Origin of the sequence: uncultured Slackia sp. (assembly GCF_934630525.1) — a bacterium.
Lineage (GTDB): Bacteria > Actinomycetota > Coriobacteriia > Coriobacteriales > Eggerthellaceae > Slackia.
In genome coordinates this window covers 1-57,671 of sequence record NZ_CAKTVX010000006.1, presented here as the reverse complement: position 1 = coordinate 57,671, position 57,671 = coordinate 1, and the positions used below count along the sequence as shown (strand labels likewise).

The 57,671-nt window shown below is 57.4% G+C and carries 41 protein-coding genes and 2 tRNA genes (1 of these 43 running past the window's edge); 23 read left to right on the top strand and 20 right to left on the bottom strand.

Annotation, left to right across the window (positions count from 1 at the left end; genetic code table 11):
* Both Q0D41_RS06285 and Q0D41_RS06280 read right to left on the bottom strand, forming a co-directional pair.
* On the bottom strand, window positions 1-1,662 hold the 5' portion of the coding sequence (locus Q0D41_RS06285; RefSeq protein ID WP_294376799.1) for a translation factor GTPase family protein. 405 nt of this gene lie to the left of the window's left edge; 1,662 of the gene's 2,067 nt are visible here — the first part of the coding sequence; its start codon is at window positions 1,660-1,662; its stop codon lies beyond the left edge, outside the window.
* A 156-nt stretch (window positions 1,663-1,818) separates the two neighbouring features.
* On the bottom strand, window positions 1,819-2,397 hold the full coding sequence (locus tag Q0D41_RS06280; RefSeq protein WP_294376792.1) for a nuclear transport factor 2 family protein: 579 nt from the start codon (window positions 2,395-2,397) through the stop codon (window positions 1,819-1,821).
* Between the two features lie 272 nt (window positions 2,398-2,669).
* Here Q0D41_RS06280 and thiC point away from each other — a divergent pair, with 272 nt between their 5' ends.
* Window positions 2,670-3,977 carry a phosphomethylpyrimidine synthase ThiC gene (gene thiC / locus Q0D41_RS06275; protein WP_294376789.1) on the top strand — a complete coding sequence of 436 codons (1,308 nt, stop codon included), beginning with the start codon at window positions 2,670-2,672 and terminating at the stop codon, window positions 3,975-3,977.
* Window positions 3,978-4,078: 101 nt separating this feature from the next.
* Here thiC and bilS read toward each other — a convergent pair whose 3' ends face one another.
* The 3 genes from bilS to Q0D41_RS06260 form a co-directional block, all read right to left on the bottom strand.
* On the bottom strand, window positions 4,079-4,831 hold the full coding sequence (gene bilS, locus Q0D41_RS06270; protein WP_294376786.1) for a flavodoxin family protein BilS: 753 nt from the start codon (window positions 4,829-4,831) through the stop codon (window positions 4,079-4,081).
* Window positions 4,832-5,337: 506 nt separating this feature from the next.
* Window positions 5,338-5,421 (bottom strand) — tRNA-Leu (locus tag Q0D41_RS06265).
* Between the two features lie 198 nt (window positions 5,422-5,619).
* Window positions 5,620-6,141, bottom strand: coding sequence for a gamma carbonic anhydrase family protein (locus tag Q0D41_RS06260; protein WP_294376783.1), 522 nt, complete (start codon window positions 6,139-6,141; stop codon window positions 5,620-5,622).
* Window positions 6,142-6,540: 399 nt separating this feature from the next.
* Here Q0D41_RS06260 and Q0D41_RS06255 point away from each other — a divergent pair, with 399 nt between their 5' ends.
* A complete protein-coding gene (locus Q0D41_RS06255; protein WP_294376780.1) occupies window positions 6,541-7,530 on the top strand; it encodes a hypothetical protein in 990 nt (329 codons plus the stop codon).
* A gap of 145 nt (window positions 7,531-7,675) precedes the next feature.
* Here the strand turns inward: Q0D41_RS06255 and Q0D41_RS06250 are convergent, their stop codons facing one another.
* Window positions 7,676-8,854 (bottom strand): ATP-binding protein, encoded by a 1,179-nt coding sequence (locus tag Q0D41_RS06250; protein ID WP_294376777.1) that lies wholly within the window; start codon window positions 8,852-8,854, stop codon window positions 7,676-7,678.
* A gap of 1,983 nt (window positions 8,855-10,837) precedes the next feature.
* Between Q0D41_RS06250 and Q0D41_RS06245 the strand changes: the two genes are divergently transcribed.
* The 7 genes from Q0D41_RS06245 to Q0D41_RS06215 are packed head-to-tail and all read left to right on the top strand — an operon-like array spanning window position 10,838 to window position 23,021.
* Entirely contained in the window at window positions 10,838-11,035 is a 198-nt protein-coding gene (locus Q0D41_RS06245; RefSeq protein ID WP_294376774.1) for a hypothetical protein, read from the top strand.
* Complete coding sequence (gene dcm, locus Q0D41_RS06240; protein ID WP_294376772.1) at window positions 11,035-12,057, top strand: DNA (cytosine-5-)-methyltransferase; 1,023 nt, start codon at window positions 11,035-11,037, stop codon at window positions 12,055-12,057. The genes Q0D41_RS06245 and dcm overlap by 1 nt, the downstream gene beginning before the upstream one ends.
* A complete protein-coding gene (locus Q0D41_RS06235) occupies window positions 12,041-13,111 on the top strand; it encodes an HpaII family restriction endonuclease (RefSeq protein WP_294376770.1) in 1,071 nt (356 codons plus the stop codon). Before dcm ends, Q0D41_RS06235 begins: the two co-directional genes overlap by 17 nt.
* Before the next feature lie 12 nt (window positions 13,112-13,123).
* Window positions 13,124-15,823 carry a DrmE family protein gene (locus Q0D41_RS06230; protein ID WP_294376768.1) on the top strand — a complete coding sequence of 900 codons (2,700 nt, stop codon included), beginning with the start codon at window positions 13,124-13,126 and terminating at the stop codon, window positions 15,821-15,823.
* A gap of 10 nt (window positions 15,824-15,833) precedes the next feature.
* Window positions 15,834-19,058, top strand: a complete 3,225-nt coding sequence (locus Q0D41_RS06225; RefSeq protein ID WP_294376765.1) for a helicase-related protein — start codon at window positions 15,834-15,836, stop codon at window positions 19,056-19,058.
* Entirely contained in the window at window positions 19,058-21,265 is a 2,208-nt protein-coding gene (drmB, locus tag Q0D41_RS06220; RefSeq protein WP_294376763.1) for a DUF1998 domain-containing protein, read from the top strand. Before Q0D41_RS06225 ends, drmB begins: the two co-directional genes overlap by 1 nt.
* 1 nt (window position 21,266) lies before the next feature.
* Window positions 21,267-23,021 (top strand): ATP-binding domain-containing protein, encoded by a 1,755-nt coding sequence (locus Q0D41_RS06215; RefSeq protein ID WP_294376760.1) that lies wholly within the window; start codon window positions 21,267-21,269, stop codon window positions 23,019-23,021.
* A 624-nt stretch (window positions 23,022-23,645) separates the two neighbouring features.
* Here Q0D41_RS06215 and Q0D41_RS06210 read toward each other — a convergent pair.
* From Q0D41_RS06210 to Q0D41_RS06200, 3 genes are all read right to left on the bottom strand, one after another.
* Window positions 23,646-25,094 (bottom strand): ATP-binding protein, encoded by a 1,449-nt coding sequence (locus Q0D41_RS06210; RefSeq protein ID WP_294376759.1) that lies wholly within the window; start codon window positions 25,092-25,094, stop codon window positions 23,646-23,648.
* A 129-nt stretch (window positions 25,095-25,223) separates the two neighbouring features.
* On the bottom strand, window positions 25,224-26,588 hold the full coding sequence (locus tag Q0D41_RS06205) for a site-specific integrase (RefSeq protein ID WP_294376756.1): 1,365 nt from the start codon (window positions 26,586-26,588) through the stop codon (window positions 25,224-25,226).
* A 267-nt stretch (window positions 26,589-26,855) separates the two neighbouring features.
* Window positions 26,856-28,055, bottom strand: a complete 1,200-nt coding sequence (locus tag Q0D41_RS06200) for a hypothetical protein (protein WP_294376753.1) — start codon at window positions 28,053-28,055, stop codon at window positions 26,856-26,858.
* A gap of 202 nt (window positions 28,056-28,257) precedes the next feature.
* Between Q0D41_RS06200 and Q0D41_RS06195 the strand changes: the two genes are divergently transcribed.
* From Q0D41_RS06195 to Q0D41_RS06165, 7 genes are all read left to right on the top strand, one after another.
* Complete coding sequence (locus Q0D41_RS06195) at window positions 28,258-28,464, top strand: helix-turn-helix domain-containing protein (RefSeq protein ID WP_294376750.1); 207 nt, start codon at window positions 28,258-28,260, stop codon at window positions 28,462-28,464.
* A 108-nt stretch (window positions 28,465-28,572) separates the two neighbouring features.
* A complete protein-coding gene (locus Q0D41_RS06190; protein ID WP_294376748.1) occupies window positions 28,573-28,776 on the top strand; it encodes a hypothetical protein in 204 nt (67 codons plus the stop codon).
* 10 nt (window positions 28,777-28,786) lie between these two features.
* Window positions 28,787-29,788: an AAA family ATPase gene (locus Q0D41_RS06185; protein ID WP_294376745.1), complete on the top strand. Its 1,002-nt coding sequence runs from the start codon at window positions 28,787-28,789 to the stop codon at window positions 29,786-29,788.
* A 20-nt stretch (window positions 29,789-29,808) separates the two neighbouring features.
* Window positions 29,809-30,132, top strand: a complete 324-nt coding sequence (locus Q0D41_RS06180; protein ID WP_294376742.1) for a plasmid mobilization protein — start codon at window positions 29,809-29,811, stop codon at window positions 30,130-30,132.
* Window positions 30,133-30,146: 14 nt separating this feature from the next.
* The gene (locus tag Q0D41_RS06175; protein WP_294376741.1) at window positions 30,147-30,584 is read left to right on the top strand and encodes a hypothetical protein; all 438 of its coding nucleotides are present in this window, start codon (window positions 30,147-30,149) and stop codon (window positions 30,582-30,584) included.
* Window positions 30,577-32,556, top strand: a complete 1,980-nt coding sequence (locus Q0D41_RS06170; protein ID WP_294376739.1) for a type IV secretory system conjugative DNA transfer family protein — start codon at window positions 30,577-30,579, stop codon at window positions 32,554-32,556. The genes Q0D41_RS06175 and Q0D41_RS06170 overlap by 8 nt, the downstream gene beginning before the upstream one ends.
* Window positions 32,553-33,446 carry a relaxase/mobilization nuclease domain-containing protein gene (locus tag Q0D41_RS06165; RefSeq protein ID WP_294376737.1) on the top strand — a complete coding sequence of 298 codons (894 nt, stop codon included), beginning with the start codon at window positions 32,553-32,555 and terminating at the stop codon, window positions 33,444-33,446. The genes Q0D41_RS06170 and Q0D41_RS06165 overlap by 4 nt, the downstream gene beginning before the upstream one ends.
* 705 nt (window positions 33,447-34,151) lie before the next feature.
* Here Q0D41_RS06165 and Q0D41_RS06160 read toward each other — a convergent pair.
* Window positions 34,152-34,502: a hypothetical protein gene (locus Q0D41_RS06160; protein ID WP_294376735.1), complete on the bottom strand. Its 351-nt coding sequence runs from the start codon at window positions 34,500-34,502 to the stop codon at window positions 34,152-34,154.
* A gap of 475 nt (window positions 34,503-34,977) precedes the next feature.
* Between Q0D41_RS06160 and Q0D41_RS06155 the strand changes: the two genes are divergently transcribed.
* The gene (locus tag Q0D41_RS06155) at window positions 34,978-35,208 is read left to right on the top strand and encodes a hypothetical protein (protein WP_294376732.1); all 231 of its coding nucleotides are present in this window, start codon (window positions 34,978-34,980) and stop codon (window positions 35,206-35,208) included.
* Window positions 35,209-35,330: 122 nt separating this feature from the next.
* On the opposite strand, the gene Q0D41_RS06150 is transcribed toward Q0D41_RS06155, so the two are convergent.
* Both Q0D41_RS06150 and Q0D41_RS06145 read right to left on the bottom strand, forming a co-directional pair.
* Window positions 35,331-36,218: a DUF4268 domain-containing protein gene (locus Q0D41_RS06150; RefSeq protein WP_294376730.1), complete on the bottom strand. Its 888-nt coding sequence runs from the start codon at window positions 36,216-36,218 to the stop codon at window positions 35,331-35,333.
* On the bottom strand, window positions 36,202-39,030 hold the full coding sequence (locus Q0D41_RS06145) for a DNA methyltransferase (protein ID WP_294376728.1): 2,829 nt from the start codon (window positions 39,028-39,030) through the stop codon (window positions 36,202-36,204). The genes Q0D41_RS06150 and Q0D41_RS06145 overlap by 17 nt, the downstream gene beginning before the upstream one ends.
* A gap of 315 nt (window positions 39,031-39,345) precedes the next feature.
* On the opposite strand from Q0D41_RS06145, the gene Q0D41_RS06140 reads away from it, so the two are divergent.
* Window positions 39,346-39,591: a hypothetical protein gene (locus Q0D41_RS06140; protein ID WP_294376726.1), complete on the top strand. Its 246-nt coding sequence runs from the start codon at window positions 39,346-39,348 to the stop codon at window positions 39,589-39,591.
* 368 nt (window positions 39,592-39,959) lie between these two features.
* Here the strand turns inward: Q0D41_RS06140 and Q0D41_RS06135 are convergent.
* Together Q0D41_RS06135 and Q0D41_RS06130 are read right to left on the bottom strand one after the other, a co-directional pair.
* Window positions 39,960-40,037: transfer RNA gene (locus Q0D41_RS06135), tRNA-Met, on the bottom strand.
* A gap of 262 nt (window positions 40,038-40,299) precedes the next feature.
* On the bottom strand, window positions 40,300-47,682 hold the full coding sequence (locus tag Q0D41_RS06130) for a Spy0128 family protein (protein ID WP_294376722.1): 7,383 nt from the start codon (window positions 47,680-47,682) through the stop codon (window positions 40,300-40,302).
* Between the two features lie 600 nt (window positions 47,683-48,282).
* On the opposite strand from Q0D41_RS06130, the gene Q0D41_RS06125 reads away from it, so the two are divergent.
* Window positions 48,283-49,137 (top strand): TIGR02452 family protein, encoded by an 855-nt coding sequence (locus Q0D41_RS06125; protein WP_294376719.1) that lies wholly within the window; start codon window positions 48,283-48,285, stop codon window positions 49,135-49,137.
* Between the two features lie 216 nt (window positions 49,138-49,353).
* Here Q0D41_RS06125 and Q0D41_RS06120 read toward each other — a convergent pair whose 3' ends face one another.
* From Q0D41_RS06120 to Q0D41_RS06105, 4 genes are all read right to left on the bottom strand, one after another.
* Window positions 49,354-49,767: a PaaI family thioesterase gene (locus Q0D41_RS06120; RefSeq protein ID WP_114615333.1), complete on the bottom strand. Its 414-nt coding sequence runs from the start codon at window positions 49,765-49,767 to the stop codon at window positions 49,354-49,356.
* 157 nt (window positions 49,768-49,924) lie between these two features.
* On the bottom strand, window positions 49,925-51,004 hold the full coding sequence (locus Q0D41_RS06115) for a class I SAM-dependent methyltransferase (protein ID WP_294376715.1): 1,080 nt from the start codon (window positions 51,002-51,004) through the stop codon (window positions 49,925-49,927).
* A 282-nt stretch (window positions 51,005-51,286) separates the two neighbouring features.
* Complete coding sequence (locus Q0D41_RS06110; protein ID WP_294376713.1) at window positions 51,287-51,964, bottom strand: NUDIX hydrolase; 678 nt, start codon at window positions 51,962-51,964, stop codon at window positions 51,287-51,289.
* An 805-nt stretch (window positions 51,965-52,769) separates the two neighbouring features.
* Window positions 52,770-52,931, bottom strand: coding sequence for a hypothetical protein (locus tag Q0D41_RS06105; RefSeq protein WP_294376711.1), 162 nt, complete (start codon window positions 52,929-52,931; stop codon window positions 52,770-52,772).
* 292 nt (window positions 52,932-53,223) lie between these two features.
* On the opposite strand from Q0D41_RS06105, the gene Q0D41_RS06100 reads away from it, so the two are divergent.
* From Q0D41_RS06100 to Q0D41_RS06090, 3 genes are read left to right on the top strand one after another with little or no spacing between them, the layout of a single operon-like run.
* Window positions 53,224-53,673 carry a CidA/LrgA family protein gene (locus Q0D41_RS06100; protein WP_294376709.1) on the top strand — a complete coding sequence of 150 codons (450 nt, stop codon included), beginning with the start codon at window positions 53,224-53,226 and terminating at the stop codon, window positions 53,671-53,673.
* Between the two features lie 2 nt (window positions 53,674-53,675).
* A complete protein-coding gene (locus tag Q0D41_RS06095; protein WP_294376705.1) occupies window positions 53,676-54,368 on the top strand; it encodes an LrgB family protein in 693 nt (230 codons plus the stop codon).
* A 9-nt stretch (window positions 54,369-54,377) separates the two neighbouring features.
* A complete protein-coding gene (locus Q0D41_RS06090) occupies window positions 54,378-55,139 on the top strand; it encodes an HAD family phosphatase (RefSeq protein WP_294376703.1) in 762 nt (253 codons plus the stop codon).
* A gap of 122 nt (window positions 55,140-55,261) precedes the next feature.
* On the opposite strand, the gene Q0D41_RS06085 is transcribed toward Q0D41_RS06090, so the two are convergent.
* On the bottom strand, window positions 55,262-55,513 hold the full coding sequence (locus Q0D41_RS06085) for a TIGR03905 family TSCPD domain-containing protein (protein WP_114615330.1): 252 nt from the start codon (window positions 55,511-55,513) through the stop codon (window positions 55,262-55,264).
* A gap of 114 nt (window positions 55,514-55,627) precedes the next feature.
* Between Q0D41_RS06085 and Q0D41_RS06080 the strand changes: the two genes are divergently transcribed.
* Window positions 55,628-56,467, top strand: a complete 840-nt coding sequence (locus Q0D41_RS06080; protein WP_294376699.1) for a hypothetical protein — start codon at window positions 55,628-55,630, stop codon at window positions 56,465-56,467.
* Between the two features lie 287 nt (window positions 56,468-56,754).
* Here Q0D41_RS06080 and Q0D41_RS06075 read toward each other — a convergent pair whose 3' ends face one another.
* A complete protein-coding gene (locus Q0D41_RS06075; protein ID WP_294376696.1) occupies window positions 56,755-57,357 on the bottom strand; it encodes a hypothetical protein in 603 nt (200 codons plus the stop codon).
* Window positions 57,358-57,671 lie beyond the last annotated feature (314 nt).

Genomic DNA, 57,671 nt, shown 5'->3' with positions numbered 1-57,671 from the left:
GGTGCATTTCACATCGACCATGGGGTAGCCCGCGATAACGCCTTCAGCCATAGCCTCCTGCACGCCCTTGTCGACCGCAGGGACCAAGCCACCCGGAATCGCGCCGCCCTTAATGGCGTCGACGAATTCATAACCGCACCCGGGATTGGGCTCCAGGCGCAACCAGCAATCGCCGAACTGGCCCGCGCCGCCAGTCTGCTTCTTGTGGCGACCCTCAGCTTCGGCCGTCTTGCGAATGGTCTCGCGATACGGAATGCGCACCGGAACAAGCTTCGTTTCGACCTTCGCCTGGGCGGCCAAACGGCTCAAAATGGTGTCGATTTGCGCCTCGCCCATCGCTGTGACGACCGTTTGATGCGTATCTTCGTGACGCTCGATGCGAACAGTCGGATCGTTTTCCGCAACACGCGCGAGGAAGGTTCCCAGCTTGTCTTCTTCCTTCTTGTTCACGGCCTCAATGGCGACGGGGTACTGCGGAATGGGGAACGGCAACGGAGCGATGGCAATGCTACCGCTTTCCGAAAGCGTGTCGCCCGTGCGCGTTTCGACGAGCTTCGGCACCACCACGATATCGCCCGCCATGGCGCTTTTCACCGGCGTGGTTTCCTTGCCCTTCATCACGCACACGTGGCCCAGGCGCTCCTTTTTGCCCGTACGTGCGTTCAGCAGCTCGAGGCCCGGCACCAGCGTGCCCGAAAGCACCTTCACGAAGCTCAGGCGGCCAACATAAGGGTCGGCCAGGGTCTTGAACACGAAGCACGCAGGCTCGCCTTCTTTGGAAACCTTCACTTCGCCGCCATCGGCCGTGGGAATGGGACCATGCGCCGTGGGATGCGGGAAGTAGGTGCAGATGTCTTCCATAAGGCCTTGAATGCCCTGCCTGATGATGGTGGAACCCACGAACACGGGAATGAACAGCTCCTGCGCGATGGCCTTGTCGAACAGGCCCTCGAGTTCTGCCTGAGTGAGCTGCTCTTCGCCATCGAGATATTTCATCATAAGGTCATCGTCGGCTTCGGCAACCAAGTCGCACAGCTTGTCGCGCGCCACCTGGGCCTGCTCGAGGTATTCATCGGGGATTTCTTCCACGCGTTCGGAATCGCCTTCGAAATAGCGCGCCTTCATGCGCAGAATGTCGATGACTCCCTTGAAATCTTTATCGACCCCAATAGGAATGGTCACCACGCCCAGGCGCGCGCCGAAGCGGGCGTGCAGCGCGGCCATGATAACGTCGAAGTTGGCGTGCTCGCGGTCGATATGGTTGATGAACACCGAGCGCGACAGGCGCATGGTTTCGGCCTCGCGCCACAGCTTCGTGGTCATGACCTGCGGGCCTTCCACGGCGTCGACCACGAACATGGCCATTTCGGCGGCGTGCATGGTCGCGAGCGTGTCGCCAATGAAATCGGGGTGGCCCGACGTGTCGAGCAGGTTGATCTTGTAATCTTTATACGGAATGGGCGCGACCGAGGTGCCCATGGTGAACTTGCGTTTGATTTCCTCGGCATCGTAGTCGAGGTACGATTTTCCGTCGTGCGTAGTGCCCATGCGCGGCGTTTGGCCGGAAATGTAGAGCATGGCTTCGGCCAGTGAAGTTTTGCCCGCACCATCTTGTCCGACCAGCACGATGTTGCGGACATGCAACGTCTCGGGAGCTGCCATTGATACCACCGTCTCTTCCTGGGTTATCCCCTACTCGCAGGTTAACGATGCAACGAATGCTTTTTCAGTGTAACGCAGCGAAACCCCAGGATAAACGGGCATTTTAAGAACCGGTTCCACGCCCCCGGGCGGCTCCATCGAGACTTTCGGAAGCGGTTACTCCCTGGGTGCTGGCGGCCACGGACGAGCGAATTGCTCGCAAAAACGCCCGTTCACGCCCTCGCCGTCGCGCAGGCGACCGTCGACAGTCGTCTCAAGTTGCCCCGCGAAGTTGATGTTGAGCGCCGTCATGCGCCATTCGCCATCGGCTTCGCGCACCGCTTCAACTTCATAGAACCCGAACGAAAAACAGTCGGGAGCGTCGTCGGCCTTATACGAGTCCCACGCCTGAAACGCCGCATGCACCAACGCCTTTTCGCTCGACTCAAACAAAACCTGTTGCACACCAATAAGGTGAGACGACGTGCGCAACGCCGGCAACAACTTCCCATAGAGCTTCGCGATACGCGCGCGGCCCTTCAAAGCAGGCATGCCAGGGTTGCACATTTCCCCATCTTCCGTAAACGCAGCGCCCACGCCTTGTGCATCTTGCGCGTCAACGCAGCGCGCATAGTGTGCGAGAAGTTCTTCGACCCGCTCGCGAGCTTCAATGCGCGCAACGCGCTCCTCGAGCGAGGGACCTTCCGCAAAATGGTCCTCCGCCGATCGCAATGTGCCCTGCTCGATTTCTTTCATCGCAAACCTTCTTTCCGCCGTTTTCTTCATCGGGCCTTTGTTAGGCGGGCAGCACAATTCGTGCCATGCGCCACGCCCTTTCGTTTTCCTTGAAGGAAAGGGGCGTTTTCGCAATAACTGGTGCAGAATTCGCGCCATACGGCGAAGCGTGTTCGCCCCATGCGCCGCGAGCGGCTATACTTGCGCAGAAACCTCGGACAGTCGTTGCGGAAAGCGGGCGCGCAAGCGTCGCAGCGAGGCGCAGGGGCTGCCCGTCTATTGAGGGAGCGACCATGACCCAAACCTATTCAACCCAAATGGAAGCCGCCAAGCTCGGCATCGTCACGCCGCAGATGGCGCAGGTTGCCGAAGACGAAGGCATCGACGCCGAAATCATTCGCGAACGCGTCGCGCGCGGCACCATTGCCATTCCCGCCAACCACAACCACCCTGCGCTGCACGCGCATGGCGTTGGCGAGGGGCTGCGCACGAAAATCAACGTGAACCTGGGCATTTCCGGCGACGAACGCGACTATGAATGCGAGATGCAGAAGGTGCGCACGGCGCTCGAGTTCGACGCCGAAGCCATTATGGACCTGTCGAATTACGGCAAAACGCACGATTTCCGCCGCGCGCTCGTCGACATGTCGCCCGCGATGATCGGCACCGTTCCTATGTACGACGCCGTCGGCTACCTGGAAAAGGACCTGGCCAACATCACCGCGCAAGACTTCCTTGACGTCGTGCGTGCGCATGCCGAAGAAGGCGTGGACTTCGTGACGATTCACGCCGGCCTCAACCGCAAGAGCATCGACAGCTTCAAGCGCAGCGGCCGCATGATGAACATCGTGAGCCGCGGCGGCAGCCTGATTTACGCCTGGATGGAAATGACGGGCAACGAGAACCCGTTCTTCGAGCACTACGACGAACTGCTCGATATTCTGTACCAATACGACGTGACCATTTCGCTCGGCGACGCGCTGCGCCCTGGCTGCGTGAGCGACTCCACCGACGCAGGCCAGGTAAGCGAGCTCATTGAGCTGGGCCTTCTTACCACGCGCGCATGGGAGCGCAACGTGCAGGTCATGATTGAGGGCCCGGGACACATGGCGCTCAACGAAATCGCGGCCAACATGCAAATCGAGAAGACCCTGTGCCACAACGCGCCGTTCTACGTGCTGGGGCCGCTGGTGACCGATATCGCGCCTGGCTACGACCACATTACGTCGGCCATTGGCGGCGCGATCGCCGCGGCAAACGGCGCCGACTTCTTGTGCTACGTGACCCCCGCCGAGCACCTGCGCCTGCCGAGCGTGCAGGACGTGCGCGAGGGCGTCATTGCCTCGAAGATCGCCGCTCACGCCGCCGACCTGGCGAACGGCATTCCTGGCGCTCGCGATTGGGACGACCGCATGGCTCGCGCCCGCCAGCGCCTCGACTGGCCCGCGATGTTCGACGAGGCCATCGACCGCAAGAAGGCCGAAGAATACGTGGCGAGCACCAACCCGCACGACCCGAGCACCTGCACCATGTGCGGCGCCATGTGTTCGGTGCGCACCATGAACAAGGCAATGAAGGGCGAAAACGTCAGCCTGCTGTAGGCGAAGGGTAAAGACGAAGGCCCCCAGGAGGCACTCGACACATGCGATACCAAGGAGGCCAAGGGTTTATGCCCTTGGCCTCCTTCTTTTAGGCGAACCCACTACTCGGCAATGCCCTCGAGCGCTTCTTTCGCCGCAGCCGCGATGCGCGAAAAGTCGCCCTCGTTCGGATGGCTTTGCGCCTTGTTCCAGTTATCGATCAGCATGCGAGCCCGAGCGTTCTCGGGGTCTTTCTCAAGCATGCCCTCGTAGCGACGTTTCACGCCCACGCCCATCTTGCCTTGGCACATCGCGCCGCCGATGCACTGCGCGTCAGCGGGCAAATACGCGCGGACCCTCTCGAGAATTTGCGCGAAATACTCGTCGCTTTCACCGAAGCCGCAGGTGCCGAACAGGAAAACGCGCTTTCCCGCAAGCCCCTGAAGAAAATGCTGAACAGCGGGGCTGCACGAGCCCTTGTCGCACCAGAAGCCGACGAATACCACGTCGGCCTCGCCCGCCTGCGCGGCAAGCGTCGATGCGGAAGGCGCCGATGCGGCGGGAACCGACGCTGCAGGAATCGACGCTGCGGGGGCCGAAGCGGCAGACACCGACGCATCAACATTTGCACCCTGGCCATTTTCGGCACCTTCCACGCTTTTCGCGCTTTCGACGCCTTCTACTTTTTCGGCACCTTCTGCCTCTTCGGCACCTTCAGCACCCTCCGGCTGCGCCGATTCCGCATACGCGGCATCCAAATCGAAAGAGGTCACAAAGCGCACTCCAGCGTCAGACAATTCGCGCTGCAGCGCATCAGCCACCAATTTGGTGTTTCCACTTTTGCTGCTCACAGCCATAGAACACGTGATATTCATAACAGCTCCAATCTCTTGACACAGACACCTTACGCCGAAACGCATCGTAAGAAAACCGTGCAGCGCCTCGAGCCTCAGATGGCAGAAAACGCGACAAGGGGGCCTCTCTGCAGGCCTCACTGCAAAGGAAGAGGCTGGCAAAAGCCCGCACAGAGCAACCAAATTCAACAAAAGGCCAGGTCACGCAATTTTTCGAAAAGAAAACCGAAGAATATTTGCCCAAGAAAAGGCCCCATCGTGGCGTTTCCTGGCAGCACGTTCCCAAATTCTTGCAATCGGGCCCCATTGCGGCGTTTTCTGCCAATGCCGAAAAGAATGCATGCTTTCGGAGGCCTCCATATGCCGAGCAGAACACGCGTTTTCGATAGGCTCCCATATACCATGCAGAAAAGCATCGGCTGCCCGAGCGTGCATTTTTTTCTTGGCGCGGCTAAGCGCGCGTAAGACTAAAGTCTTAAGAAAAGAAAAAGCCGACTTCCTTAGAAGCCGGCTTTTCAAATTCAGAATGGTGCCCGAGGCGAGAGTCGAACTCGCACGTCTTTCGACAACGGTTTTTGAGACCGCCGCGTCTGCCATTCCGCCACTCGGGCGCGAAATCGAATTATACCCGATGTTCCCGAAAGCGCAAACCGAAATTTCAGAGCACGCGCAAAAAGCAACGATGCAGGCCAGGAAAACCGTTAGGACAGGCACGGAGATACCAAAGCGAGTGTCATTCGATGCGAAGACGCCGACACACGACGCCAGCCGCAGCGATTCGCAATAATGCTCAACCGCCCAGAAACTCGCTAGCCTACAATTTTGACATTGTTGGCGTACTCGCTCGCGTCATCGATATACACCGCCGCATTTTTCTTCTGACGCTGAAGTTCTTCTTCGGTGAACGTGCGCTTGACCACGCCAGGAATGCCCGCAACCAGCGAGCGCTCAGGAATCACGGCATGCTCTTTGACCAGCGCGCCAGCGGCAATAATGGAACCGCGACCGACATGGGCACCGTTCATAACCGTGGCATGCATGCCCACAATAACGTCGTCCTCGATGGTGGCGCCGTGCACGATGGCGTTGTGCCCCACCGACACGCGCTCGCCGATGGTAATAGGCAAATCGTAATCGGCGTGAAGCATGGCGTTATCCTGCACGTTGCTGTCGCGGCCGATGGTGATGGATGAGACTTCGGCACGCACCGATGCGCCGAACCATACGGAAGTGTTTTCCGCCAAATGAATATCGCCGGAAAGCGTGGCGCTGTCGGCGATGAACGTAGCTTTCTCCACATCAGGACGCATGCCCTTGAATTCAATAATCATGGTATTCCTCCCTCTTCTTAAGCACGTCGCGGCAAGAAATGAGCGGCATGGTTCACGGATGGTATCAGAACCCATTCCCCACACATATGCTCAAGTGTCCGTAATCCGATGAGCGCGACCATACCGCATTCTCGTCGGCGACAAAACGAGAAGGGCGGCTACCCGGAGGCGCCTCATGGGTACCAACGAATAGCCCGACCGCTTCGTCAGCAAACCAGTTCCAACCAAACCACCGCTTCCCCTTTTGGCCGTTTGGGACTTTGCGCGCGCACCATTTGGGCCGCAGAGTACTTCGCGCGCGCCGGTGAACGCAGCACAATCGCCTTGGAAGCCGAACTGGCGCGATGGACGCCGAAGGGAGAGCGGCTTTTGATCGCGATGCGAAAGGAAGTGATGGGAATGATGAAACCCATGACGAAGAAGATTCTGCTGGGCGCGCCCGCAGTCGCACTGTCCGCGGCGCTTGCATGCACGATGGTCGCATGCGGCGGTGGCGGCGGCGAGCAAGGCGAATCGGGCGGCGATGCTGCCGCCAGCAAATCGGCCTACGAATCCCAGAAAATCGAAGTCGAAGGCTTCACCGTCGAATCGCTCGCCGATGGCACATACTATCGCGGCGAGTTCTACGGGCAAGATGGTTTCTGGCTGCGCGTACGCATCACGAACACGAGCGACAAGCCGCTTGATCGCTTCAGCTTCACGACGAACGCCGCTCCTGGCAACCTTGAGCCGGGCGACAGCATCTTCAACACATTCACCGCGTATGTCGAAGAGATCGAAACCCCGCCGGCGGAGCTTTGCAAAGATGCCCAAACAGAGGGCAACCCGACCATCGCACCTGGCGAAAGCATTGAGTGGGTGTATTTCTGGGTCGTTGACAACAACTATTACGGACCTATTACCGTCGAATTCGAGAATGACGTATCGGGCGGAACCAACCCCAGCGTGATGCACTTCGACACCACGGGATGCGAGACCGACGAATACAAGGCAGTTAAGGAAAAGGCTGACGAAATCAAGGCTCTTGGCGGAGTCGATTTCGAAACCTATAGCGCGAAGGCTGCCGATGGCTGGACGCTTACCGAAATGGATGAGAAGCACAGCGAAGCCGAGTTCAGCCTCGATGCCGTAGATGATGCGCACGTCGACGTATACACCGCCTCCAAAGACCCGATGGGTGAAGCCAAGCTCGCCCAGAACAACATGGGTGGCGGCGAGATTGACGAAGTCGAAATCAATGGCGTGACGTGGACGCGTTTCGTCGCTACGCATGGCGCTACGTACCTGTATGCCGAAGCATCGAACGGCACGACGGTCAGCATTTATGCCAACAGTAATCTCACCTGGGAAGATGCTCTGCCCATGTTCGAAATGGTGACTTTGAAGTAACAAGACGCCGCGACCGTTCAAGTACGAATTCGACCTGTATAGCGTCATCGCCCAATAACAGCAAAGGCCGATTCCGGAAACCCGGAATCGGCCTTTTTGATAAACGCGCCGGTTTCGGCGCAGCAAGCAACAACAAAACGGCGGGCTAATAGAACAATTCCACCTCATCTTTGAGGAATTCCTCGACACCGCATGCGCCAGACGCCGCGCCGCCAACAACGATTCGTTTCGCATTCGGATGGGCAGACAGGAAATCGGCCATTCCGCTTTGGCCTTTTTCCTTGCCGCTTTTCACTTCAATAGCCGAAAGCGAATCAAAGCCCTTCGAAACGACGAAGTCGACCTCTTTCGTCCCCTCGCGCCACCAATACACGCTCAGACCCTCTTCGGACGCCCGCGCAAGAAGCCGTGCACCAACCGCCGATTCGACCAAATGGCCGCGCAAATCGGGCTCGCCCAAATACCTCGATTTTTCAATTCCCGACGATGCGGTCATAAGCGAGGTGTCATACACCATGAAATGTGGCGACGATTTTCTTCGTCTCACCTCTTTGGCATCGTATTTCTGAATGCCGCAAAGCATTCCCGCCTTATCAAGCAAATCGAGATAATGCGCAACCGTCACCGTATTGCCCGCATCTTGCAGCTGCCCAAGCATCTTGGTATACGAGAGTTCTTGCGCGGAATACGTCGCCCCAAGCCGGAAGAGCGCCCTCATGAGCGCCGGCTTGCGAATATCCTCAAGGGCCAAAACGTCTTGCGAAATCGTCGGCCCGATAATCGCTTCACGAATATACGAAATCCAGCGAGCATCATCGCTCGCAAATCGCGCTGCGCCAGGGTAGCCACCGTAATAGAGATAATCGTCAAACGAGAAGCCGAACGCCTGGGAGCATTCCGAATAACTCCAATGCGGAGAATGAATAAGCTCGAAGCGCCCCATGAGGGAATCTTCCAATCCCTTGTGCAGTAGAAGCGATGACGAGCCGCTTAGAACAACCCGAACCGGCGTGTCGTTTCGCCGATCGGCATCGTAGAGCGATTTAACGACGAGCGACCAATGGGGCACCTTTTGAATCTCGTCAACGACAAGCACCACGGGGCGCGACCCCGATCGCGTAGCATTTCTCGCCTGCTGCCACTCAACCTGAAGCCATTCTTCACTCGGAACGATGGCGTCGTCTGCGCTTATGAAAAACTGCTCCGTGTCGATTTTCACCAAAGCTTGACCGAGCATTGTGCTCTTGCCTGTTTGACGAGGCCCAACGACAACCTGCATAAGCGGGTTATTTGCTTCGGAAATCCTATCGACGATGGTTTTCACATAATGCCGCTCAAACATTCCAGAACCCACATTCTTGTCGTACTGAGTATTTTTACTCAGTACAATGAGTGATTTCAATCAGCTCGGTTACGACTTGCTGTTTGATCTGCCCTTTCATGGGAAGATCGGCGCGCGCCCGTCTCCATCGTGCCACACGTCACGCACACAGCTGGAACGCGCCTGCGCGACGGGAACGCATTCTTCTCAAATTCTTCCCCAGGAGCGAATTCGGGAGCCAGGAATAAAAAAGCAGGCCAGAACTTTTACCGTTTTGACCTGCTGAAAACTTTTGGTCGCGGGGACCGGATTTGAACCGATGACCTTCGGGCTGCAAGAGCAGCGCCGACCACCTTGCTTCTTCCTTTTTTCGGCATTTCTCGGTATACCTGGGCTTTCTTCGACAAGAGTTATTCGATACTCTCTCCCCATTTTCTCCCCGATACCTTGTTGGAGGTCATCCCCCCTATGCCAGCGTATAAAACTGGTTGGGGTCAGTTGCGGAAGACCCGTGCCACTCGAACAGCCCGCCATCACCGGAAATTCCTTTGAGGGTACGGGACGCAGGTCGGCGACGGGTTCGCTCCGTTCCCGAGGCGACCGACGGCGCACGGTACCATCGGCCACTGGAATCAAGAACGACACCGTCAACTTGCCATTCAGCAGGGAAGAACTCATGGGCGGCATCCTAAACGACGATTCCACCGCGTAGCGATGGGGCCGAATCCGAGAAAGGCCGCTCTGCAGCACGGACCTCACGGCCAACGAGGGCTCGCAGCCACAACCTCGCAGCGACGTCAAAATCGCCGAGATGAGCCAAAACCTCTGATGCCAGCAAAACGTCATTCGACTTTGGGCTTCCGCACCCCGTAGCGTTCCATTTCCTCGGGCGTCATCTTCCTCACGGTAACCGACCCCGATAGCCTCTTGCAGCGCGCGTCAAACCGCTTCGCCCATTCGCGCTGCCTTTTGCGACCGGCAGGAGGAATTTCGCATGCGCCGAGGCTTCCGCCCGTTGTTCCTTTCGCAAGCATAACGGTCCTCCGTCCATAATCGCGATTCGTCCCAACCCGAATCGCCCCAAACCATCAACTGCTCCTCAAATAAGCGAACGCGCGGCGCTGTTTGGCGTCTTGGGCCCCGATGTCCAATCGCTGTGCGAGCTCGATTTGTCTGCTCCTGAACGCTGAGGGAAACGGATAGGTCTGCGTTTTCCCGCTCATCAAATAGCACACCGTGACCGAGCTGGGATTGATGCACGTAACTATGCCAGTATGTCCATGCTTGTTCTTTACCTGCGCACCAACGAACGCCGCCCTCAAGCGTATAGACGCCTGCTCCTTCTTCAACTTTGCGCTTGACGACAAAGAAGAGCTCGAGCGCAATTTCCTTCGCTTGGCATCCCCGTCTTCAAGAAAATCGCTTCCCGCGTTATCGCGACCCTTGCAATCGCTGACGCAGGAGTCCAATGGGCGTACCGTCTCGATAACGCTATGGCCCCCTGGATACCTGTATCCATAAGTACCGCCCGTCACAATTGACCTCCGATCACCAAACGCCATTCAACCCAATGCGCATCTGTCCCATCCGATGATAAGGGCTAGCAGACGAAATATGTTGCGCAACAAATCCCTCGTCGAGCCTAGGTCGACACGGCAGTGCGCAGAATTGCGCACGCCCGACACCCCCAGCGCCCCACCGTTTAATTTGTTACGCAACAGATTTCGCAGAATATGGGATACGATGGAGGCATCCAATCGGTCCCCGTTCTTGAAGGAGAGTGCTCATGTCGTCGAACGCCAGCAATGACCGCCACCCCGACGACCGCCTTCCCGTCAAATTCGTGCGACCCCCACACAAGACGGCCCTGCCGCACTCTCATATCTGAAATCGAAGTGGATGGCATGAATCGCCTCGCGGAGCATATCCCTGTAGTAGAATCTGTGCACAATTCCGTGCATATCTCTACATCAAGGATTAGAAACAATGAACGAAAGCGAACTCAGGAAGCAGATCCTGGTTGGAAAGAAAACCGAGCGGCTTGTCTTCGCCGTGAGCCCCGAAATGAAAGCCGCAATGGAGCTCATCGCGGAAAAAAAGAGCACCAGCGTCTCTGCAATGCTCACCCAGCTCGCGACGGACGAAGTACTCGCGAACCGATCCCTGTTTGGGGAGGACTGCTAATGTCCGACGCGAAATACAAGGCGATAGACCTGTTCGCCGGAATCGGCGGCATCCGCATGGGCTTTGACCAGGCCTTCGGCAAAAGCATAGAGACCGTCTTCGCGAGCGAGTTCGACGAGCCCGCCTGCAAGACGTACCGCGCCAATTTCGACGACCCCTTCGAAATCGCGGGCGACATCACGCAAATCGACGCCTCCGAGGTGCCGGACTTCGACATATGCCTCGCCGGCTTCCCCTGTCAGGCGTTCAGCCTGGCAGGGAAGCGCAAGGGCTTCGACGACGACTACAAGGGCCGAGCGCGCGGAACCCTGTTCTTCGACACGCTGCGCATCTGCACTGACAGGGCCAACAAGCCCAAGGTCATCTTCTGCGAGAACGTGAAGGGCCTTCCCATGCACGACAAGGGGCGCACCCTCAAGACCATCCTCGGCGCGCTCAAGGAAGACGGCTACGTGCCGTTTTACAAGGTTCTCAACTCGAAGAACTTCGGCGTGCCTCAGAACCGCGAGCGAATCTATATCGTCGCGTTCAGGGAGGACGTCGCGCCAGAGGAATTCGAGTTCCCAACGCATGCGGGCCGCAAGAAGACCATCCGCGACATCATGGAAGAAGCTCCAATCAGCCCGAAATACTACCTTTCGGACACCTACATGGAGACCCTTCGGCGCCACAGGGCCCATCACGAGGCGCTCGGGCACGGCTTCGGCTACGAGATCAGGGACCTCGACGGCATCGCCGGCACCATTGTGTGCGGTGGCATGGGCCGCGAGCGCAACCTGATCGTCGACCACAGGGAGCATTCCATGGTGCCCGTGACGCGCATCAAGGGCAGCATCAATGCGGAGGACATCCGCAAGATGACGCCGCGCGAATGGGCGCGCCTGCAGGGTTTTCCCGACAGCTACAAGCTGACGCTGGCGGACACGCAGCTCTACAAGCAGTTCGGCAACTCCGTGACCGTTCCAGTCATCAAGGCGATCGCCGTTCGGATAAAGGAGGTCCTCGATGCTCAAGGGAAATAGGGGCGAATGGAGCGAGGTCTACGCCTTCCTCCGAATCCTCGCCGACGGCGAGATCAAACCAGCCGACGCCAATCTCAACGAACTCAGCGATGAGCCCGCGATCCCCGTCATAAGGGCCATCAGGGAAGAGAAGGGCGCGCCCCGCGTCAGTTACTACGTGGGCGACTTGGTGCGAGCCGAGCTCGACGGCGGCGAAACCATCGCCGAAGTCGAAACGGGCAAGTTGGCCAGCGAGGCCGCGAGCCTCTATCGCGAGATAACCTCCGCCGGCCACGCCAAGGGCGCCTTCGCCGTGCCGCTGACCGAGGAATTCATGGATGAACTGGGACTGCATACCCTCAAGGCGCCATCGGCCGACAAAGCCGACATCGTCCTCCAAATCCACGATGTGCACACCGGGTTCAGCCCTGTATGCGGCTGGAGCATCAAGTCCGAGCTCGGCAATCCCCCTACTCTGCTCAACGCGGGAGCATCGACCAATTTCGTTTTCAAGCTCGACCGCTGCAACCGCGAAATCATGGAGCGCGCCAACACGATAGACACGAAGAACAAGCTCAAAGACCGCATCGCTTTCCTCGAAAGAAGCTGCGAATTCCTCTTCGAGCGCGCGGCACACCCCGTATTCGACCGCAACATGCGCCTCGTCGACAGCCTTTTCCCGTCGCTCATGGCGGAGGCCGTGCTTCGATACTATTCGGGCGAAGGTCCAACGTGTAGGCACATCGTCGAAGGTATGGAACGAGACGACGCCCTAGACATGGGCGAGGGAATGTACGAATACAAATTCAAGAAATTTCTTTGCGCGGTCGCACTGGGCATGACGCCTGCGAAGAAATGGAACGGGCGCGACGACGCCACGGGCGGCTACGTTGTCGTGCGAGATGACGGCAAAGTGCTGGCATTTCACATCTACAACCGTGACATGTTCGAGGATTACCTGCTCGACAGCACGAGATTCGAGACGGCATCAACCAGCAGGCATAACTTTGGATGCGTTTACGAGGAAGATGGGGAGTACTTTATCAACCTCAATTTGCAAATCCGATTCAAATAAAGGCAGGTGAGCATGCAAGAAGTGGAGTGGCGGTCCTATATCGATAGTGCACTTTCAACGCAGGACCAAACGAAGATAATTCTCCATTACGATGGCAAGGACCCCATTCCTGTCAGTGCATGCACCATGGTTAATAAGGCCCTCGTCGACGACCTTTTTGAACAGGGAACACGCGCCATTGCTATTGGAGTTTGCGACTACTCTGCTGAAGCGATTGCATTCGCCCTCGGGCTATCCATACGCAATGTTCTTCTTGGAGAGAATCAAGTCGAGTATTCGACTTCGAACTGGAAGGAAGGCGACCTTGTCGGATTATGCGGAACGAATTTTACCTTCAAAGGGTTCTCCGAAGACGAATCCTTTGGACGAATGCTGTCATACACTTGTCAGCAGCGAAAAAATTCATCGCAAATCGCCTTCACGCAATCCCTCAGCCATATTCCAGGAAGAATTCAGCCCTGCTCACCGAATGCAAAACCAACAAAAAATACTGGCAAAAAGAGTGCCCTTTCATGCGCCCAGCAGGCATATAACGACTTATCACCCGGGGCAAAGCTGTTTCATGACAGAATATCCCTCTGCAACAGAGCAGTCATATTTGCGACTTCCCAATCTCCTTTCCCAAACATACCGCCCTCCCGCTTTCACAAAGGGCGTGTAACCGTAGGGGATGGCAACATTCCCATTGACCAATGCGTAAAAACCGCCTTTATTAACCAAAAAGGCGAGATGGCCGAGTATTGCTCATATGGTTTTGCAGGAACACCAGCCTTTATATCAATATGCAGAGACGATATGGGGCTAGGAGATCTGTACTGTGCACAAGAACTCATCGACGACGCAATCGAGTCCGGAAACACTCTGCCACCATGGGCCATCGTCATTGAGGCACCTGAACCTGAAGCAATTGACGAATCGTTCGCCTATATCGACGAGATACTTGATATGGATTGCGATGCGCCGATTGTTGTCTTTTGCGACGAACGAACGCTTCGCAAAAGCCAAGCCCTAGACCAGCTCGGATTCGCTAAGTTCCTCTGGACCGACAAGGCACTCACCGAGCTCGATGAAGCCGCAGCTTCTACAGCATGGCAACTGTCTCTTCGCGAAGATCGCTACGCCAATAGACTGATTCGATACGAGCCAACTAAAGACTCAGGAATTCTTTCATATACGGCAAATGCCATATATGAAGCGAACGGCAAAAGATCGGACATGAGCGAAGAAGGGAAGAAGGCCGTCGCAACCCTGAGCCGTCTTTTAAGCTGCGCCCTCAAACAAACCGAAATAGCCAGCGAGGAAACCGAACGCGAGTACGCACGCCGCATAGACAGTTCAACGAAGGTGCTTTGCGATACGGCATACGGCGCCAATTTGTCTAAGGAGGAAATCAACGCCATCTCGAATGCATCTACGCTCTTGAAGAAGGCTTTCAAGCCAGATTATTTATCTAAAGAAGAAGTCGCATACGAGAGATTTAAAGCAGCGCTTTCACGCGGCAAAAGAATCTGCCTTATCGCCTCGGACCCCATAAGCGCAAAAGAGTCCCGCAAATATTGGCAAGACGTATTCGGCGTCGAGGAGCCAGGCGAACGTCGAATTCGCGTAGTTACGCTGCGCGAATTCATGAGGAGCGCCAGCACGTCAAACGATGAGGAGGTCTTCATCTCGGGCTGGTTCAATCGAGAACTAATGGAAAAAGTTCTGCACTCCGGCCTTTCCGAAATATTCACCATTTTTCTTTATCGAGGAAGCGAAGGCACTGAGCTAGAGACTGACTGGTATCTGGACGCTGACTCATTTTGGAAAAGGCACCATAATCCTTTGCTTGCCGACACAAGGAAGACCCTGTCAATGCTCGGAATAATCCCCGACGATGCTTTTGAAGACCTTTCTGTTCAAACCAAAAGGAGGCGCGAAACCGACGCCTCCATCACGCAAATAATAGCCACCATCGAGAATGAAAGAGCATCCTTCGAGGCCGCAGCGCAGGGCGAAGAATCGCATCTTGCCCGTCCCGTGTATTTCTCCAATGGAAGCCACAAATGGCTCAGGGTTTCGACTTCCGACAATCCCCTAGAGGGAGACGCCCTCATCATTATCGACAAAGAAAGCGATGAAGCCGTCAACTGCGCCCGCAAAACGGCAGCGATGCTGCACCCAGGAGACATCGTCCTTCGAATGGAAGCAAATGGTAGTGCGCTTGATTCTCTCTGCAAGGACAATTTCGACTCATATGAAGAGGTTCTCGAGAATGCTAGATCTTGGAGAGAGCCGATTGAGAGAGCAAAAGCCAGCATGACCCCTAACGAGATCAGAAGAAGACTTATCGATGCAGGAATCTCGAAACACGAAAATACCATCAACTCCTGGATACGCGGCAGCATCAGAATCGCGCCAAATGGAGAAAACGGAAGAAAAGACATCATGGCTATCGGCGAAGCCCTTGGACATCCCTTCTCGGATGAGGAAATCAAACGGATACTCATAGCTGGCAGGATTGCCAGGGGAAAACGCATCGAGGCCGGGCGGAACATCAGCAAAAAAATTGCCCAATCATTCGTGGACGACGTCTTGAAATACGGTTTCCAAGATGCGATAGATGGTTTTGGACTAAGACACAAATCAGGGAAAATCGATCTCCTTTGCGTCGACCACGTCGGTAGCCCCCAAAGGGTTTCAGTCAATAAACTTGGTTATTACTTCGAGTAGGCGGTGCCTTATGGATTCTAAGCTAGACAATGAATTGCGAGACAGTCTCTACAAATCGATTTACGAGGAATTTGTCGGACCCCTCGACCCCTCTTCGGAGGAGGTTCTGCCGCAATGGAGCAGACCTACATCGGCATATTCCGCTGGCATACTATATCCAATTGGCTCGGAGTTCCAGGAATACGAAACCAGCAGCGACAATTCGTCGAAAAACTCGCCTAGCGAAAACGACGACTCGCCCGAAACCGAAAAAACAGGCGACAACTGCGCCAATTCCCCTGCCGACGAGGAAGAACCCGTTGCTCTCTCGAACGCCGATATGCAGTCCGCAATTAGCCTTACATTCGCTTTACGAACAGGCGACACAATATCTCTCACCATAGATGCGGCGCGATACAAGAGCGAGTTTATCAACGAATCGGCCTGCTACAAACGCATCCCAATCCATAAAACAGTCGAAAACGCCCCGCTCCCGCTGCCAGGCCGCCCCACAATCATCAACGTCGAAGAAACTAACCTTCAAATAATGCTCGTCTACCGCTATCACTTTGACAACGAAACCGTCTTTACTGGAGCACTGAGAAACGCGAAAAAGAACGCTACGGGAAACCGACCAGAATATTCCAGCTGCTATTACCAAGCAAGGCTTTCTATAAATTCAAACCTCGGTTTTGCCCCTATTCCCGCCAACGGTAGCAAAATTAATCTTTCGGCGGAAGAGAGGTCAAAAAGGCTTATTTATCGAGATGTCCTGAATTACGCAATCGGACACGGATGCGCGGCAAATTGGGAAGATGGCACAAATAGGCCCACATGGATACGAAGCGAGATTATGCCGATAGCTGAAACTCGCCCCGTGAAAACGAGCGTCGAGTCTATTCCCTCAAGTTATTTCGACATGTTCGACTTTGCGAAACAAGAACAATGGGAAAACACGGTTCATGAGCTTCGCGAGCTGTGCAACGCCTATGATAATTGGATTAACAAAATTGAGACTGAGGCAGAATCACTCCCTGCTCAATATAGCCAAGCAGCACACGACAACATTTCAAAATGCAGACACTGCCTTGAAAGAATGCGTCGTGGCGTCGAAATCCTAAAATGCAACGAAAAAGCCCGAACCGCCTTCACTCGCGCCAATGAAGCGATGCTGAGTCAGCATCTTCACTACAGCGTCGTTGCAAACGAATGCAGCGTTATCAGAGAGCCCGCTCACGGACTGAGAAAATGGCGCCCGTTCCAGATAGCTTTCCTCCTCATGAATATCGAATCCTCGATAGATAGCGCCTGCGATGACCATCAAGTCGTCGATTTGATTTGGTTTCCAACAGGCGGAGGCAAAACGGAGGCATACCTCGGACTTTCAGCCTTCGTTCTCATCTACGAAAGGCTCACTGACAGCGCTTCTGCGTGTTCGAGCATAATCATGAGGTATACGCTGAGATTGCTAACGGCGCAGCAGTTCGATCGAGCGGCATCTTTAATTTGCGCGCTCGAAACCATGCGAAAGGCCGAGCCCTCCCTTTTTGGCGAAAAGCCCTTCAGCATTGGCCTTTGGGCTGGCTCTGCGGCTTCACCAAACACTTGGGAGCAGGCCATCAAGATACGGAAAGACTTGAAAAGCGGTGCGAAGCCCGACGGAACCATCCCCGTCTCGTGCTGTCCATGGTGCGGAACACCAATGGGCGAAAAAGGCGAAGGATATCGCGAAGCTCGCGACAAGGAGGGCAATAAAATTTTGCTGTTCGTCTGCCCGAACAGCAAATGCGACTTTGGCAACAAACAGAACCCATTGCCCCTCAAAGTCGTTGACGAGGACATTTATTCCAATCCGCCGAGCCTCCTGCTCGGAACAGTCGATAAATTCGCGATGATTCCCTACAGACCAGAGTCCTACGCAATATTCGGCATCGACGCCAAGAGGCGACGAATTGGAGCGCCGAAGCTCATCATTCAAGACGAACTGCATTTAATAACGGGGCCCCTCGGGTCAATGGTCGCCCATTACGAGACCCTCGTGTCCTGGCTCTGCGAGCGAAATGGGCAGAGGCCGAAAATCATAGCGTCAACAGCCACCGTAAGCAGGGCAGCCGAGCAATGCCATGAGCTGTTTGATGTCCCTGCAAACAAAATCTTCCAGTTCCCGCCTTCGGGAATCAATCACGACGATTCCTTCTTCTCTGCCACCGATTTCGAAAAGCCTGGAAGAAGATATGTCGGCTTGTATATCCCCAACCTCTCGTATGCGACAGCGAGCATTCGACTATATTCCCGCCTCCTCTGGACACCAGTAACTTGGAATCTGCCCAGCGAAGACAAAGACGCGTACTGGACGGTTGTCGGCTATTACGGAACGACAAGGGAGCTCGGCCAGGCCGCCACATGGGCCGACAGTGACATCAAGGAGCGGCTCTTCGAATACCGAAGAGCAAACAAGGAGCTTGAGCCACGCTACCTGCGAAAATTTACAGAACTCACAGGGCGAATCGACGCGCCAGAAGTCAAAAAAGGGCTCGACGAGCTCAAAATACCTCGTGATGAGCCAGGGGCCATAGATTTATGTCTCGCGACGAACATGATATCAGTTGGCCTCGATGTTGGCAGGTTAGGCACCATGGTCGTAGCCGGCCAGCCGAAAGAAACTGCGGAGTACATACAGGCGACGAGCCGCGTAGGACGCAGCGAGACCAAGGGGATGGTATTCGTCATGTACGGAACGCAGAGGCCCCGAGACAGATCGCACTACGAGAACTTCAAGCATTACCATATGAGTTTCTATCAACATGTTGGCCCCTCCTCCCTTACGGCGTTCTCGCCACAAGTCAGGGACAGAGCCATGCCAGGCACGCTAATCGGCATGTGCAGATCTCTGACAAGTAGAGACAACGCTTACAACGACCCTCGATTGGAAGACATCAAAATAGCCAAGGGGGCAATCGTCGACCGCGTTAAGTCAATCGATGAAGACGAGGCCGTCGCAACTGAAGCCCAGATCGACGCCATCGTCCAACGCTGGCAAGACTTCACCCATGAACGCTGGGAAGAGCTCAATAGCGACAGGGAAAAGATGGAGGAGAAAACCCCGCTCATGTATGTAAGGGGAGCAACCGTACCCGAAGACTGGCAAGAGAGAAGCTTCGCCGTTCCAACCTCAATGCGAAACGTCGAGGGAGAATGCCGAGTGCAAGTTGTCAGCTATTACGATGTATCAGACGACGATGAGGAGGAGGAATAATGTCTGCACGTGGCAAATCGAGGCAAGCACCAAAGACCAAGCACGAATTCCATCTACGGAAAACCCAGCTTTTCGGACCCTACGGCGTCGGCGCAATCATGCCGTGCCCCGGCGGCGAGTCTTTAATGATTTGCGGCCTCGACGCATTCCCGTACAAATCGGGCTCGGAGATGGAAGAAGTGCGCGACCCACGCCTAGCCAAACATATCGGAGTCAGGAAACTCCTCGCCCCGCGTGAATCAACTCGCATTCCAGCCACGAGGTTTCCCCGTTGGCTATACTGCCCCGAATGCCACACCATGGTCAAATGCAGGGACAACGACCTAAAGCCCCCCAAATGCCAGAATCGCGCCTGCAAGGGATACGGTCGACGAGACCTCATCCCCGAGCGATTCATCGTAGTCTGCCCAGACGGCCACATCGACGATCTGCCTATCCTGGAATGGGTCCATCGCGGCCATGTTGACAATCCGGACAGGCATACGATAAAGCGCATCACAAAAGGCGGAACAGCCAGCCTGGCGGACATCGAATACAAGTGCTCGTGCAGTATGAGCCGAAGCCTCGCGGGAATCACCAACAAAGGCGCCTTAGCCGAAATAGGCTACCGGTGTTCTGGCAACAAACCCTGGCTAAGGCAACACGGGAATTGCACGGCAGACCCCTACGAGCTTATGGTCGTGCAACGCGGTGGCACCAATGTTTGGTACGCGGATGTTTTTAGTTCCATATTCATTCCAAGCAGGAAAGACCCCCAGTTGGTTTCCCAAGTGGAAAAAAACTACGACATGCTCAAATTAGCCACTTCGGACAAGATGCTCGACGACATGGCAAACGTCATCGCAGGAAACGATGCGGCGAAGAAAGAAGCCATCATTTCGATTTTCAATGACATGAATAAAGAGGATGGCAACGATTGCTCCGATGGCGATTTCATGGAAGAAGAGTACCACGTCCTGAAAGATGCGGCACTCAACGAGAAGTCCGTCTTCGAGGCTCGCCTCATGCCTATCGACAGCTACCGCTCCGACTACATATCGCAAGCGGTAGACAGCATAAGCCTCGTTTCGACGCTAAGAGAAACCCGCGCGCTCGTCGGATTTTCCCGCCTCCTCCCCGACCACAACGATGGACTGTCGTTTGCCGAAAGAAGAGCCCAGCTTTCAAGGAAGCGCGTCGATTGGACTATCGGGCTACAATCGATCGGTGAGGGAATCTTTCTGTCCTTCAACAAAGAAGCGCTCGAAAAATGGGCTCAGACGCCTAGTGTCAAAAACCGCTTTGCCATTATGCAGAACCGTTATGACGAGCATTGCGACAGGCAGAACAAGCCTCACGAGACTTTAAATCCGCTATATGCGCTCATACATACCCTCGCTCACGTCCTCATGCTTAGCCTCAGCGAGGAATGCGGATATTCGGCGGCATCGGTCCGTGAGCGAATTTATTGCGATAAAACCATCGACGGCAACGAACGGCACGAAAATACGCTCGGGCTTCTTATCTATACGGCGTCAAGCGATAGCGAAGGGTCGCTTGGCGGATTGGTCAGATCCGGAAAACCGGGCCGCTTCGAGAAAATCTTTGACTCGGCGATAGAAAAGGCAAGATGGTGCTCGTGCGATCCCATTTGCATAGAGTCGCCAGGACAAGGACCAGAATCATGCAACCTGGCCGCGTGCTACAGCTGCGCGCTTGTTCCAGAAACATCTTGCGAGAACGGGAATAGGCTTCTTGACAGAGGCTTGCTAGTCGGGACCTTGGACAATAACTCTATCGGCTTTTTCAAAAGCGAAAAGAGCGTCGAAGGCGCAACCCTCCAGCAAGCATTCATCCTCTCGCCAGATTTTGACGAGGGCACGGATTTGTCGAACGAAAACTTCGATACCGTTTGCCGTCAAGCCCTCGCGGAAGCAGGCTCCGAAAGTGAGAAAACGTATATAAACAAGCTACTCGAAATTGGCGAGGGAAAAGACCTTGAAATGCCTTGGTCGGACGTTCCTTTTTCCTCAATCGAAGATGACGACGCCGTCGTTGCCACGCTAGTATGGCGAAGGTCCGGGATTGCGCTTCTCGTCGGACCGTCTGCTCACGAATTCGCAGAATTGGGACTCGAGCCAAATAGGTCCTATGGCGAATACACCTTTGTTTCAATCGAAAGCAATCCCAACCCCTACGAACTCTTAGCCAGAATAGGAGAGCGATAGCATGGCCAGGATGATTCCTTCCTCTGGGCCAAGAGAGTTTGACAAGAGAAGCCAAGAGGGAAAGATTTACGAGGCGCTATCTCTTCTCGACGACGATTTCGTCGTAGTGCATTCGATGGAATTGACGTCAGTTGCCAACGGGGCATACCGGGAAAACGAAGCTGATTTCGTCCTCTTCAACAAAAAATACGGCGTAATCTGCATTGAGGCAAAAGCTGGCCAGGTGTCATATCGAAACGGCGAATGGGTGTATTCGAGCGGGCTCCCCATGAAGCATGGCGGACCGTTTCATCAAGCAAAGAACATCATGTTCCGCCTTATGGATGAGATAAGAGACAAAGGGCTCGGTGGGCTCATTGGCAAATGTAGGTTCTATTACGCGGTTTGGTTTCCATCTTTGAGCAACGGCCAGATACGGCAAGTCAACCTTCCGAGCGAAGCCAAGGCAGACCTGATATTGACAAAAGACGACTTATTCGACCCGCTACCAAAAATCCAAGAGATATTTAAGCTAAACCAAGATCGAAATCAGGAACTGGACGACGACGAAGCAAGCACCATTATCGAGCGAATCCTCTGCCCTTCTTTCGATATCGTGCCTACAGCCAGAACTCGGTACGACTTCAATGATGTCTCTTTCGCCAGGCTGATAGAATCTCAAATTCGCATCCTGGACTTTCTTCAAGAGCAAAGATTCGCTGTCATAAATGGCGTGGCAGGTTCGGGAAAGACTCTAATCGCAATCGAGCAAGCAAAACGGATGTCGGCCAGCGGAAAGCAGGTTTTATTCCTGTGCTTCAACTTGCTACTTGCGCAAAATATCAAGGGCAAATTGAGCAGCTACTCCAACATTGACGTCTTCACCATCGATGGCTTCTGTGCATTGGAGTGCGGTAAGGAGAACTACAACAACTATGCCCTCCTTGAAGAAAAACTCCTGGAAAACCCTGCAGCCTTTCAATATTCGCACCTGGTGATAGACGAAGGGCAGGACTTCGGGATAGCTATGTACAATCGCGGCAAAACAGATAGAAACAGCCTACTTGAAGCATTCAAGCTTGTGCTTGAGGAACGAAGCAACTCAACCCTCTACGTCTTTTATGACAAGTATCAGCTTATTCAAGGATCAGAGCTTCCAAACTTCATCAACGAGGCGGAATGCAAACTTACGCTCAAGGTCAACTGCCGCAATACGCAAGAAATCGCGAAGTGCTCCATGGGGTCAATATCCGAAGAGAAAGCATGCGAATCCATGCCAGGAACACCCGAGGGAAGGCATCCAACGGTTTTCTATTCAAAGAATCCCATGGAACAAGAAGGGAAAATTGACCAATACATCGAAGACCTGAAAAAACTCGGCCTTACCGATATCATAATTCTCACGTGCGACACCGAGGAAGGAAGCGTCTTCGCGAGCACGGGAGCACTTCGCAAGGGCGAAGATGGAACGAAATGGAAGCGGAGCAACGTTCCATTTACGACATGCCGAAAATTCAAAGGGCTCGAAGCAGACGCCGTGATATTGGTCGACGTGAGCATGCGAACTTGGGCCGAGGAGCATTCTTGCGAAAACAGCTGCACACGGCGTCCAGGATTGCTGTTTTACACTGGTGCCTCAAGGGCGAAACAAGAGCTGAGAATCGTGTGCAACATGAGTGAAGACGATTTCGGGGAAACCATAGCAGCAATGGGAATCCGGGCACGAAGAAGGCCGTTTAACGAATTCAAGAAAAAGGTGAATGCCGTCGTTGGATAAAACTAGCCCGACAACTGTAGTCGTGCAAGCCGCTCGGAAATAATTCTTCGTAATATGAAGGAAATATGAATATGGGTCGAAAAATTCTTTTTTGAGAAATTCGACCCAAAAACAGGGTTTTCCACATGGCAAACAAAAAAGCAGGCCAGAACTTTTACCGTTCTGACCTGCTAAAACTTTTGGTCGCGGGGACCGGATTTGAACCGATGACCTTCGGGTTATGAGGACAGCGCCAACTGCCCCGTTTGCCCCTTTATCTTTGTATATCTTAATACATCAGGGCTTACTTTCGTAAAGATTGCCCAAGATTCTATCCCCATTTTCTTCCCGATGCCTTGCCGGGGCCCATTTCTTCTCCCATTTTTCTTTTGCTAGAGAGCCTTTTATTGGGCCTCCCCTTTTATGAAGATGACACAAATGACAGAAATGACGGGAAACGAGTCCATGGGACCATGACGTCATATCGCCCCACACCGCGCATCAATGCGTTAATAGCGCATCGCCTTCCAAGCAAAGCAACACAACCCATCGCGACGCGCTTCGCCGAAGACGCAGTGCGAGGTGTGACAAAGGTGTGACAAAGGTGTGACACGGGGTGTGACAGAGCCGAAAGGCGTCAAGGCCTTATTCCTTTCGGAGGGCGTAGAACTGCCAAGGGTCATTCGGACCCGATCCGTGCCATTCAAAAATCCCCGCCTCGCCCGCCAGGCCCTTGAGCACGCGGATCGCGGTGCGCTTGCTGCGGCCGATGTGATCGGCGAGTTCCGCCGCCGTAACCTTGCCATTGGCGAACGCGAGCCGCACGGCGGCGAGCTCGTATTCGCCCAGCGCGGCAAGGGATTCCGGCGACAGCCTGTCGTCCAGTGCCTCGCGACGCCTGACGCTCCTCGCCACGATATTGTTCTCGAGCGTGAGCTTGACCTTCGCATTGTCGGGCTCCGAGTACGTCGGCGCATTCAGGAGCATATTTTGCATTTCGCTGTAGATACGGGGTATGCCCTCGTTGAGCTCGCGAACCCACCCAAATTCGACGAGCGTGCGGGCGATGCGCGGGTTTCGCGAGTAGCGCGTCTCGCGCATGTTGTCGAGCGTCACGATGTTGGGCAGCGCTCCCGGGCTCACGATTTCCAGACGGTCGTCGAACATCGAGACGCGCACGTAGTCGCCACGGAAGGCGTAATCGCGGTGCGTCACGGCATTGACCAGGCCCTCGAACCACGCGAACTCCGGATATTCGGGCACGGTCTGGAATTTGCCGTCGGGACCGAGGAATTGGAACTCGCGAAGCATGCTTGAAATGAGCGCGTACGCCCCCTCGATGACCTTGGGCAGCGGGCCGCAGAACGTGCGCTCCTTTGTGATGTTGAGCCGCTCGCCCGTCTCCATCCTCACGCCGTCGTAGCGCAGCACGCGCACGCGCGCCTGCGGCATCATGGCCGAGGGGTCTTGGGCGAAAAGCAGCGCGCCCGCGACCGTAAGCTTGCCGTCCCGCATGAACCGTCGGCTCCTGAGCACCTGCTCGTCGGATGCTTCGGTGCCGAGCGATTCCTTGTATCGACCGAGCGCTTCGCGGTCGATGTCGTCGATCGAGGAATCCGGCACGATCTCATCTTCGAAGACGCGTTGCCCCTTGTCGTATTCGAGCGCCGTGACCTGTTCGCGCGTCAGCTTGACGCTCTTGTCGTTCTGGCGGAGAAAAACCTCGCCGTCGCTTGCCCTCGATACGACATGGTTCGGCGAAGCCTCAACGTCGAGAACGAGAATCGCATCATCCTCGCCCGAAGAGTTCACCACGGGGATGCGCTCTTTATGCACGATGGGACTCGGGGAGCACGTGGCGATCGGGGCGCGCTCGAAATTCTCGATGTCGCGCGCGCCGTTGCGCTTGAAGCCCGTCACCTCGCCGTCGTCCTCGATGCCAATGACGAGCTTGCCGCCAGCGGCGTTCGCGAACGCGCTTATATGTTTGGCGATTTCCTTGTCATCCTTGCGGGCGCTTTTGCGATCGAAGTATTGGCTCTCCTTCATCGAGGAAAAGAGAGCGACGTCGTTCGTCGCTATGGGCTGCTGCATATGCGCCTCCTTCATCGTTAGACATCGACCATCATAAACCAACGGTCATGGGCGACAAACACTCGTGCAACGCAGATGGGCAACGGGGCCGTATCGCTAGAAAGGCAGCGAACCCTCCTCATTCTCAGATTACGACTTCGCATTCTCTATGCCTCTTACGAATTTCCCTTTGCTGCATTTATTCGAGGCATAGGTAACATCAATCCTGGAATCATTCGCCCAGCACGCCCCCTTCGCATAATCGTCTGGCGAAGGCGTCCATCTTTTGCAATTGGCGCAACATGCCAAGCCTCCACTCGGGGCAACCAGCTCCCCATAGCTCTTTACTGCCTGCTTAAGATGGGCGGTGTCGGTGTGCACGTAGGTTTGCAGAGACTGCATGGCCCTGTGCCCTGAGAGGCTCCTCGCGGTCTCCTCATCGGTCTTGACGTCGGTCACCATCAGCGTCACGTAGGTATGGCGCAAGCAATGGTAGCCGAAATCATTAGGAACGGGATATCTTAGGCGTGCCGATTCGAACCACCTTCCGTACGAGCGCTGCAATATATGGTTGCCGACTTTGCTCTGAACGATGGGTACGGACCGCGACCACCTCAGCCCGTTGTCGGAGTACCAGTCCCGCTGCATGCCCTTCCACTCTTCGAGCACGGCGATGAGGGCCGCGGGGCACGGAACATCGCGCGTGTCCTCGTTCTTCGTGCTCTTGAACTCCTGCTTGTCTTTGGCGAGGCTCTTCGTCACGCTAATCACGCCGCCATTGTAGTCGGACCATTGGAGCGCGAGCATCTCTGAAAGGCGAAGCCCGCAGAAAAGGCCGATCAACACGCCGACGGAACGCGCCGTGAGGTCCTCCGAGGTTATGAAGCGATACAGCGCGCGGGCGCCGAACGCGTCGAGGGCCTGCTTCTCGGGAGTGTCCCTTTTCGGCGATTTGACCTTATCGCAGGGATTCTTGTCGATGATCCCGTAATCGAGCGCCCGCTCCATTACCTGGTTCAGAAACGCGTGGGACTTCTGGACCGTCGTCCCCGAATACGCCCGGCCGTTCAGGTTTGACCTCCCACCGCTTTTCATATTCGCGTAGGCGCATTCGATGTCGAACGGAGTGATCTCCCTCAACTGCTTAGAGCCGAGGTACGGCGAGACGCGTTGGTAGCAGCTCTTGTCGCTTGACAGGGTCCGCTCCGCGAGCTCCCCCCTCTTCTTCCTCAAGTCCATGAAGGCGGCGGCGAATTCGTCGAGGGTTTTCCCCTTGTCGACGGCCCCTTCCTTCTGCGCCTTGCGCCAGGCCGGCACGTCGGACGCAACACCGCCGTGGTAGACGTAGTCGTTGATCTGCTTGAGCAGTGCTATGGCCTCTGGCTCGGAGTCCGTCTCTTCACGATAGTCGTCGTATTTCTTTTTGGCGTCGCTCCATCCAAGCGGGTATCTAATTTGATATCTTCCGGACTTCCTGAGCGAATAGCTGCCTTTATTTCGGGGGATTGTCGTCATTCGCAAAACCTACCCGACAACGAGCAAATAAGCCGCAATCGCAGCCCTGGCAAGTACCGCAAGAACGCAGAATGCCAGCCCCCAGACCAACCCAACGATTAGCGTCGAGGCCAAGACTTCTCCTACGGAACGCTCAGGATAAACGCCCGTCTCATTCCCACGCGCCTTCAGCCAACCGAGGTAGTTGCGAATGGCGACGAAAGCGACACCGCACAACAGCGCAACAGCCATCATGGCTAGATAAGCCCAATCCACGCATCTCTCCTGTCATCGAGGCTTTGACGAATACTGGGACCTGCAGGAATCCGAGCAGAATTCCCTGCGCTTCCCCTTGGGTTTGACCATCATCCCGTTGCCACAGTTCTTGCATACCGAGGGAATCATGTCGTAACGCAGGAGCACGGTTCCGATGATCGCAGCCGCGAGCGTATGGAATAACGGCTTGGGGGAGTTATTGTCCAACAGGTCGGACATATTCCCAACCTCCCATCCAAGCGGGGCCCCTCCTGCGCCGTCGAGCTCGCTGAACATGGATGCGGCGCCTTCGATGAAATGGCGCGCCGATTCCCTCTCGTTCCCTGCATCCAAAACGCCCAGGTATTTCCTCGTGTCTTCGCTGGAATAGTCGAACCCGATATTGATGAATTTCACGAGCTTGCCGTTCGCCACTTGCGCCGAAGCCTCCACAGCCCCGCCGATCGAGCCGAACCCCATATCGCTTCCCTCGGGCCTGAGCATCGCAATCCTGCTTCCGAGCGAGTTGCCAACGTCGTACGCCCCAGCGCTTCTCCACCATTTCGGCGACATGGCGAGCAGGCCATCCATCCCGGGATTGTGGCGAAATGGAATCATCAGATAGGATTTGCGCGCCTCTTTATAGAGGACGCCCCAGAAGTTTGAGTCATACTGCTTGAACCCGCTCGCAGTAAGCACATCGTCAATCCGCTCGTTCTGGTAATTGGCCACAATGCGCAGAAGCAGGCTCGCGATGTTCCTCACGAACGTCAAATCCGATATCGGCTCGATCGCCACCATAAGCGAAGGGTCCATCGACCTCCATTCGATGAGCTCCTCGATGCCTCCGTTTTCGAAAAGCCCATATGCGGCGATCGCCCTGCCCGTGGAGGCCTTCGAGGGATACCCGCCCGTCTTGCCGTCGAGGTACAGCTGCATTTGGAGCACACCCTCATTGATCCTTCCGAAGTCTCCCCCGGTCGTGAGCATATCAATCACGTCGGAAACTGGCATGAGCCTCGGCACGCCTTCATGCAGATTGGAGGCGATGAATGGGCCGAAGCGCTCCAAGACGGAGAACAGCTCGTCTAGGCTTTTCCAGCCCGAAAGGGAATTGAAATCGTCGATCCCCAGCACGCCGCGCCTTTCCTGAGCACGGTCGGCAGGCAGGACCTCGAAGACCGAATGGAGGTTGGCCTTCATGTTTCTGGCCACGAATATCTTCCTCGGCATCTATCCCCCTTTTCTTGCTTTTTTCTATTCTAATCGCAAAATTTGCAATATTTGAAATTATTTCATTTCATTCTCAATAATATTAATTCGTCTTTCTATATCGCAAATCTTCTTTTTTATTTTTTGCTTTTCTGCGTCTTCTTTGCTATTTTTCGTTATACTGGAGATGTCAAAATCGCAACCGAAGGAGAGGAGGCGAAGGATGCAAAAGGCTGATCGTTTGCTTTCGATAAGGGAGGCATCGACCGTAATGAACTGCTGTTACTCAAAAACCCAGAAGATGGCGAAAAGCGGAGTGCTGCCGTTCAGGAAACTCGGCGGCACGTGGGTCATTCCGCGAAGTGCTCTGTATCGCGAACTCGGGCTCGAACCGCCTGAAAAAGACAAGGAGGCAGAGATTGCCAGGTAAGAAAGAAGATGGGCGCCCCATCCGCCAAGACAACGCACCCATCACAGCAAAGCCGCTGCACCCAGGATTTTACAACCTCGGCGCAGATCCGAACGCCAAGGAGTTGAAATGTCCGCAGAAAGCTACTTCGGTGCGATGCAATCGCGTAAAGACCGGCTCGCGCGATGCGGCCTCGGCCCCAAGCCGAGCGTCGACGAGCTCGCCGACGTCGTCATCGAGCTTTCCGGCAAGCTCGATGCCCTCTACGATGCCGCGCGCCGCATCCCCGTCAGGGACGAGCGCGGCAACTGGCGCGCCGCGAAGAGGGGTTAGCACCCGCGATTTGGTCAAGCCGCTGGTCACCAAAACCGCGCAAGAACTGCTCGACGAACCGTTACCAAGCATGAAATGGCTGGTCAAAGACCTCATAGCCCCAGGCACCACGCTGCTGGTCGGATCGCCGAAAGCAGGCAAAAGCTGGTTCGCTTTGGAATTGGCCCTAAGCATAAGCCTCGGGCTCCCCTTCCTCGACCACGAGACGCGAAAAGGCCCCGTGCTTTACCTGGCTCTTGAAGACAAGTACGAGCGCGTCCAACAACGGCTGTTCACGCTGGTCGACGAAGCGAACAACGACCTGGATTTCGCGATCATGTCTGAGACGCTCGGCCGCGGCCTGCTCGCCCAGCTCGAGATGCATTTCGAGCGCAGGCCCGACACCGCCCTCGTCATAATCGACACGCTGCAGAAGGTGCGCGACGTCCGCACAAGCGACGACGCATACGCCGTCGACTACGACGAAATCGGACTCATCAAGCGATTCGCCGACGAGCATGACGCGACCGTTGTCCTCGTGCACCACACCCGCAAGCTTGGTGACGAGGCCAACGTCTTCAACACGATCCTTGGCGGAAACGGCCTGATGGGCACCGCCGACGAGGCAATCATGATCACCAAGCGTAACTATTTCGACCAGGATGCCATCCTGTCCATCACCGGCCGCGACGTCGACGCCTCGGAGCATAAGATCCGCTTCGAGAACTGCGTATGGACGTACGTCGAGAAGACCAGCCGAGACGAAATCGTCGAGCGGTCAATGCCCGGCGCTGTCAAGGCGGCGGTCGACTTCATGCGCGCCCGCGGAACCGACTGGGAGGGCACGCCTTCCCAGCTCGCCGACGCGCTCGATGACTGCGACGTCACCGCAAGCGTCATCGGGAAATACCTGAATGAATATAAGGACTTTTTGGCCGAACGCGGCATCGAGTACTCCCGGCGGCGCACGGCCAGCGCGCGCTTTATCGGCCTCAAGCTGATTGAGCCGCCCGACGGCAAGCCGGCCGAATGAGCGCGGGGCGAAGCGCCCGCATGGAGGTGCGCCTGACCGAGGCCGAGCGCGACGAGATCTTCCGCCGCGCCGCCTCGGCGGGCGTCACCGCCAGCGATTATGTGCGCAGGCGCGCGCTGCAGGACGACGACAGGCCCGTCATCAGGACCGACGCGGAAACACTTCGGCGAATCTACGTGAACGGCAAGCGCGCCGGCAACCTGCTGAACCAATGCGCGCGAGTCTTGAACACCACCAGAAGCCCCGTCGACGTCGAAACCGAGCTCCGTGCGGCGCTGCGCGCCGTCGAAGCCTCGTCCGTCGAAGTATCCGAATTCCTGGCAGGCGCCAGGAACAGCCTTTAAGAGGAGACCCACCCATGAAATCGCAGCACCAGATCGTATACCTGGCGAACGGCAAGAAGAGGCTCGTCCCCGCCGGAGCCGAGATATTGAACCCCGAGCGCATGGGCGAGGCCGCATGCGCCTACTACGTGCAGGCTTTCGACCCCATGCATGAGAAGGTGCCGAGGGCCGACTACGGAAGCGAGGCGCCCGGCACGTTATTCATCTACCTCACAGACCTGCCCGACCTCCATGTGGTCGGCCGCAATACCCCGGCAAAGATGGAGGCGTCGCATTTCCGAGACCTCCTCGCGGAATACAAGCGGCTCGAAAAGCTCATGCTGACCCGCTGGGAATATGGTCCGTACGCCGGAAAGCCCTACGGCTGGAAGTTCATGCTCGTCGACAATTTCGGTGCGCAGCCCGTCGGCACATCGCCGCTCTATGCCACGGAGGCGATGCTCCGTGGGTAGCAGGGAAAAGAAGGCCGCCAAGGCGGCGGCCTTCCTCGCCATCTCAGTATTCTTGTCGATTATGGCGCTGCCGTTCGCGACGCCGTTCATCATTGCTGCCATGACGAAATCCGCCCCGCAGCTCGGACTGGCCTCGTCGTTCTTCTTCTCGGGCGACCTGCTTGGCAACTACCTGGCCCTGCTTGGGGCCTTCGCGTCCGGTCCCGCCGGCATGAAAGCGCTGCTCTCGTATATCGCGCTGTTCACCGCATGCATGTGCGCCGCCGGCGCGATCAAGAAGCTCGGCGCGCCGACGCGCGAGGCCGACGAGGGCGCGCTCGGGGACGCGCGGCTAATCAAGTCGCGCGCCGAGCTGCGCACGAAGAACGACTACTGGAACGGAAAGGGCGTACCCGAAAAGGCGGGGCTGGTGCTGGGGTCGACCAAGCGCGGCTACTACTTCGACTCGGCGGTGCCCCACGCATGCGTCGTCGGGGCCACGGGCGCCGGCAAAAGCGTCCTGCTCGCCATCCAGACGACGCATCTCTGCATGGCGGCGGGCTGGAACCTCATCGTCACCGGCAAGGAGGAGCTGCTCGAGCTCACGGGCGACAAGGCCGACGAGCTCGGCTACAGGCGCGTGGTGCTCGACCTGCGCGGCTACCCAGGCGCCAGCCGGTTCAACATGCTCGACGCCGTCGTCGACGCCGCCGAAGCCGGCGACATAGCCGAGACGCAGCGCGCGGCGCGCCAGATCGCGGCGGACCTCATCCCGATAGGCAACGAGGCCAACACCTACTTCCCCAGGGCCGCGCGCTCGGCGCTTGCGGCGTGCATCCTGGTCGTGGCCATGGAACCGTCGATCCCGCGCGCATGGAAGAACATGGCGTCCGTGTGCAACCTGGTTAACGCGGGCACGGCGGGCGACGACCCGCGCGACCCGTCCGCCCCGCTCAAGGACCTGATAAGGTCGCTGGGGCCGGCGCATCCCGCATACATGGCGGCGGGCGACATGCTCAGCGACTTCGGTGCCACCACGGCGGGCAAGAACGTCGCCTCGACGCTCAAAGAGGCCATATCCATCTTCAACGACGAGGGCATCCGCCGCATGACGGCGGAAAGCGACGTCACAATCGGGGACATGGTCGACAAAAAATCAATCGTTTACATGCACATGCTTGAGGAGAACGACCCCTATTTGACCATCTTCTCGGTATTCGTGTCGCAATGGTGGCGAGCCGCCCAGAAATCGGCCCGCGCGAATGGCGGCAGGATGCCGCATCCCACCGCCATAGTCGGGGACGAGTGGGGCAACATGCCCAAGGTCGACGCGCTTCCCGAGATGGTTACCCTGGGCCGGTCGATGAAGCTGCACGTCTACGTTTTCATACAAAATTTGAAGCAGATTAACAAGTATTCGAAGCCGGGCGACCAGAACGCCGGCCGAGACAAGCTGCTCGGCTCAATGGGCACGAAGGTGGCACTCAAGCTCTCCAATCCCGAAGACGGGGAATATTTCACCAAGCTATGCGGCAAGCGCACGATCAGATCCCTCAACGTGTCGAAGACCCGCCAGGGCGCGGGCTTCGCGACATCGAGCAGCGAGACGTACTCAGAGCGCGCGGAAGACCTGATCAGGCCGTGGGAATGGCAGAGCCGCATCCCCATCCGAGACGGAATCATCGCCGTGAAGGGCGGCGAGAACTCGGCGCCGGGCCGCGAAGGCGTGTTCGCCTTCCCCGCCGAATACGCCCCGAACACCCCCGCGGGCGAATTCTTCGGGCTGGGCGACCCCGTCGACAACATCCTGAAGCAGACCGAATTCCACGTGCGCCAGCAGATGCTCCTTCCGGCGACCACGGGCGGGGACCTCGCTCCAGCATGGATGCCAAAATTTCCCACGGCGGACGGCGGTGGGGATGCGGCCGAAACGGCAGGACCCGACCGCGATATCCAAGACGATTGGGCGCGATGGGATGGCGACTTCCTATGACGGTCATCAAGCAGAAGGGAGTCGCCTCAAAGGCCCACCTGATGGCCCTGTCGAAATATTTGGACGACGACCGCGCCCTCATGCGCGGTACCCAAAACCTGTCGCGCTTCGAAAACTGGGAGCGGGAGTGCAAGTCAACGAGGCGCGCTTACGGCCATGACGAGCCTGGAAAGGCCGGCGCGAAGGCCACCTACATGTACCACCAGGTGATCTCCTTCCTTCCAGAGGAATGCTCATGTTCCCCAAAGGGCGGGAAAATGACGCCTGAGGCGTGCATGGCCTTCGCGCGCGAGTGGCTGGAACGCAACTATCCGCAGTACGAGGCCGCCTTCTGCCTGCACGAGGAGAAATGCAAGGCCGACGGGACGTCACGCTACGCCGTCCACATCGCGTTGAACAGGACGAACCTCGAAACCGGCAACCGTCTGTGCGAGGGGCTGGGCGCGAAAGGCAAGAGCGCCAGGGCATCGCACATGCGCGAGCTCGACGAGCGATGGGGGCTGCGCCAGCTTGAGCGCGGCAACCGCAACTCCATGGCCCACGCCATGCAGCCGAGCAAGGCCGAGCGTGCCATGGGCGCGCGCGGCGCCAAGCCGGAGAAGCAGATCGTGCGCGAGCGGGTGCGCGAGCGCGCCAGCGAAATCGCCCGCGACGCCCCACCGGGCAACCGCATGCGCGAGCTGGCGAGGCGCCTGGAATCCGACGGCATAAGGATGTCGGTGAGCGCGAACGGCAGGCAGCCCGTCTTCCGGGCGCCGAGCGGCCGCAAATACCGCGGCTACAAGCTGGGCCGCGGCTTCTCGCTCGCGGGCATCGCACGCGGCCTCGGGATGGAGTCAGCCCGCCAGATGGGCCGCGCCATGGGCGACGGAATGGAGCGCGACGGGTAGCTGGGAAGCGCTACGGATGGCCCGCGCCGCACGACACGCCGCGCACACAAGAAGATCCGCGATAGCGGCAAACCGAAGGCCTTGCGAGATTAAACCGCAAGGCCTTTACTTTTGCCGAAACGCATAGGCGAAAGCGGCGCAGCCGAACCCACGCGACGGGTCGCGCGGTAGTCGGCGAGCACCCCGGCAGGGGCAAGATGATTTGTGCGGGCGACGTCGCGAAGCGGCTTCGTACGTAAAAATGTAAATCTTGCATTCCACGTGCGCGAAGCCAGGTCGTCGGCGCTTCGGGCATGTGGAATCGTGAGCGCCAGCGGGACGCGGGCCCGAAGCGAAGCCGCCAAAGGCTTCGCGCGGGGGCCGGGTTCCACGTCGGCGCGAGAGCGGCCGGCCGGATAACGGCGACCCATGGGGAGCCGTTGAGCCGGCGGACGCGGCCGTGAGCGGAGCGCGCAGTGATGCCGACCCATGGGGAGGCATCGAACGCAGCGCGCAGCGAGAGCGAAGCGGGATGCGGGGCTTCGACAAGAAGCCCCGCATCGGCGAAGCGGGCCCGCGCCGCGTGGGCGCGGGCATCGGCCGCCAAGGCCGATATCGCATGGCGAAGCCATGCCTGGGCGCGAGCCCAGAACCCAACGATGGCGGACATGCGGCGATATGGCGAGGGCAGAGAAGCCGCCCCGGTGATTCCGGGGCGGCTTCGGCCTACAGCCCGGACAAAACCGAGATGCTGTGCCTGGCGATGCCTTTCTTGTATGCGCCGGACACGGCGACGACGTCGACCCGGTCGAACCGCATGGGCGCGTCGGCCATGTCCTCGTGGGCCGCGAGCCAGGCCATCGCGCTGCGCTCGGCCGAGCGCCTGTCGGGCCCGTCGGACGGGAAATCGCTGCCCGGACCCGACATGGTGACCTTCGTGAAGACCATCGTGCCGCCGTCGACGGCCACGACGCCCGAATACTCGCCTTCGCCCGGCTCGAGGACCTCGTACCCCTTCCGCTCGAACAGCGTCTCCACCATCTTGCGGCATCTCTCTTCAGTGATCTCGATGCCCATTTTCGGACTCCTTCCGCTTTGGGGCCCCTTCGGCCCGTTGGGCCGTTCGCCGCGCATCGCCGCGCGCTCGGCAAGGGGCAAGCGAGACCCGCGCAGCGGGCTTGGAATTTCCGAAGAAACCCGCGCCCTTCGGGATTGTTCGAAAATTCTCGAGCGCCTTGCCGTGGGCGTGGCGATGCGCGACCGTGCGGCCCTTCGGGCGAAGGGGCGCGAAACGGAAAGAAATCGAATTAGGTCGGAGAGCCTCGAAGCATCCCGCTCAAGCAGGAGGGGACCGGCATTCCGGCGGCGCGGTTCGGGAAAGCGGCCAGAAAGATTACGGGGTTTCGCGTGGAAAAGCGAGGAAGAGCGCAGGATTCCCGAAAGAAACGGGCAAGGTTTCGGCAAGGCTTGCATCCTATCATGGCCCCCGTCGTACAAATCAAGCGAATGGAGGCATGGGGTGAAAGGCGGAGAAGGAGTAGAAAATCCAGGAATGCGCGCCAACAGGCAGGCCGAATTGGAGGAGGCGCGCGACGCTGTGGAAAGGGCGCGGCCCATTATCGAAGGCGCGCGCGACCTGCTGTTCGACTCGCTCGGCGCACCTCGCCCGGGGCTTTCCGACGGACAAGCGTATTGCATCGCGTCGCTGCTCGACATGGAGGCAGAACAGATTCATGATGCCGTCGGCCTTTTGACGGCGTGCATCGACGCGACGAGGGAGTAGGCGGTCCAGCCCAGCCTCCCGCGTCGCATTCTTTTGGCGCCGCCCCGAGGTTATTCGCGGCATGCCGCCTACAGGCCTATCTCGGCAAGAACCTTCTTCATTTCCAGCGCCCAGCCGAGCTGTCACTCGATATAGCCGGGCCATGCGTCCTCGTTGCCCTTTATGGGGCATCCATCCTGATAGAAGCGCAGGCCCGATGCCTTCTTCGCGTCGAACGGGATGGCCTTGAGGCCGAGCCGCCCCTCGAACAATCCGCTATTGTCGATGGCCTTGTGGCCTATGGACTTGTCGTCGTTGACGTAGAACTCGACGCCTATCCTGCCCTTCTGGGTGTCGATGAACAGCGCGATGTGGTATGCCGAGGTCCCGCAGCGCAGCGTGGTCCAATAGTTCTTGCTGGGCTTCTGGGGATTGAACTCCTTCGTGAATTCCGGCTTCGAGAGCGCAATATCGCGGTACTTCGTCCAATACGAGAGCTTCACGCGCTCGGTATCCGACAGGCCCTCGCTGAGCTTGATGGCCTTCGTCCACTCATTGGGCTGCTCCACGACGTTGAACCGCGGCGCGGGAAGCGAGTCGCCTATCGCCCACAGCTCCACCTCGACCAGGAAGAACCCGAAGTCGCTGTCGGTATGCTGGTTGAGCCATTCGATGGCCTGGCGGTGCTCGTCGCGGGCGTGCGCGACAACCCACACCACGACCTCCGCGCCCTTGCCGGCCGCGTAGGTGATGACCTTGCCAAGGTGATCGTGGTTGGTATCCTCCAGCTGGTTCTCGATGACCACCTTTCGCCCGGTGCCGGATTCCTGCGCGTAGATATCGACGTTGAACGAGCCGACGGAGGATTCCGTCTCGATGAGCTCGAGCTCGATGCCGATCTCGCTGCCCAAGAGCGCGAGGTTGGACTCCTCTGAGAGCCATTTCGTGAAGTCGTGCGCCTCATGCGGCCACACGTCGCGCAGCTCGACCCTTTTGATCTCTCCCAAGTTGTATTTAGTCACGTCGCTCACCCGCCGTCTTCTCAGCATACAGTTTGAACAGGTGCGCGACGATTTTCTCCTCGTCGCCGCCGAAATCGACGCCGTAGGCGGCTTCGACGGCAGCGTCGAGCGCCTTGTGCGCAGCAAGCAAATCGGCCGGCATCTTGTCGGGGTCATACAATTCGGCAAGTGATTTGCCGGCATGGGCTTCGCGGGCCCCGAGGACGGCCTTGGCGCAAACCTCGATTTTGGCTCGCTGCCCAATAGAGGGGTCTGGCCAAGGGAACGTGTTGTATACCAACCCAGGCGTGTATCTATAATCGCTCTTCAGCCTTCCCGCGACGATGCGCATCCATGCATTATGGACTTGCGACGTGAGTACGCCGAAATGCCAAGGCTCGGCATGCTCGGCGGTTGCAACAAGGTTCGACGCAATAACGTCGGGGGGCATAAAGCCAATGGGTACATAAAAACGCCTCTGAGACGAAACATTCGGAATAATCAAATATGGATCGACCTGGACATTGTCGCAGAAGAATCTCATCGGGGTTTGCGCGCTCTTTTGCGTAGGCGCCGGCGGCTTCTTCGAAGCCATCTTTCCCTGGCTGTTCGGCCCCTCGCCAAGGCGCACGCGCCTCACATTCTCGACACGCTCGACGACACAAGGCATGTCGGCAATATCGCCCCATTGGAGATTCCCCAGATAGAGGCACCATCTCTCTTTGCCGTTTATGAACTCAGTGGAGCCAACCCATCTCCTGAACAGACGCGCACTTCTCGGCTCCCTCACGATAAAGTCGTCTTTTTCCTCCGGCGTAAATAGGTACCATCCGCCATCAGTGGGCTTCGAACCATTCTTCATAACCGGAACACCGGCACATATCGGCCTCGTCCGCGACTGAACCACAACATCTGGTGCGTCAATTAAATAAGGGGAAATATTGGACGCATCGACGCCATCGCCGGAGGCGTCGTAGATAACCTTTCTGCCCCAACGGGTCCCCCCGACCGAAAAGCCAATGATTACACAGTGAACGTGCGCCCTATCGGCCGCCTCGCTGTCCCATATGAAAGTTCGCCAAGCGAAATCGATCATTATCCCAAAGCGACTCGCCAAGGTATGCCAGATGGGATACGCCTGCTCGCCCTGCGTGATGCTATTGGTCGACACGAAAGCCGCGCCGATAGAAGGTTCCTCCGACATCATCTCGGCCGCCTTGTAATACCAGCCCGAAACATAATCGAGCGAGTTCGACAGCTTGATTTTTCCGAACAGGTCGACGATTTCCTGCTTCTGCTCGGCGGAGCACATGGACGCCCCGTAAAACGGCGGATTGCCGCAAATGTAGCTGCACTTCTCCGCCGGCAGCACGTCATTCCAATCCATGCGAAGCGCGTTGCCCTCGCGGATGTTGCCGTTGCTCTTCAGGGGCAGGAAGTCGAAAGGCTGCAGCAAGATTTCCTGCGTTGCCTCCATCATCTGCTCCTCGGCGATCCACAGCGCGGTCTTGGCGACGCTCACGGCGAAGTCGTTGATCTCGATGCCGTAGAACTGCGAGATGGAGACCTCGATGAGCGACTCCTCGTCGAATCCCATGCCGATCTGCTCGCCCTGCAGGCTCTCGATCACACGGTTCTCAAGCTTGCGAAGCGACAGGTAGCTCTCGGTGAGGAAGTTGCCCGAGCCGCAGGCCGGATCGAGGATGTTGATGCCGCTGAGCTTCTTCTGGAAACGGCGCAGCTTCATCTTGCGGTTCTTCTCGACCTTCTCACCCTCGATCTCGGCGAGCTCGGCCTTGAGGTCGTCGAGGAACAGCGGGTCGATGACCTTGTGGATGTTCTCGATGCTGGTGTAGTGCATGCCGCCCGACCTGCGGGTGTCGGGGTTCAGCGTGCTCTCGAACGCCGCGCCGAAAATGGTGGGGCTGATGCCCGACCAGTCGAAGCTCTGCGACGCCTCAAGCAGAAGGTCGAGCCTGATTTGGTCGGTGAATTGCGGCACCACGATGCCGTCGGCCCCGAACAGGCCGCCGTTAACGTACGGAAACGCCGACAGGTATTCGGGCAGGTACGGGTCGCGCTCGGCATCGGGCGTGTCGAGCACCCTGAAAAGGTCGATGACCGCCTGGCGCATCTGGTCGGCGGGGAAACGCTTCAGGTAGTTGAGCAGGGCGTCCTTCTCATGCAGAAGCCCAGAGTCCTCGGCGTAGAGCAGGAAGACCAGGCGCACGATGAGCACGTTGAGGCTGCGCTGCTCATGCTCGTCGGTCTCGATATTCCTGTATTGCCGCGAGAGCTGCGAATACAGCTTGCCCACCAGCTCGCCGGCCTTTACCGACAGCTGCCTTTCCCGCTCGATGCGCGAGTTGCCTTTGTTCGCGAAGAATGCCAGCAGATGCAACTGCGCCGGCAGCTCGTCAAGCGCGAGCGACACATAGTCTTCCTGGTTTTCCTTCTCTTGGTCGTAGATGCGGAACTCGTCGAAGTTGCAGGTGACGATCCAGCGCGGGCGAATCGAGAACGGCAGGTTGTCGGCATACCACTTCGCCTGCTGGTAGGGCGTTTCCTCGCCCGCCTTCTTGCTGCGCTCGGATGCCTTGTCAAGGCTGATCCCGCGGCCCTTCATCTCGACCAGGATGCCCATGTCCTCGTAGAAGACGTCGATCTTGCGGCCCTTGACTTTGCGCTCGAATTCGAGAAAATGCGTGGCATTGGGCAGCCCCAGCACGTCTTCGAGCAGCTCAATCCAGAACGAACGCGAATGTTCCTCCTCCACGCACGGCATCGCCTTCCAGCGCTTCACGAATTCCTGCGCCGCGCGCTTTTGCTCAATGGTGGTCATACGCATTCACTTTCGCCTTGGGATTGATCAAGGTTGATTCTACTTCAACGCGGCGTCTGACGACGCCCAAGCGCTGCAACCGAACAAAGCAAGGGCCTTTATGGAGGGTGGGACCAACAAGGCAAAGCAGCGTAGGGGCGCCTTCGTCGCAACGAGCGACGCAATAAGGACGACGAGGCCACTTTCGCCGAAAACGTTTCTAATAGAATATAATCGAACTAGTGTTCGATTATAAGGAGTATTTCCATGTATGAAATCAAGCGAAAGTCCCTTGCCGGCAAATGTGGCATCCCATTTGAGAAGGACAGGGTTTACATGAAAGCCGAAAAGGGGCCGCAATGGCGCGGAGTGCCGGACGTGTTGAGGTTCGAAGACGGCCGCATTTGGATGACTGGCTACTTGGTAAGCGAAGAGGAGTTCGGGCGAGATTTCTTCTCGAACGTTTGCACGCACTACGAAGTTTATGTAGGCGACGAAATCAAGCACATATGGGAGGAATATGGGCGATGGTTCACAAGGCGCAGCGAATGCAGCATCAATGACGTCGATAACCAGGAATAGAAATAGCCGTCATTGCCGTCAGGCGTCATCGCTCCGATTGGATCAAGGCCCCGTTTCCAACAATTCCCACGCCTTACGGGTTTAGAAAGGACCCTTCAGGCATGGAAAATATTGAAAACGGGGCCATCTCTTCTTTTAAGCTCTCTTTGCCGTCATATATTCAGATGCCGCGACTTCTTTCCCTGCCCAATATTTTTCTTCGAGAATCGCCCGATTTCGCGAATCTCCACAATTCTCGGTAGATTTTTGCTTTTATTGCCAGGGGTTGTGAAAACTATTCTTCTCAAATTCTTCCCCAGGGGCGAATTCGAGAGTCGAAAATAAAAAAGCAGACCAGAACTTTTACCGTTCTGACCTGCTAAAACTTTTGGTCGCGGGGACCGGATTTGAACCGATGACCTTCGGGTTATGAGCCCGACGAGCTGACCAGACTGCTCCACCCCGCAATATGTTAGGTGCCTTAAGGCAAGAAAATATATTACCAGCCTCGGCAATTAATGCAAGACCGAACTTCCGAGAATAGCCGCCGATCACCAGTTCTTCACAATCGGCGCAAAACAGCCGTTCGCTCCTCGATCATAATAAGAACTTCGGCGCCTAAACGCGGCATGATCGCTCGTCCCTCGCGAACAATAAGAACTTCAACGCCCAAACGCAGAGCGGCCCCGATTCCTCGGGGCCGCTCCATTCACTACCGCTCGCCCTTCGCTAGCTGCGACGACGCCAGCAAACAGCCGCGCCGCAAACCACCAGCGCAAGCCCAGCCGCAACCGCAGCCGCGCCAAGCATCAACCCAACATCGTCAGCTGTCTTCGAGAACAGCTTCACAACCGGATTCTTCGGCGTCGTTGCGCCACCGCCCGGCGTAGGCGTAGGAGCAGGCGCAGTGTAGGAATTCTTGAACGTCGGGGCCATGCCGTCGTCATAAGCCACCGTCGCGACCAAATTCCCCTGGCCATCGTCAACCACGTTCACGACAACTTTGTACGTCGCGGTATCGTAGATCACGTTCGCCTGCTTGTCGTTCACCTCGGAAATCGTATACACGTAGGTGCCGGGTTCCGCAAACGTCAGCGCGGGGAACGCGATCGATCCCGCAGCGTCGTTCTTCGCCTGGTAAACCGTGCCGTCTTCCGCAGTCAGCGCGAAGGTGAACTGACCATCGGCCAAAGCCTTGCCACTCAGCACCTTCGTTGCGCCAAGCACCACGCTCGTCGTGCCGTGCGCGTACGTATTCACAAACGCAGCATTGGCATCATCCGCGGCAAGCGCATGCTTAACCACCAGCTCGCCCTTGCCGTTATCAGTTACGCTCGTGTGAATCGCGATCGATTTACCGTCGAACGTCACGCCGTTATGCGTCGTTCCAGCGCCCACCTCGCGCAGAACGTAATCGTGTTTGCCAGCCGTCGTATACGTAACCGCGTTCATGACCACGTTGCCTGCAGCATCGTTCGTACCGCGGGCCACAACCTGGCCATCTTCAACAAGCTCGAAGAAGAACTCGCGTTCGACCAACGCGCGCCCCACGAGCGACTTCGAGACCGTAATCTGTTCGGTCACGCTCGACTCAACGGGGGTAACGCTGTACGCGTTAGTGAACTCGAACATCGGCTTGGTCTCGTCGCCGACACGTTCAACCGTCAGCTCACCCTTGCCGTTATCGGTCACCTTGAAGCTCACCGTTTTCACGCTGGTATCGTTGGTAACGCCAGGCGCGCTACCGGTCTCGGCAATCGTATAGGTGAACACATGGGAGCGCACCGTCGCGGTTTGCGCCGCGGAGGCATCGCCCTGGGCACTCGCCGCTGCATTGTCGGTTGCCACGTTGGCAGCCGCTACAGCATTGTCGGAAGCCGCAAGAGCCGTCGGCTGATCGCTCGCATTGCCGCTCGGATCCGCAGCGTCTGCATTGGCCGCAGCGTCAACTGCCGCAGGCTCAACGCCGCTCGCCGCAGCGAGCCCAACTGCATCGTCGCTCACAGGAATCGCGCCCTGACCAGCGCCGTCGGCATTCGCCGCGGAATCGGCGGCATCACCAACAGGCTCATTGCCCGTCGCCGCCTGCGCAGGCGTTGCGGAATCGCCCGCAACTTCAACGCCTGCAGCCGCGTTCGCAGCCGCAGCATCATTCACGGCAGGAGCCGCAGCCTGGGCAATCGCGCCACCGCCATCGACAGTCGTTCCTTGCTGCGTGGTGCCCAGCGCCTTGTTCAGCGAATCGAGCGTAAACACGATTTTGCCGAAATCGATGCTGCCATCAGCAGCGTTCGTCGTGGTCGCGTGCTCGGGCATGGGAGCGCCCTCTTCATTCGACGTAATAGTGAACGTGAATTTGCCCGTGATGTCGCCCGGGGTCAAACCATCGGCGTGGCTCAAACGCTTCACGCCCATCACGCTCACCGACGCATCGCCCGTTCCGTACGTGTTCTCGAAAGCCAAACCCTTCTCGCCAGTCTCGATGCTCACGATAAGCTCGCCAGAGCCACCATCGACAGCCTTGATGGCGAACGGAATCTGCTGAGTCGTTGCGGTAACGCCGCGATCAGAGAGCCTATCAGTCTTCTCGTACGCAATACACGGAATAGTCCAGGTCACGCTGCCATTGTCGTTTGCAATCTTCGTGGCAGAGCTCTTCGCGACTAAATCGCTCAGCATCGCCGTATCAAAACTCAGCGTGCCGAACGCAACCGTGCCGTCGGCCGCATTCGTCGCCGTAAGCACGTCGCTGCCAGCCGCTTCACCGCTGGCATACTGCACGCCAAAGGCAAACTCGCCTTCGACCAACGCGCGGCCACTCAAGGTTTTCGTCGCATTCACGTCAACGCTCCCCAAAGCGGAATAGTTGTTCGTGAACGCCACTTTAGCAGCAACGGCCGCTGGGCTATCGCCCGTCTTGTAGGTATACGTCGCAGCGTCGGGGCCGCCAGAAACCGTCGTAGTTGCCGTAAGCGTCGCCGTGGCGGGATCATCGCTCACGGAAATCGTCACCGTACGAACGGCCTTATCGTAGGCATACCCATTACTTGCCTCGCCAAGCTCGGAAACGGTATACGCGAACGTTTTACCCACATCGAGCTGCGTGAATTCCGCATCGCTGCACACCAGCGCGCTCGCCGCATTGCCGTCCAAAGCAGCAGGCATATCGAACACCTTGCCGCTCACGGGCAGGCCAAGCGCCGCAGCCGAAGCCTCGTCGCCAGGCACAACCTGAATCTGGAACTGGCCCTGGGTCATGTCGCGGCCATTCAAGGTCTTCGTCAGCGTCAGCCCGCCAGCAGCCGTGTAGTTGAGGCTCGTTTCGTATTTGTTCACGAACGTGCCGTTCTCGGTCGAGGACGTAGCAACCAAGCAGCCCTCGCCGTCGTCGGTCACCGTCACATAAACCTTCGCGACATTCGTGCTGTACTGGATGCCAGCCTTCGCGGGGTCGGGCTTGGTCTCGCTCACGGTGTAGACGAACGTCCTGCTCGTGACCGCGCTGCCATCAACGAACATGTCCTTCGCCGTAAACGTGATGGTGCCGAAGTCAAACGCCACCGCCTCGCCATCTTTGACGCTCGTCGACTGAACAGTCGTAGTCGCGCCGCCGGAGGGCATAGGAGCGCCTTCGGTTTCGGCCACAATCGAGAACGAGAAGCTATCGTTTTCAGCCCAATCGCGACCCTCAAGAACCTTGTTCAAACCGAAGTTCGTTGTCGCAAAGCCCACATCGGCTGGTTTGTAGATGTTCGCGAAAGCCACCGTCGGAGTGCCGCTTTCGACCAGCTCGCCGTCGACATACGTCGCCACATCAAGGCTCATGCCATCCTTCAGGCTTACGGCAATTTCAACCTTATGGGTCGCGTCATCGTAGGTCACGCCAGCAAGTTTGCCATCGTCGCCGGAAACAACTTCGCTCACGGCGAACTCAAACGTCTTGCCCGCGTCGGCCTGTGTAAACGTGATGCCGTCAATCGGCTTCATGACGTCGGCCACGCCTGCGGCGCGATCGTTCGGATTGCTGAACTGAAGCACGCCACTGTCGTCTGCGCCAACGCTCTTAAGCAGCGCCTTCGAGGCGTCATCGGCCCCTTCAATCACGAAGGCGAATTCGCCCGCATGCATTGTGCGGCCCTCGAGCGCCTTCTTCACCGCAAGGCCGCCAAAGCTGCCGTACGTCTTTTCCTCAGAATATGTATTGGCGAAGGTCGCCTCGCCCTCATAGGAAACCTCGGCCTGCAAAGTACCCGAATAATCGTCGGTCACCTTGACCGTTACCGTGTATTCATGGGTGTCGAACGCGATATGGCTCGCCTGCGCAGCTTCGGAGTTCAGCGCCTCGCCGCAGTAAGCGTTCTCGACCATCTTGAACGTATACGTGCCAGGCTTTACGAACGACAGCTCATCGAAGTCGAAAGTCTTCGAATCGCCATTCGCCAAACCGCTTACCGTTGCCTGCTTGGCAAAATCGGCGCCGAACGCATCAGTCGCGGCCTTATTGGCCGGTGCCAAGCTGAACTCGAAGCTTTCAGCTTCAGTCATCGCGCGGCCCTGGAACGCCTTTGCGCCAGAAATCGTGGCCACGGCAGGTTCGGGGCTGTAGCTGTTTTCGAATGCAAACGCCTTCGCGTCGGTCGGAACAGCTTCCGCGTCGGTCGCGGCACCCTGCTTGGCGTACGCCACGCTCAGCTCGATATGGGCATCGGCGCCCTCGCCTACGCTTTCAACCGTGACGATCGCCTGCCACACTGCGTGATCATACGTCACGCCAGGCAAACCTTGGCCAGCGGTCAAATCTTTCGCATCAACCCACGCATTGCCGACCTTCACCACTTCAGTAATTTCGTAGACATACGTCTTGCTTTGCGCGCCACCCAAGTCGCTCAGGCTGAACGTTGCCTGGGGGAACGCGATGCTTCCGCTCGCAGAAACCGTCGACACCACGCCGCGGTAATCGGCGCCGGCGGCGGTTTTGCCCGTCGCGACCTCAACGCCATCCCCCTCGGACAACGGAGCCGAAGCGTCAGTCGTTTTCGCCATTACGAAGAACATGCCCGACTCAAGCGCGCGCTGGCCCGTTGCGTCGCTCCACGTTTTCATGCCGCTCGGGTTCCAGGTCACGCTCTTGTCGCTGAACGCGTTCGTAAACGCAGCGAGCTCGGCAGCCTCGGGCGTTTCAAATTCAACGCCGTCGTCGCCCGCGAGCTTCGTCATGACCGATTCGACCGAAAGCGTGCCATCATGTTTATCGGCAACAACAACCTTCACCTCGTACAAGGCTTGCGACATGGAAACACCCGGGTTAACGGTGCTCATTTCTTCCGATTCGTAAATCTGGTAGATATACGTGCCAGGCTGCGTGTACACGATGTCGCCGAAATGGAAACCAACCTGCGTGCCCGCTGGCGTGCCTTCAGCCTGCGTCACTTCAAGACGCGCCTCGCCATCGCTTGCGCCCTCGGGCATCGGAGCGACCACGGACGTATTGGCGTCTTTCAGCAGGAACGTGAATTTATCGCTGGACAGCCAAGCACGGCCGTCGAGGACCTTCTCACCCGCAAGCGCAGTTGCGCCTTCCAGCGTGCCCTGCGCGGCATACGTGTTCACGAACTCGGCCTTCGTAACCTCGCCCGCCACAACCGTGCCCGTCGCGGCAATCGCCTTGCCTTCTTCATCGACCGGAGACGTCTGCGAGAAACCAGGGTTCGCATGCGTCAACGAACCATCGTCGGCAGGCACATTCAGCAACTCCTCAACCGAATAGGCGGCATTCGGAGCAACGCCATACACATACAGCGTTTCGTCGGCCTTGATCGAGTGCGTCGCTTTCCCATTCTCGTCGAATTCCAGCTCAAACGGGTCGCCGCACACCTCTCCCGCGGCGTTCTTCACTTCGGCATGTAGCGTTTTACCTGCCGCAGCCTCTACCGTAAGCTCGAAATCAAACGACTTGTCGGCATAATCGGCCGCATCGAAGCCTTCGGGCATGTCGAGTGCCTTCGAGACCGCAAGCGTTCCCGGAATTTCGACCGACAGCTTGCCATTGTTGCCCAAATGCGAAATAACCGTCGTCGCAGCCGAGGTCGACGTCTCGCTGTTCCACTTCGGGTTCAGCACGTCGGTCGCCGTGCCGGTGATGTTTTCCGTCTTCGGTTTCACGAGCTCATTGATGTACGTCAAACGCGCCGTGCCAGCCTTGAAATAGGCGTTGCCACTGGCATCGTACGCAAGAGCGCCCGAGAATTGCTCGGCCGTGCCGTACGGGAAACTCACGACTTCCGTTTGCGAAACGGCAGCGCCACCTTCGCCCATCGCGAAGAAATGGTTCTGGTAGTAATACGCTCCACCCGCACCGATCACGCCGCGAGTCGCAGGCTGCGTGCACGCTTCGTCGGTATAAATTGGGGTGTCGTGCGTGAAGTAGTAGTACGCATTGCCCTTAGAAGGATTGAAGTGTGAGACCGTATCGCCCAGCGCAGCGCCCGGAGTGAACGCATTCGCGTAGAAATTCACCTTGCCGTTTTCGGTGTTGGCCGCGATATATTTCGCCATAGCTTCATCGGGATTCGCGACAAGCGCAAGCGCATCGGGCTTAATGCTCGACGTGAAGAAAACGCGCAGCGGATACATATCGCTCACCGTCATGGTGCCCGCAGTTTCGTTCACATTGAAGTTGCGCAGCGGAATAAGGCCCGCGGGAACTTTCACCTGAACCTTATCGCCCGTGGCCACATCGCTCGATTTCGTCACGGTGATCACGATATTGCCCAAGCTCACGGTTTTGCCGTTCAGTTCGGTCGTGCCTGCAAATGTATAGGTATCGGCAGTATCGGTCGAGGTTTTCGTCACGTCGCTAAACACGTGGTTGTTCACCACGATCGCCTTGAACGCGTCAACCTGCATGTACGAGCCCAGCGAGTCGTCGAACGTGACGTAGCCATCGCTCATCTCAAAGCCTTCACGAGCGTCCGTGGGATAGCCCGCGCCCTTCACGATTTCCTTAGAGATGTCCTCGAAGATTTTCGAGAGCTCGCTAGCGCTCGAAGCAGACTTATAGAAGTCAGACCCTTCAGCGCGATCGCCGAAGTTCCACTTCCACGAAGAATCCCAACCCCAACCGCTCTCCGCATAGGTAGCTGCAGGGTAATTGCTCGAAGCCGCCTGCATGAACTTGTTTTCTTTAGAGGTTCCCGAAGCGCTTACATCGGCATTCGGATTTGCGTCCTTGAAAATGCCGATGGTATACACCGAGGCGCCCTCGTCTTTCATAGCCTTTGCAGCCGCCACGGCAGCAGAGGCAACTTCGGGCTCGAATTCGCTATACGAAGTCGGCGTGCCATCGGTGAAGAAAATAACGATCTTCTTAGCATCGGCGCGGTTGGAGGTTTGGGCCTGCGCAAGCTGCAAGCCGTAGTCGGAGCGCGTTGCGCCATTGGGCCGTATGGCATTGACCTGGCTCTTGAAAGCGTCCTTCGTCTCATTGGTGCACGCCGTCATGCCCTTCATGACCTGACTGTAGTTATACTCGTGCCCTTCCTTGCGATACGTGTCGTTGCCGACTCGCTCAGTCTTGTTTCCGGCGAACTTCACGATAGAAACCTGATGCTGCTTCGTCGCATCGGAAATGCTCGCATTTTGCGTTGCAATCTCGTCGATAAACGCATTCGCGGCACTTCGCAGAGCGTCGATGCGTTTTCCACCGGTCATGGGGTCGTTCATAGACCCCGAGGCATCGAGCACGAGCACGATGTCAAGCGGCGTAGTTGACGTCGACGCGATATTCGACGTAGAAGAAAGCACTGAAAGCGCTGTAATGAAATCGGAATCGCCCTTAGAAACCGTAGCGCTCATGGCGCCTGAAATGCCGATATCGCCAGTCGATACCGTTTTATCAGTCCAAATACGGCCAATGTTTTGGGTCGTGTTTTCGACGACGCCAGACCAATCGCCCATCGTCGATGTGTCGGCGATCGTCTCAATGTTTGCCGCCGCACGAATCTGCTGCGCGCGCGACGACGCGCTCGATTCGTCGGCCAAAGCCGTGCTCCCAATTAAGGGGAGCAGCGCGAATGCGAGCAGAGCCGCAATCGCCATTTTCAATCGCTTCATGGTGTGGCCTCCTTCGTGCTTCCCGCCTTATATGCCCATCGTTTGACCCTTCCTACTTTCATGCACGGCTCCTTTCGCCCAAAGATAGTTACTTTGATTATTCGACCCCTTTGGTTTCTGCGGAAGTGCCATTTCGCAACGAAAATGGCCAAAATAGACAGCGACTTGCTCTCATTTCTTGCAAGGAAGAGCCCGACGTCGGAAGGTTCGCACGTGCGACGCGACATGCAAAGGGGCCGTATTCACGACCCCCTGGAAGAAAGCGCTGGTTGGAAGCAATATGGATCCGGCTTTTTGCGCTTGGAACGCATGCTTGGCCCACGGCGACCTGCCACCATCGCCGCCACGCAAGCCTTACGCCCGCCAGATTCCAGAGGCGCGATTGGCCGCTTCCATATGAGAACTTCTATATACTTATATAACTTTTAGGTACTAATACTTATTTAGTGCTCTGCTATCTTTTCCTCAGTAGATGTTTTTTAGAGGCCATTGACCCCAACATTGCAATTGCGCGACATGCGACTGGGCTGCGTTGTTGTGCGGAGCGCATTCAACTACAATCGACGACGAACTCGATAATTCCGACCAAGGGAGGAAATCATGCCCACTCGCGACGAGCGCCGCGCTGAAGCCGCCAAGCATTTGGCCCTTATGAAAGGCGCATTCGCCAAAGAAACCCAGGCGACTATCGATGCCGCCATCATCTATGAAGATGGCGACGCGCTCGCGCTCGAGCTGCCCGAGCCCACCGCTGAGGCAACCGAAACACAGGTGACCAGCGATTTCACCACCACCGCGCTTCGCCGCGCACAGGGCAAAACCGCCATCGTCGACCCCGTTTCCTACACGCGCCCCGGCGGCGCCTACGAAGACGGCTCCTTCGGCCCCGAACAAATCTTGTGCTCGGAAAGCAACCTCTACCCCGTTCTGTGCGGCATGAAACCGGCGTACCACGACCAGAACCGCAGCTACATGTGCGGCATGCTGCTCACGAGCCGCGCGATGTACTTGCCGAACGTCGTTTTCATTCGTGAAGGCGAAATTCGCGAGGCGAATGTCATCGCCGTGCCCGAGCCTAACCGCGAGCGTGCCCTGGAAAACCATCGCTCCGAGCGCGAATGCCTCGATTGTTTGGCGGCCCGCATCGAAACCATGCTCAACATCGCCGCAGCCAACGAGATCGAAACGCTCATCGTGAACGCCTACGCATGCGGACGCCAAGGCTTCCAGCCCGCCCAGGTCATCGAGCTTTTCCAGAAATGGATCGCCGCTCACCCCGGCGCTATCAAAACCATCGTGTTCGCCGTGCCGCGCGCGAGCTTCGATGCGTTCGACGAAGCGTTCGGCCAGCCCGCGCCCGTCGTTGAAGAGGTCGTCGCGCCCACCGAGGAGCAGGAAGACGACGAATTCGACTTCCGCGCAATCGATTTGCCCGAAGGCGTCACCATTCGCTAAAAACGGGCCTGCGAAAAGCTGCGCACGGAAACGCGCAAGCCAATGCGGGCCAGCGCGAACAAATTAGAAAACGCCGGATGCATCATACGCATCCGGCGTTTTTGGTTTCGAATAAAACCTGCTAAACGCTACGAGCATTTAACAGGTTGGCGCGCTACGCTTTCGCGCCAACGAACCTGGCAAAGCCAGACCGCCGCCTCAGCGACCTCCGCGCGCTTATTCAATCGGCCCCATGAGGAACATATTGTGCGTCGATTGGAACAGCAGCTTGCCCGTTGCCGCCTCGCGCGTGGTCACGCGAATTACAGCGGTCGAGCGACCCTTATGCAAAGGCTCAGTCGTCACATCAACCTTGCAGCACGGCACCGCTTTGAAGAAATTGATGCTCGCGGAATTGCACACGTTGTTCACGCCGAACGAATAGGTCGCGAACCCGCAGCCAATTTCTCCGATGAAATAGCCCGTGCCACCGTGGATGCCGCCACGATAATTGCCTAGGCTTTCGGGAATGTCCATCGTGAAGTGCACATATCCAGGCTCGCTCACCTCGACAATCTCGATATTCTCTCGAAACTCGGGCGCTTCAGGAACGTTGCACCACATCTTTTCGATCAGCTTCTCATCAACCATTCCGATTCCCCTTCCGCATGCAAGAAATGCCATTCGCGCCAACAACGTCGGCCGCCTTCATCGGCGCCATTTTCGTGCAACCGCCACATTGCATCAATAAACAACTCCCGTTATCTGTGGGAAGAAATCGAAAGCAGGTCGCCCCGCCCTCTTCTGCCTAGGCCTTGCGAACCAAATAGCAACAATGGATTTTGGCATTGCGCTCGAAATCGTGCGGAATCGTCTGCGGCGTGATATCTTCAATCGCCACGCCCGCCTCGGCAAGAGCTTCAACATCAGGCTTGAAATTGCGCAGGTTGCAGCTGAATACCGCCACGCCGTCGCGTTCGAGCAAGCGCACCACATTCGTCAGCAACTTCACATGGTCGCGCTGGACACTCCAGGTGTTTTTGCCCATGGCCTTCGAATTCGAAAACGTAGGCGGATCGACGAAAATCAAATCGAAGCGACGCCATCCGCGCGCCTCACGCTCGATCCACTGCAGCACATCGGCGCGCACAAAGCCATGTTCGGGACCATCGCAGCCGTTCAATTCCATATTGCGATGCGCCCACGACAAATAGGTTTGAGACAAATCGACCGTGAGCGTCGATTTTGCGCCGCCCACCGCCGCGTGCACCGTGCATGTGCCCGTGTACGAGAACAGGTTCAAAAACGACTTGCCCTCGGCCATGCTTCCGACCATTTCGCGCGTCACACGGTGATCGAGGAAAATGCCCGTATCCAAATATGAGCCCAGATCGCACTCGAACACGTTGCCCGATTCCTGCGTATAGAGCACATGCCCTTCTTTTTGCTGGTCGGTATACTGGCCGCCGCCTTTTTCGCGACGACGCGTCTTCAGGAACACGCGCTCGCGAGGAATGCCAAGCGTGGCCGAAGCGATTTCCACCGCATCGTCCAGACGGGCGGCAGCCTTGGCCGCGTCGATTGATTTCGGAGCCTGATACTCGGCTATGACCAGGCAGCTCTCGCCTTCGCTTTTCCATACGCCATCATAGCGATCGATGGCCACGGCGAAATCGGGCAAGTCGGCATCGTAAACGCGGTAGCACGAAATGTCGTTGTCGCGCGCCCACTTACGACGATCCTTCGCCACCTTGCGAAGACGCGCCGCGAACTGGTCGGCGCCCTTGTCGCGACACAGCACCTCGACTTTGCGTCCGCCGTCGATGCTGCCCACCATAAGGGGATACTGCGCCGGCAACGGTTCGAAAGCAGGCTCCGCAGCCGCCATCTCAACATCGCCGCGGGCGCCCGCGCCGCGAAGCTCGCGATCGCCGCGAGGCTCACCGTCGCCGCGCGAAGCGCCTCGAGCCGCGCACCCATTGCGCGAAGCACCGCGATCGCTTGGCTCACCTTTGCGCGAGTCGCGCCCTCGGAAACCATCTCTCGCGTTCGAGCGACGCGCCCCTTGACCGCTACGGCCGCTCGAGCGACGCGCTTCTTGACTGTCTTGGCCATCTCGCGCACCACGGTTATCGCGCGATGAATTTCGAAACTGCTCGTTTTGCGCCACTTACGCACCCGCCTTCATGCCAAATTCGAACGGCGGCTGAGCCACCATCTCGAGCACCAACTGACAACGAATGGAAAGCGGATCGCGGTTCTCGCTCAGAAACGCCGGCACCTCGGCGCGCGGAAGAAGGAACGACTCGATGAATTCGGTCGACTCGCTGCGCGGTTCCGCCACGCGCTCCACCTCGGCGAACACCATGGCGATGCTCTCGTCGCCCATACCAAGCGACGAAAAACCAGGCTGCACGCATGCGCGCGCTCTCACCGGCTGGCCGCATTCGTCGCGCACCAAATCGAAGCCAGTTTCTTCGCGCAGCTCGCGGGCCGCGCATTCCACGACATCCTCGCCAGCCTCGCGCAAGCCAGCGGGAAACGCCACGCACATGCGATTCATGGGAAAACGAAATTCTCGAATGAGCAGGAACTCATCGTTCGCCGTATGGCCCACAATGCACACCGCATCAACCTGGGGCGCAACGGTTCCCAGCGTCTCGATTTCGCTGCGATATTCTTCGAGGCCCTTGCGCGAAACCACGTCATATTTCAGTTCTCGACCATTTGGCAAGCGGTACGTCAGAATATATTTCTTGATCCAGCCATCGCTCACCTGCTCGATGCCGAGCAATTCGGGCAATCCGGCCGCTTCATCGAAGCTTGCCGTGCACACGTCTTCTTCCATGTTCGCTCCTTTAGATGGCGCTTAATCGGCAGCAGTTGCCACAGCGCATTTTCGATTTGCACCATTGTATAGCGGCGGAGCGCGCAAAATGGAAGAGGGCAGCCAACGCCATCGCGAAAACGCGCATTGCGCTGCGTAGCGAGCGTCCGCAAACGCCAGCAGGCATCGAGCGGGCACCGACAGGTTTTAGCGGAGGTCGTGGGTCTCGGCGGAAGAACGATGGGGCAGATGAAGGCCGACGGACTTTGACGGAAGGTCGGCAGGCGTCGGCGAATGCCAGCAGACTTCGACGGGCATCGCCAAACATCGGACGAACGCTTCTCTTTGCAAATGGCGGCCGTTTTGACCACAAACGATCAGAAACTGGTCAAAACGGCGACTATTCGAAAAATCGCGGGAGCGCAAGTCGCCGGGAAATGCCCCCTGCGCTCTCCAGAGGCCGCTCTAAACCCTCCGTGGGCGCTTCGGCGCGCCTAGAGATGCCTTTTCGAGAAGAAAAGACGGCACACCGACCGGCTCTTTTTGCAAATGGCGGCCGTTTTGACCACAAACGAGCCGGCGCTGGTCAAAACCGCCGCCATTTGCAAAAAATCAGTTCCCAATCAGCGGAAGACGGCTCCAACCGAGACCTTTTCAACCACAACCTCGTCGGCCCAAACCGACCAGGTTGCCAATCTAGTTCGGACGGCCAGGCAACCCAGCCCGGCAAGTTCATCGGACCGGGCCAATCGCCCCATCAGCCTAGGTCAGCCAGCTTGTCGGCTCGGTTCGAACAGCTCGTCAGCCCAACACGAGCATCAGCTCGTCAGCTTAAATCGACCAATTCCTGGCGCACGTTCCGCGCGCGTTGACGTCCATTAACGCTCGGTCCGCACACGCAATCGAACTCATAGGCAAGCAAACGAAGCGCCGCAAAGCACACAGCGAGCGTTACCGCGAGCGCCACAAGCAAAATCGCGAGCTCCATGACAGACCCCTTTCCGCGAACGCGAAGTCCCTATCGCCCGCTTGCCGCAAAGGGCCCGAACCCCTTTTCGCGAGCGTGAGAAAAGCCCAATCCGTTGGAATCATCATGCCGCACGAACGTAAAACCTACGCAAAGCGCAGGTCAAAAGTGCGATTCGACTTTTAGGGACCACGTTGCAAAACATGAAGATGCTGCCAAGGCGCCATGGACGTTTTTTCACATTTCCAAGAGCAGCGCCATGCGGGTGTACGATGACGACCCCTTTTCCCGAAACCCTGGAGATGACCCACCCATGCGAGAGCGCATCAAATTCCACAGCAAACGGCTTACGCTTTTCTTCATTCAGCTGGCTTTCCTTGCCGGCGTTTGTTATATCGGCGAAGCAGTTTCGGTCCATTTGCCCGTCGAGGTTCCTGCGAACATCTGCAGTATGGGCATTCTGCTCTCGCTGCTCATCTCGGGCATGATCGATGAAAGCAAAATCGAACTCGTATCGAGCTTTCTGCTGAAATATATGCCCGTCTTCTTTATTCCCGCCGGCGTCACGATTCTAAGGTGTATCCCCATGATTGGCGACCGCATCGGCTGGTTCGCGCTCGTATGCATCATCACCACCGTGCTCGTGTTCCTCTCCACGGCGCTTACGGTCATTCTTGTTGGACGCTTGCAGAAATACATTATGGGCAAACGCGCCGGCGAAGACGTGCATCTGTCCGGCGTATTCACGACCGAAGGAGAATAGCCATGGATATCGCAAGCATTCTCGAAGCCGGCGGAAGCCTGGCGCTGAGCATTGGCGTGTTCGCTTTCGCGGTATGGCTCAACCGTAAAACGAATTCGCCGCTCCTCAACCCACTGCTCGTCACGGTGGCCATCATTATGATCGCCCTTACCGTGTTCAATATTCCCCTTGAATCGTACGAAAAGGGAGCCACGCTCATTTCGTCCATGCTCGGCCCCGCCACTGCCGTGTTGGCGTTCTCCATTTACCAGCAACGCAAAATTCTGCAGAGTAATTTCCTGCCGATTTTCGTAGGATGCTTGGTAGGATCCATCGTTTCCATGGTGAGCGCGTACGGGCTGTGCGAGCTGTTCGGCCTGGGCGACCAAGTGGCGCTTTCCACGCTGCCGAAATCGACGACCGCCCCCATCGCGCTTGCCGTGACTGGCGAGCTGGGCGGCACGGCGTCGATTACCATGGCGGCCGTCATGACCACGGGCGTTATGGGCGCTATCTTCTCGCCCATGCTGGCGAACCTGTTCCACATTAAGAACAAGGTGGCCCAGGGCGTGGCCATTGGCACGTGCAGCCATGCGGTTGGCACGGCAAAGGCCCTTGAAATGGGCAAGCTCGAAGGAGCCATGAGCGGCGTGGCCATTGCGGTATCGGGCCTGCTCACATGCTTTATCGTTATTGCGGCCACGGCCATTATGTAAGGAGCGAACTTGGGCAGCATTTCTACCCTCGACTTCATTGGAGCGAACACGCCGGCGGCAACGGCGGAGCTCACAGGCGGAACCGTCATCGAAACGGCACACGGCGTCGTGTGGCCGAGCGCCCCACAGTGCGTTCATGGCGCGATTTTCGATCTGGACGGAACCCTGCTCGATTCCATGCCTTGGTGGGACGACCTGGGCGAGCGCTACCTTCGCTCACTCGGCAAAACGCCCGAACCCAACATTCGCTACCACTTCAAGCGCCTTACCATGGAGGGCTCGGCGCGCTACATGAAGGAAACTTACGGCCTGGAACAATCGATTGAAGAAATTTGCACGGGCGTGATGAGCGGCATTGAGTTCGCCTACCACGATTGCATCCAGTGCAAGCCGAGCGTCGTCGACATGCTCGAGGCGTTGAGCAACGCGAGTGTCGCCATGTGCGTCGCAACCGCCACACGCCGCGACTGCGCGCTTGCGGCCCTCGAGCGACTCGATATTCTTAAATATTTCTCGGCGCTGTTCACCTGCACCGAAGTGGGCGCCAGCAAAACCGAACCCGATATTTTCGAACTGGCGCTTTCGCACCTGGGCACTCCGCGCGAGACCACGTTCGTGTTCGAAGATTCGCTGCATGCCATCGAAACGGCGCATGCGGCCGCTTTCCCCGTGATGCTCATCGACGAGCCGGCCAGCGCAGGCGACGCCGAAGCATGCCAGGCCCTCGCCGACGTGCGCCTGAAAAACTTCACGGCGTTCTCGACGCTCTAGACGCGAAAGCGACGCACAACCTGCTGAATGTTCGTGGCGTTTAGCAGGTGCAACAAAAACAAGGAGGGGAGCGAGCCCAATGCCCGCTCCCCTCCTTTGACGAAACGGCGAATGCGTTCCGCTTAGATTTCGCCCGCCTCGGCAGCCTTCAGAGCCTGCGTCAGCTGATCGGCGCAACTCGTAGTGCGGCGACCGCAGGTATTTCCCTCGAGGACAGAAACAACCCAATCGACGGGCTTGCCCTCGATAAGCTTCGAGATGGCTTTCAAATTGCCGTCGCAGCCGCCAACGAAGCTCACGTTGTGCACGTTGCCGTCGACGATGTCAAAATTGATTTGGCGCGAGCACGTGCCACGCGTATTGAACGTATGCATGCCATTCCCCCTTGGAACTTCTCGTGATACCCGCACAGCTTACCATGATGAACCCTTATGGGCAGGCTATAATCAATCGCACTGAATACTTGCAGAATTCCTGAGGAGGTGACTATGCCACAACACGCCCGCGCCCTTGCCGGCGCCGCATGCGCGCTCGCGCTGAGCGCCTCCATGTTCGCCCCCGCGGCCTTCGCCGACGATGCCGAAGGCGATGGCACAGCAACCTCCCGCAATGCCATCTTCGCAGCCGCCGATTCTATACGCGGAGAACTTGGCCCGGCGCTTTCGACATACGACCAGGCGAAAAAGACCCTCGAAGCCCTCGAGGCAACCGATATTGCCACCGCCCGCGTGCAGGGCCTGCAAGACGTAATGTACGACGGCACCGAAAAGCGTCCCACGGTAACTCTGCGCATCGATTCAATCAAAGATGGCAAGAAAACCGAGGCGTCGCTTCGCGAGGGCGTCGATTTCAACGTGCAATTCGACGGCGACCTCATCAATCCGGGCACGGTGCATGCGACCATCACCGGCGCAGGCGATTACACGGGCACCGTGGAAACGAGCTTCGTGATTCTGCCAGCCGACTTGGCGAACGCAACCGTCGACATGATTCCCGACCACGTGCGCACAGGCTACCCCATTGAGCCCGATCCCGTCGTGAAGCTCGACGGTCGCACCCTTGTAAAAGGCGTCGATTACGAGGTGTCTTATTCCGAAAACGTGAACGAAGGCACCGCGACGCTCATGGTGAAGGGCATCGGCAATTGCGCCGGCGACACGCATGCGACGTTTCAGATTATTGCGAATCCCAAGGAAGGCAAAATCGGCTATCGGGCCGTGCTCCCTTACGTAGCCGCTGCCGCACTGGCCTGCTTTGCTGCATTTGTCGTGTTGGCGGGCGCCCTTGTCCACAAACGCCGCAAAGCAAAACGCGCAAAAGGCGAATAAGCCGCAGAAGCCACGCACCCGGCGGCCCAAGCCGGTGCCCTGGCGCACATCCGCACCAAAGTCGCGCCCCGTCGCGCACCCGACCTCCTCACGCACCCGTCATGCACCCGGGTCCCATCAGAAGCCGAGCCACAAGCACGGGCACTCTGCGCCAACATTAAGCCGCGCTCCAGCGCCAAACCCGCATTTCCCCATGCGCCCCATCGAGCCGCATCTCAAACGCAAAAAAGCCCGGAATGAATCTTCATCCCGGGCTTTCAAATCTTCATTCAACGCGAGGGCTGCGTTTACTCAAACAAAACCTGATCGTCTTCATCGTCTTCCACCGCGAATGCATTCCATGCCCCCGAATCGGCAAAAGCAAGGAAATCCTCCGTGAGGATATCCATGCGCAGGCCCTCTTCGTCGAACGAACCGTTGAAGCGCTCTTCGAATTTGGCCTTCACGGGGCCGTTCACGGGACGCGAGAACCACACCCACGACGCCACCGGGCCGCCCGCGTCGTTGAAGTCGGCACCAAAGCCAGCGTCGACCGGCGTGCCGTCTTTGCGCTGAATCATGTATTCATCAATCGCGAAGCAACCATCGAACTGCATGCGCGAAGCAATGCCCTCGATGGAGCTATCAACGGTGTTGCCCTTTTCGAAGAACGTGATTTTCACCGTGCCCTCCGCGGGTTCGGCGGCAGCGGCATCGCCCTTGTCCATGAATTGCGCAGCCATCATTTCCGCGAGGGCTTTTTCGGAATCGCTCAACATGCTTCCTCCATTCCAAAACGCCGCCCCATCGGCGGCATGTGACAACATGCTCTTAATATAGTCGAAGGGCGCGACGCTTGCACCAAACGCGCCTTTCCAATCGTAAAGCGAGACGAATTTGCCTTTATCCATAGGCTCGTCCTATTTATCGCGCGCCACGCGTACGCGAACATCGCCCCGCCACACGAGCATCCGCGCCATCGCCCAAGTACCGAAGCGACCGCGAATGCCGGCATAAGCACAGGCGCAACAACCAGCCCCGACGGGAACGCGAGCAGAAGCTCGAAGATAAATTTACCCGTTTAAAATCGCTTTTTCGCAATAGGCAATCGTCGTAGCGTGGAGGACGCAATAAGGAATACCGCAACCAAAGGAGACCAGCTATATGAAGTCAAGGGCTAAGCCATAGATTCTAAGACCTTTTGATTTGTTGGAACGTTGCAGCT

Coding starts and splice junctions, on each gene's coding strand:
- Q0D41_RS06280 (WP_294376792.1), bottom strand. CDS start 2,397: ATGAAAGAAATCGAGCAGGGCACATTGCGATCGGCGGAGGACCATTTT.
- thiC (WP_294376789.1), top strand. CDS start 2,670: ATGACCCAAACCTATTCAACCCAAATGGAAGCCGCCAAGCTCGGCATC.
- bilS (WP_294376786.1), bottom strand. CDS start 4,831: ATGAATATCACGTGTTCTATGGCTGTGAGCAGCAAAAGTGGAAACACC.
- Q0D41_RS06260 (WP_294376783.1), bottom strand. CDS start 6,141: ATGATTATTGAATTCAAGGGCATGCGTCCTGATGTGGAGAAAGCTACG.
- Q0D41_RS06255 (WP_294376780.1), top strand. CDS start 6,541: ATGATGAAACCCATGACGAAGAAGATTCTGCTGGGCGCGCCCGCAGTC.
- Q0D41_RS06245 (WP_294376774.1), top strand. CDS start 10,838: ATGAACGAAAGCGAACTCAGGAAGCAGATCCTGGTTGGAAAGAAAACC.
- dcm (WP_294376772.1), top strand. CDS start 11,035: ATGTCCGACGCGAAATACAAGGCGATAGACCTGTTCGCCGGAATCGGC.
- Q0D41_RS06235 (WP_294376770.1), top strand. CDS start 12,041: ATGCTCAAGGGAAATAGGGGCGAATGGAGCGAGGTCTACGCCTTCCTC.
- Q0D41_RS06230 (WP_294376768.1), top strand. CDS start 13,124: ATGCAAGAAGTGGAGTGGCGGTCCTATATCGATAGTGCACTTTCAACG.
- Q0D41_RS06225 (WP_294376765.1), top strand. CDS start 15,834: ATGGATTCTAAGCTAGACAATGAATTGCGAGACAGTCTCTACAAATCG.
- drmB (WP_294376763.1), top strand. CDS start 19,058: ATGTCTGCACGTGGCAAATCGAGGCAAGCACCAAAGACCAAGCACGAA.
- Q0D41_RS06215 (WP_294376760.1), top strand. CDS start 21,267: ATGGCCAGGATGATTCCTTCCTCTGGGCCAAGAGAGTTTGACAAGAGA.
- Q0D41_RS06210 (WP_294376759.1), bottom strand. CDS start 25,094: ATGCAGCAGCCCATAGCGACGAACGACGTCGCTCTCTTTTCCTCGATG.
- Q0D41_RS06205 (WP_294376756.1), bottom strand. CDS start 26,588: ATGACGACAATCCCCCGAAATAAAGGCAGCTATTCGCTCAGGAAGTCC.
- Q0D41_RS06200 (WP_294376753.1), bottom strand. CDS start 28,055: ATGCCGAGGAAGATATTCGTGGCCAGAAACATGAAGGCCAACCTCCAT.
- Q0D41_RS06195 (WP_294376750.1), top strand. CDS start 28,258: ATGCAAAAGGCTGATCGTTTGCTTTCGATAAGGGAGGCATCGACCGTA.
- Q0D41_RS06190 (WP_294376748.1), top strand. CDS start 28,573: ATGTCCGCAGAAAGCTACTTCGGTGCGATGCAATCGCGTAAAGACCGG.
- Q0D41_RS06180 (WP_294376742.1), top strand. CDS start 29,809: ATGGAGGTGCGCCTGACCGAGGCCGAGCGCGACGAGATCTTCCGCCGC.
- Q0D41_RS06175 (WP_294376741.1), top strand. CDS start 30,147: ATGAAATCGCAGCACCAGATCGTATACCTGGCGAACGGCAAGAAGAGG.
- Q0D41_RS06165 (WP_294376737.1), top strand. CDS start 32,553: ATGACGGTCATCAAGCAGAAGGGAGTCGCCTCAAAGGCCCACCTGATG.
- Q0D41_RS06160 (WP_294376735.1), bottom strand. CDS start 34,502: ATGGGCATCGAGATCACTGAAGAGAGATGCCGCAAGATGGTGGAGACG.
- Q0D41_RS06155 (WP_294376732.1), top strand. CDS start 34,978: ATGCGCGCCAACAGGCAGGCCGAATTGGAGGAGGCGCGCGACGCTGTG.
- Q0D41_RS06145 (WP_294376728.1), bottom strand. CDS start 39,030: ATGACCACCATTGAGCAAAAGCGCGCGGCGCAGGAATTCGTGAAGCGC.
- Q0D41_RS06140 (WP_294376726.1), top strand. CDS start 39,346: ATGAAAGCCGAAAAGGGGCCGCAATGGCGCGGAGTGCCGGACGTGTTG.
- Q0D41_RS06130 (WP_294376722.1), bottom strand. CDS start 47,682: ATGAAGCGATTGAAAATGGCGATTGCGGCTCTGCTCGCATTCGCGCTG.
- Q0D41_RS06125 (WP_294376719.1), top strand. CDS start 48,283: ATGCCCACTCGCGACGAGCGCCGCGCTGAAGCCGCCAAGCATTTGGCC.
- Q0D41_RS06120 (WP_114615333.1), bottom strand. CDS start 49,767: ATGGTTGATGAGAAGCTGATCGAAAAGATGTGGTGCAACGTTCCTGAA.
- Q0D41_RS06115 (WP_294376715.1), bottom strand. CDS start 51,004: ATGGCGGCTGCGGAGCCTGCTTTCGAACCGTTGCCGGCGCAGTATCCC.
- Q0D41_RS06110 (WP_294376713.1), bottom strand. CDS start 51,964: ATGGAAGAAGACGTGTGCACGGCAAGCTTCGATGAAGCGGCCGGATTG.
- Q0D41_RS06105 (WP_294376711.1), bottom strand. CDS start 52,931: ATGGAGCTCGCGATTTTGCTTGTGGCGCTCGCGGTAACGCTCGCTGTG.
- Q0D41_RS06100 (WP_294376709.1), top strand. CDS start 53,224: ATGCGAGAGCGCATCAAATTCCACAGCAAACGGCTTACGCTTTTCTTC.
- Q0D41_RS06095 (WP_294376705.1), top strand. CDS start 53,676: ATGGATATCGCAAGCATTCTCGAAGCCGGCGGAAGCCTGGCGCTGAGC.
- Q0D41_RS06085 (WP_114615330.1), bottom strand. CDS start 55,513: ATGCATACGTTCAATACGCGTGGCACGTGCTCGCGCCAAATCAATTTT.
- Q0D41_RS06080 (WP_294376699.1), top strand. CDS start 55,628: ATGCCACAACACGCCCGCGCCCTTGCCGGCGCCGCATGCGCGCTCGCG.
- Q0D41_RS06075 (WP_294376696.1), bottom strand. CDS start 57,357: ATGGATAAAGGCAAATTCGTCTCGCTTTACGATTGGAAAGGCGCGTTT.